This window comes from Pseudomonas rustica (assembly GCF_018336155.1).
Taxonomy (GTDB): Bacteria; Pseudomonadota; Gammaproteobacteria; order Pseudomonadales; family Pseudomonadaceae; genus Aquipseudomonas; species Aquipseudomonas rustica.
The window spans coordinates 1-57,671 of sequence record NZ_JAGYHF010000008.1 but is presented as its reverse complement, the minus strand read 5'-3'; the positions used below and the strand labels follow the sequence as shown (position 1 = coordinate 57,671).

At 59.1% G+C, this 57,671-nt stretch carries 48 protein-coding genes and 1 pseudogene (1 of these 49 running past the window's edge); 38 read left to right on the top strand and 11 right to left on the bottom strand.

What is annotated here, in order from left to right; genetic code table 11:
* A protein-coding gene (locus tag KFS80_RS16760) for a DUF3299 domain-containing protein (RefSeq protein WP_007920225.1) crosses the window boundary here: on the top strand, positions 1–46 show its final stretch. 491 nt of this gene lie to the left of the window's left edge; 46 of the gene's 537 nt are visible here — the last part of the coding sequence; its start codon lies off the left edge, out of view; the stop codon is at positions 44–46.
* 83 nt (positions 47–129) lie between these two features.
* On the opposite strand, the gene KFS80_RS16755 is transcribed toward KFS80_RS16760, so the two are convergent.
* Positions 130–1,029: a D-hexose-6-phosphate mutarotase gene (locus KFS80_RS16755; protein ID WP_212545376.1), complete on the bottom strand. Its 900-nt coding sequence runs from the start codon at positions 1,027–1,029 to the stop codon at positions 130–132.
* A 57-nt stretch (positions 1,030–1,086) separates the two neighbouring features.
* Positions 1,087–1,491, bottom strand: a complete 405-nt coding sequence (locus KFS80_RS16750) for an acyl-CoA thioesterase (RefSeq protein WP_003229628.1) — start codon at positions 1,489–1,491, stop codon at positions 1,087–1,089.
* Between the two features lie 376 nt (positions 1,492–1,867).
* Here KFS80_RS16750 and KFS80_RS16745 point away from each other — a divergent pair, with 376 nt between their 5' ends.
* The 8 genes from KFS80_RS16745 (at position 1,868) to KFS80_RS16710 (ending at position 12,732) form a co-directional block, all read left to right on the top strand.
* Positions 1,868–3,166, top strand: coding sequence for an MFS transporter (locus KFS80_RS16745; protein WP_212545375.1), 1,299 nt, complete (start codon positions 1,868–1,870; stop codon positions 3,164–3,166).
* A 240-nt stretch (positions 3,167–3,406) separates the two neighbouring features.
* Positions 3,407–4,408, top strand: a complete 1,002-nt coding sequence (locus tag KFS80_RS16740; protein ID WP_034152107.1) for a phosphate ABC transporter substrate-binding protein PstS — start codon at positions 3,407–3,409, stop codon at positions 4,406–4,408.
* Between the two features lie 553 nt (positions 4,409–4,961).
* The gene (locus KFS80_RS16735) at positions 4,962–6,995 is read left to right on the top strand and encodes an ABC transporter permease subunit (RefSeq protein ID WP_212545486.1); all 2,034 of its coding nucleotides are present in this window, start codon (positions 4,962–4,964) and stop codon (positions 6,993–6,995) included.
* Positions 6,996–7,011: 16 nt separating this feature from the next.
* The gene (gene pstA, locus KFS80_RS16730) at positions 7,012–8,682 is read left to right on the top strand and encodes a phosphate ABC transporter permease PstA (protein WP_159814466.1); all 1,671 of its coding nucleotides are present in this window, start codon (positions 7,012–7,014) and stop codon (positions 8,680–8,682) included.
* 160 nt (positions 8,683–8,842) lie between these two features.
* Positions 8,843–9,676 (top strand): phosphate ABC transporter ATP-binding protein PstB, encoded by an 834-nt coding sequence (pstB, locus tag KFS80_RS16725; protein ID WP_008078766.1) that lies wholly within the window; start codon positions 8,843–8,845, stop codon positions 9,674–9,676.
* A gap of 125 nt (positions 9,677–9,801) precedes the next feature.
* Positions 9,802–10,563: a phosphate signaling complex protein PhoU gene (gene phoU / locus KFS80_RS16720; RefSeq protein WP_053125136.1), complete on the top strand. Its 762-nt coding sequence runs from the start codon at positions 9,802–9,804 to the stop codon at positions 10,561–10,563.
* Positions 10,564–10,727: 164 nt separating this feature from the next.
* Positions 10,728–11,633 carry a response regulator gene (locus KFS80_RS16715; RefSeq protein WP_212545374.1) on the top strand — a complete coding sequence of 302 codons (906 nt, stop codon included), beginning with the start codon at positions 10,728–10,730 and terminating at the stop codon, positions 11,631–11,633.
* Between the two features lie 202 nt (positions 11,634–11,835).
* Positions 11,836–12,732 (top strand): peptidoglycan DD-metalloendopeptidase family protein, encoded by an 897-nt coding sequence (locus KFS80_RS16710; RefSeq protein WP_212545373.1) that lies wholly within the window; start codon positions 11,836–11,838, stop codon positions 12,730–12,732.
* 170 nt (positions 12,733–12,902) lie between these two features.
* On the opposite strand, the gene KFS80_RS16705 is transcribed toward KFS80_RS16710, so the two are convergent.
* The 3 genes from KFS80_RS16705 to phoB all read right to left on the bottom strand — a co-directional run bounded on the left by KFS80_RS16705 (position 12,903) and on the right by phoB (position 16,481).
* Positions 12,903–14,243 (bottom strand): hemolysin family protein, encoded by a 1,341-nt coding sequence (locus KFS80_RS16705; RefSeq protein ID WP_053125129.1) that lies wholly within the window; start codon positions 14,241–14,243, stop codon positions 12,903–12,905.
* A gap of 123 nt (positions 14,244–14,366) precedes the next feature.
* Positions 14,367–15,653, bottom strand: coding sequence for a phosphate regulon sensor histidine kinase PhoR (gene phoR, locus KFS80_RS16700; protein ID WP_218959328.1), 1,287 nt, complete (start codon positions 15,651–15,653; stop codon positions 14,367–14,369).
* A 138-nt stretch (positions 15,654–15,791) separates the two neighbouring features.
* A complete protein-coding gene (gene phoB / locus KFS80_RS16695) occupies positions 15,792–16,481 on the bottom strand; it encodes a phosphate regulon transcriptional regulator PhoB (RefSeq protein WP_007896474.1) in 690 nt (229 codons plus the stop codon).
* 151 nt (positions 16,482–16,632) lie between these two features.
* On the opposite strand from phoB, the gene KFS80_RS16690 reads away from it, so the two are divergent.
* Entirely contained in the window at positions 16,633–17,016 is a 384-nt protein-coding gene (locus KFS80_RS16690) for a COG4315 family predicted lipoprotein (protein ID WP_212545371.1), read from the top strand.
* Positions 17,017–17,130: 114 nt separating this feature from the next.
* Here the strand turns inward: KFS80_RS16690 and ubiA are convergent, their stop codons facing one another.
* Together ubiA and KFS80_RS16680 are read right to left on the bottom strand one after the other, a co-directional pair.
* Positions 17,131–18,021, bottom strand: coding sequence for a 4-hydroxybenzoate octaprenyltransferase (ubiA, locus tag KFS80_RS16685; RefSeq protein WP_212545370.1), 891 nt, complete (start codon positions 18,019–18,021; stop codon positions 17,131–17,133).
* On the bottom strand, positions 18,021–18,581 hold the full coding sequence (locus KFS80_RS16680; RefSeq protein WP_053125121.1) for a chorismate--pyruvate lyase family protein: 561 nt from the start codon (positions 18,579–18,581) through the stop codon (positions 18,021–18,023). The genes ubiA and KFS80_RS16680 overlap by 1 nt, the downstream gene beginning before the upstream one ends.
* A gap of 201 nt (positions 18,582–18,782) precedes the next feature.
* On the opposite strand from KFS80_RS16680, the gene KFS80_RS16675 reads away from it, so the two are divergent.
* From KFS80_RS16675 to KFS80_RS16545, 27 genes and pseudogenes are all read left to right on the top strand, one after another.
* On the top strand, positions 18,783–18,950 hold the full coding sequence (locus KFS80_RS16675; RefSeq protein ID WP_007954349.1) for a rubredoxin: 168 nt from the start codon (positions 18,783–18,785) through the stop codon (positions 18,948–18,950).
* Positions 18,951–18,971: 21 nt separating this feature from the next.
* On the top strand, positions 18,972–20,120 hold the full coding sequence (locus tag KFS80_RS16670) for an NAD(P)/FAD-dependent oxidoreductase (RefSeq protein WP_159814451.1): 1,149 nt from the start codon (positions 18,972–18,974) through the stop codon (positions 20,118–20,120).
* 192 nt (positions 20,121–20,312) lie between these two features.
* Positions 20,313–20,588, top strand: a complete 276-nt coding sequence (locus KFS80_RS16665) for an HU family DNA-binding protein (protein ID WP_003213368.1) — start codon at positions 20,313–20,315, stop codon at positions 20,586–20,588.
* Between the two features lie 641 nt (positions 20,589–21,229).
* Positions 21,230–22,792 (top strand): type VI secretion system protein TssA, encoded by a 1,563-nt coding sequence (gene tssA, locus KFS80_RS16660; protein WP_212545369.1) that lies wholly within the window; start codon positions 21,230–21,232, stop codon positions 22,790–22,792.
* A 32-nt stretch (positions 22,793–22,824) separates the two neighbouring features.
* Positions 22,825–23,328, top strand: coding sequence for a type VI secretion system contractile sheath small subunit (gene tssB / locus KFS80_RS16655; RefSeq protein ID WP_053125115.1), 504 nt, complete (start codon positions 22,825–22,827; stop codon positions 23,326–23,328).
* 26 nt (positions 23,329–23,354) lie between these two features.
* Positions 23,355–24,830, top strand: a complete 1,476-nt coding sequence (gene tssC / locus KFS80_RS16650; RefSeq protein ID WP_212545368.1) for a type VI secretion system contractile sheath large subunit — start codon at positions 23,355–23,357, stop codon at positions 24,828–24,830.
* Positions 24,831–24,839: 9 nt separating this feature from the next.
* A complete protein-coding gene (gene tssE / locus KFS80_RS16645; protein WP_212545367.1) occupies positions 24,840–25,247 on the top strand; it encodes a type VI secretion system baseplate subunit TssE in 408 nt (135 codons plus the stop codon).
* A gap of 11 nt (positions 25,248–25,258) precedes the next feature.
* Positions 25,259–25,777, top strand: a complete 519-nt coding sequence (locus KFS80_RS16640) for a PAAR domain-containing protein (protein ID WP_212545366.1) — start codon at positions 25,259–25,261, stop codon at positions 25,775–25,777.
* Positions 25,770–26,690 (top strand): hypothetical protein, encoded by a 921-nt coding sequence (locus tag KFS80_RS16635; RefSeq protein ID WP_212545365.1) that lies wholly within the window; start codon positions 25,770–25,772, stop codon positions 26,688–26,690. Before KFS80_RS16640 ends, KFS80_RS16635 begins: the two co-directional genes overlap by 8 nt.
* 5 nt (positions 26,691–26,695) lie before the next feature.
* Entirely contained in the window at positions 26,696–27,133 is a 438-nt protein-coding gene (locus tag KFS80_RS16630; protein ID WP_212545364.1) for a hypothetical protein, read from the top strand.
* 152 nt (positions 27,134–27,285) lie between these two features.
* Positions 27,286–27,600 carry a hypothetical protein gene (locus KFS80_RS16625; RefSeq protein ID WP_212545363.1) on the top strand — a complete coding sequence of 105 codons (315 nt, stop codon included), beginning with the start codon at positions 27,286–27,288 and terminating at the stop codon, positions 27,598–27,600.
* 59 nt (positions 27,601–27,659) lie between these two features.
* Entirely contained in the window at positions 27,660–29,447 is a 1,788-nt protein-coding gene (gene tssF, locus KFS80_RS16620; protein ID WP_053125099.1) for a type VI secretion system baseplate subunit TssF, read from the top strand.
* Positions 29,411–30,418 (top strand): type VI secretion system baseplate subunit TssG, encoded by a 1,008-nt coding sequence (tssG, locus tag KFS80_RS16615; protein WP_053125097.1) that lies wholly within the window; start codon positions 29,411–29,413, stop codon positions 30,416–30,418. Before tssF ends, tssG begins: the two co-directional genes overlap by 37 nt.
* 11 nt (positions 30,419–30,429) lie before the next feature.
* Positions 30,430–33,087, top strand: coding sequence for a type VI secretion system ATPase TssH (tssH, locus tag KFS80_RS16610; RefSeq protein ID WP_212545362.1), 2,658 nt, complete (start codon positions 30,430–30,432; stop codon positions 33,085–33,087).
* A gap of 10 nt (positions 33,088–33,097) precedes the next feature.
* Complete coding sequence (locus KFS80_RS16605; RefSeq protein ID WP_053125093.1) at positions 33,098–34,618, top strand: sigma-54 interaction domain-containing protein; 1,521 nt, start codon at positions 33,098–33,100, stop codon at positions 34,616–34,618.
* A gap of 330 nt (positions 34,619–34,948) precedes the next feature.
* Positions 34,949–35,089: a hypothetical protein gene (locus KFS80_RS16600; RefSeq protein ID WP_053125091.1), complete on the top strand. Its 141-nt coding sequence runs from the start codon at positions 34,949–34,951 to the stop codon at positions 35,087–35,089.
* An 18-nt stretch (positions 35,090–35,107) separates the two neighbouring features.
* Positions 35,108–36,304, top strand: coding sequence for a type VI secretion system-associated FHA domain protein TagH (gene tagH / locus KFS80_RS16595; protein WP_212545361.1), 1,197 nt, complete (start codon positions 35,108–35,110; stop codon positions 36,302–36,304).
* A gap of 5 nt (positions 36,305–36,309) precedes the next feature.
* Entirely contained in the window at positions 36,310–36,810 is a 501-nt protein-coding gene (gene tssJ / locus KFS80_RS16590; protein WP_053125087.1) for a type VI secretion system lipoprotein TssJ, read from the top strand.
* A gap of 2 nt (positions 36,811–36,812) precedes the next feature.
* Positions 36,813–38,144: a type VI secretion system baseplate subunit TssK gene (tssK, locus tag KFS80_RS16585; protein WP_212545360.1), complete on the top strand. Its 1,332-nt coding sequence runs from the start codon at positions 36,813–36,815 to the stop codon at positions 38,142–38,144.
* Between the two features lie 5 nt (positions 38,145–38,149).
* A complete protein-coding gene (icmH, locus tag KFS80_RS16580; RefSeq protein WP_212545359.1) occupies positions 38,150–39,025 on the top strand; it encodes a type IVB secretion system protein IcmH/DotU in 876 nt (291 codons plus the stop codon).
* A gap of 13 nt (positions 39,026–39,038) precedes the next feature.
* On the top strand, positions 39,039–42,578 hold the full coding sequence (tssM, locus tag KFS80_RS16575; RefSeq protein WP_212545358.1) for a type VI secretion system membrane subunit TssM: 3,540 nt from the start codon (positions 39,039–39,041) through the stop codon (positions 42,576–42,578).
* Positions 42,578–43,306, top strand: coding sequence for a PP2C family protein-serine/threonine phosphatase (locus KFS80_RS16570; protein WP_212545357.1), 729 nt, complete (start codon positions 42,578–42,580; stop codon positions 43,304–43,306). The genes tssM and KFS80_RS16570 overlap by 1 nt, the downstream gene beginning before the upstream one ends.
* Complete coding sequence (locus tag KFS80_RS16565; protein ID WP_212545356.1) at positions 43,303–44,304, top strand: serine/threonine-protein kinase; 1,002 nt, start codon at positions 43,303–43,305, stop codon at positions 44,302–44,304. The genes KFS80_RS16570 and KFS80_RS16565 overlap by 4 nt, the downstream gene beginning before the upstream one ends.
* A gap of 28 nt (positions 44,305–44,332) precedes the next feature.
* Positions 44,333–46,375, top strand: a complete 2,043-nt coding sequence (locus KFS80_RS16560) for a type VI secretion system Vgr family protein (protein ID WP_212545355.1) — start codon at positions 44,333–44,335, stop codon at positions 46,373–46,375.
* A 51-nt stretch (positions 46,376–46,426) separates the two neighbouring features.
* Positions 46,427–49,159: a hypothetical protein gene (locus KFS80_RS16555; RefSeq protein WP_212545354.1), complete on the top strand. Its 2,733-nt coding sequence runs from the start codon at positions 46,427–46,429 to the stop codon at positions 49,157–49,159.
* On the top strand, positions 49,156–50,040 hold the full coding sequence (locus KFS80_RS16550) for a hypothetical protein (RefSeq protein ID WP_212545353.1): 885 nt from the start codon (positions 49,156–49,158) through the stop codon (positions 50,038–50,040). Before KFS80_RS16555 ends, KFS80_RS16550 begins: the two co-directional genes overlap by 4 nt.
* 144 nt (positions 50,041–50,184) lie before the next feature.
* A pseudogene (locus KFS80_RS16545) lies at positions 50,185–51,153 on the top strand (lysozyme inhibitor LprI family protein); the annotation flags it as partial.
* 449 nt (positions 51,154–51,602) lie between these two features.
* Here the strand turns inward: KFS80_RS16545 and KFS80_RS16540 are convergent.
* A complete protein-coding gene (locus KFS80_RS16540; protein WP_212545485.1) occupies positions 51,603–51,977 on the bottom strand; it encodes a DUF6124 family protein in 375 nt (124 codons plus the stop codon).
* Between the two features lie 424 nt (positions 51,978–52,401).
* Here KFS80_RS16540 and KFS80_RS16535 point away from each other — a divergent pair, with 424 nt between their 5' ends.
* Complete coding sequence (locus KFS80_RS16535) at positions 52,402–52,785, top strand: helicase (RefSeq protein WP_212545352.1); 384 nt, start codon at positions 52,402–52,404, stop codon at positions 52,783–52,785.
* Between the two features lie 154 nt (positions 52,786–52,939).
* Here the strand turns inward: KFS80_RS16535 and KFS80_RS16530 are convergent, their stop codons facing one another.
* From KFS80_RS16530 to KFS80_RS16520, 3 genes are all read right to left on the bottom strand, one after another.
* Positions 52,940–54,340, bottom strand: a complete 1,401-nt coding sequence (locus tag KFS80_RS16530; RefSeq protein WP_053125066.1) for an aminoacyl-tRNA deacylase and HDOD domain-containing protein — start codon at positions 54,338–54,340, stop codon at positions 52,940–52,942.
* Between the two features lie 79 nt (positions 54,341–54,419).
* Complete coding sequence (gene recG, locus KFS80_RS16525) at positions 54,420–56,495, bottom strand: ATP-dependent DNA helicase RecG (RefSeq protein ID WP_053125064.1); 2,076 nt, start codon at positions 56,493–56,495, stop codon at positions 54,420–54,422.
* A gap of 9 nt (positions 56,496–56,504) precedes the next feature.
* Positions 56,505–57,434 carry a hydrogen peroxide-inducible genes activator gene (locus KFS80_RS16520; RefSeq protein WP_053125062.1) on the bottom strand — a complete coding sequence of 310 codons (930 nt, stop codon included), beginning with the start codon at positions 57,432–57,434 and terminating at the stop codon, positions 56,505–56,507.
* Between the last annotated feature and the right edge of the window lie 237 nt (positions 57,435–57,671).

The following is a 57,671-nucleotide window of genomic DNA, read 5'->3' as shown; positions in this document are numbered from 1 at the left end:
GCTGGAAGCCGATAAGGTGCGGGTGGTGCAGGAATCTGATCTCTAAAGCAAAAGATCGCAGCCTTCGGCAGCTCCTACAGGGATATGCATTCCAATGCAGGAGCTGCCGAAGGCTACGATCTTTTGATCTTAAAGCGGTTTGCTGGCGACACTGACGCCCATGGTATGGCTCGCACCCGGTGCGAGCGTGACGATGTCATCCATCACGTTCGCCGTCTCGATGCACAGCATGCGCTGCCAGCCATCGTTATCCATATCCGCCAACGCTGCCGCGCGATCGATCCACGGGTTCCAGATCACTGCCGTGCGCGAGCCGGTGGCGGTCAGCAGAATGCGCCGCTCCCAAGTCGGGTCGACGATGCTCAGTTGTGGTGGCGCGTCGAGGTAGATGCGGTCAGTTTCCCCGGCAAACTGCAGGTCACCTTGCTGGCTGTTGGTTTTCCAGTCATCCAGCGTCTCGATGTACTTCAAGCCATCGACGCCGTCGACGTGCACATTGCGCACATCACTGACCGCGAAATAGGTGTGCAGCGCCTGGCTCAGGCTGACGGTGTCACTGCCACGGTTGTGGCTGGTCAGGCTGAAACTCAGTTGCTCGGACAAGTGCAGAGTCAGGGTCAGATCGACCTGATGCGGCCAGCCCGGCAGGCCGCCTTCGGGATAAGGCAGTTTAAATTCGACCTTGATACCGTTGCTTTCGGCTTCGATACCGCCCAGTTCCCAATCCATCGCCCGCACCAGACCGTGCGCGGGTGCCGGTTGCTCACCGGTGTACATGGCCTGCACGCTCTGCGGGTTGCGTTCGAACTTGCCGAACCACGGCCAGCACACCGGCACGCCGGCGCGGATGCTCTTGCCAGTCTTGAACACTGCCTTATCGTTGAGCCAGATGATCGGCGGCTGGCCATCGATCTGATAACTGAGGATGTGCGCGCCTTGCTGGGCCACCAGCACTTCGGCCTGACCGTGGCGGATGCGCCAGCAGTTCAGTTCATCCAGTTTCACGGCTTCAACGTTGGGCGTGTTCATCGGACAGCTCTCAATCAGTAACAAGGACAACTATCGACCGTAAAACGGCCGCGAGGTTTAGCGCGCGCGCGGCGGCACCGAGCGAGTGCGACCGCTGCCGTCGATGGCGACGAAGACGAAAACCGCTTCGGTCACTTTACGCCACTCGCTGGACAGCGGGTCGTCGCTCCACACTTCGACCATCATCTGGATCGAGCTGCGGCCGATTTCCAGGGTCTGCGTATAAAAGGACAATTGCGCGCCGACAGCGACGGGCACGAGAAACGCCATGCGGTCGATGGCAACGGTAGCGACGCGGCCACCGGCAACACGGCTGGCCATCGCGGTGCCGGCCAAATCCATCTGCGCCACCAGCCAGCCGCCGAAAATATCGCCAAAGCCGTTGGTTTCACGCGGGAGTGCGGTGATTTGCAAGGCCAGGTCGCCTTGCGGGATCGGATCTTCTTGTTCGAGCTCTATCATGCCGAGGGTGCCTCTGACCCGTGACTCATCGTTGGTATTGCTGGTGGTAGCCGTCTTCGGGAAAAACGATTCAGCACCGAACATACTACGTTCGTCACGTTTTCCATCAGGCGCCTAAGGAGAAACTCTGCGAAACCGGCTAATCCCGAGCAAAGGCCGGGCCAACGACGTTTTCGCACAGCAACCCCCTACAAACCGGAGCAGGTTGCGAGTATATCGGTCGGTAGACTCCACGACGACCATCGGGTTCTCATTTCGACCGTCAAATACGCGCCTCTATGTGCTTTTTCGAACAATTTGCTATGGTGCCGAACCTGCCCAAGCCACCGCCAGCGTTGTTGTGGCGGCAGATCCGACTATAAGAGAAGCCCTTGCCATGACCACAGCGCCTTCGAGCCTCGCGCAGCCCGAGCAACCCGCACGACCGTTGACCCGCAATGACTACAAGACTCTGTCGCTGTCCGCCCTCGGTGGCGCGCTGGAATTCTACGATTTCATCATCTTCGTCTTCTTCGCCACCGTGGTTGGCAAGCTGTTCTTCCCCGCCGACATGCCCGAGTGGCTGCGTCTGATGCAGACCTTCGGCATCTTCGCCGCCGGCTACCTCGCGCGGCCGTTGGGCGGCATCGTCATGGCGCACTTCGGCGACCTGCTGGGGCGCAAGAAGATGTTCACCCTGAGCATTTTCATGATGGCCGTGCCGACCCTGATCATGGGGCTGCTGCCAACGTATGCGCAGATCGGCATGTGGGCACCGATCCTGCTGCTGGTGATGCGCGTGATTCAGGGCGCGGCCATCGGTGGGGAAGTGCCGGGCGCGTGGGTCTTCGTTTCCGAACACGTCCCGCAAAAGCACATGGGTTACGCCTGCGGCACCCTCACCAGCGGCCTGACCGCCGGCATCCTGCTCGGCTCGCTGGTCGCCACCGCGATCAACAGCATTTATACGCCTGCCGAAGTGTCCGATTACGCCTGGCGGATCCCGTTCCTGCTCGGCGGTGTGTTCGGCCTGTTCTCGGTTTACCTGCGCCGCTGGCTGCACGAAACCCCGGTGTTCGCCGAACTGCAACAACGTAAAGCCTTGGCTGAAGAAGTGCCGCTGCGTGCGGTGCTGCGCGACCATCGCGGCGCGATTGCGATCTCGATGCTGCTGACCTGGTTGCTCTCCGCCGGCATCGTCGTGGTCATTCTGATGACCCCGACCGTGCTGCAAACGGTCTATCACTTCACCCCGACCGAGTCGCTGCAATCGAACAGTCTGGCGATCGTGTTCCTGAGCATCGGCTGCATCATTTCCGGCGCATTGGCGGATCGCTTTGGTGCCGGCCGCGTGTTTGTGTTCGGTTGCCTGGGCCTGCTGATCAGCTCGTGGACGTTCTATCACAGCCTCGCCGATCACCCGAACTGGCTGTTCCCGCTGTATGCGCTGACCGGTTTCCTGGTCGGCACCATTGGTGCGGTGCCGTATGTGATGGTGAAAGCGTTTCCGCCGGTGGTGCGCTTCAGCGGCTTGTCGTTCTCGTACAACGTGGCTTACGCGATCTTTGGCGGTTTGACCCCGATGGTGGTGAGTTTGCTGCTGAAGGAAAGCGCGATGGGGCCTGCTTATTATGTGGCGGTGCTGTGCGTGATGGGGATGCTGGTGGGGGCGTGGCTCTGGAAGAAGGGGCGCTGATTTCCCCTGCCGCCTGATCGTTCCCACGCTCCGCGTGGGAATGCATCCCGTGACGCTCCGCCTCACCTCTCAAATGCGGACGCAAAGCGTCCATGGCGGCGTTCCCACGCAGAGCGTGGGAACGATCTGTCGCGACATGCTGGCCTTTCATCCAATTGTCATATTTCAGCCATAGAGTGTTCACACGGCCTGCTGATACTTGGCCCCGACTTAACACACCCTATCTGCTAGGAGTAAGGCATGAAACTGAAGCGTTTGATGGCGGCAATGACTTTTGTCGCTGCTGGCGTTGCGACTGCCAACGCGTTCGCCGCTGTTGACCCTGCTATCCCGAGCTACACCAAGACCACTGGTGTGTCGGGCAACCTGTCCAGCGTCGGCTCCGATACCCTGGCCAACCTCATGACCCTCTGGGCTGAGAACTACAAAAAAGAATACCCGAACGTAAACATCCAGATTCAGGCCGCTGGCTCCGCCACTGCGCCACCTGCGCTGACTGAAGGCACCTCCAACCTGGGCCCGATGAGTCGCAAGATGAAGGACACCGAACTGGCTGCTTTCGAGCAGAAGTACGGCTACAAGCCAACCGCTATCCCGGTGGCTGTGGATGCCCTGGCTGTGTTCGTGCACAAGGACAACCCGATCCAGCACCTGACCATGGAACAGGTTGATGCGATCTTCTCGTCGACCCGTCTGTGCGGCGCCAAAGCCGACGTGAAAACCTGGGGCGACCTGGGCGTGACCGGCGACCTGGCCAACAAGCCAGTTCAGCTGTTCGGTCGTAACTCGGTATCCGGCACCTACGGCTACTTCAAAGAAGAAGCCCTGTGCAAAGGCGACTACAAACCAAACGTTAACGAACAACCAGGTTCGGCGTCGGTTGTGCAGTCGATCAGCTCCTCGCTGAACGGCATCGGTTACTCGGGCATCGGTTACAAAACCGCCAGCGTGAAAACCGTTGCTCTGTCGAAGAAGGGCAGCACTGACTTCATCGAAGACACCGAAGAAAACGCCCTGAACGGCAAGTACCCGCTGTCGCGTTTCCTCTACGTTTACGTCAACAAAGCCCCGAACAAGCCTCTGGCTCCGCTGGAAGCTGAGTTCGTGAAACTGGTGCTGTCGAAACAGGGCCAGGAAGTTGTGGTGAAAGACGGCTACATCCCGCTGCCAGCCAAAGTTGCTGCAAAAGCACTGGCTGACCTCGGTCTGCAAGAAGGCGGCGCTGAAGTCGCAAAGAAGTAACCCCGTAGATCCGGGCTAATCCCCGGATCTGCAGGAACCCCTGTAGGAGCTGTCGAGTGAAACGAGGCTGCGATCTTTTGATCTGGCCTCTGACTGCAAGATCAAAAGATCGCAGCCTCGGTTCCCTCGTCAGCTCCTACACAGGTTTCAAACGTTTCCGTTACAGCAGGTTTCAGGCGGGCCCCACAGGACACCGCGAACCTTCGAATTCTTCGATCCTCCTCCAGTACCCGCTGGCGGTGGATTTGGTGCGTCACTGCATTGTCATCTTTCTGTCATACAGGATCGCTAGGGTGTGCGCATGAATGATCTGGCCAATTCCCCAATGACTACGACTTCCCCTCCCAAGCGCATTGATTTCAATACGCCTGAGCTGCAACGCAAGCGCCGCATTCGCGCGCTCAAGGATCGCTTCACCCGTTGGTACGTCCTCGTTGGCGGCCTGGCGGTGCTGGCAGCCATCACCCTGATCTTCTTCTTTCTCGCCTACGTGGTTGCGCCGCTGTTCAAGGGTGCCGACCTGACCGCGAAAGATGCGATCACCCCCGCCTGGATGCAGGACGCGGGCAAGCCGCTGATGATTTCGCTCGAAGAGCAGAATCAGGTGGCCATGCGCGTGTCCGACAAGGGTCAGGCGCTGTTCTTTGATATCGACAGTGGCGCTGAATTGAAGCGCGTCGATCTGCCGGTTCCGGCCGGCACCACCGTGACCTCGCTGGGTGAAGATCAGCCGGGTCATCCGTTGGTGGCCGTGGGCCTGTCCAACGGTCAGGCGCTGGTGTTCCGTCACACCTATAAAGTCAGCTACCCCGATGGCAAGAAAACCATCACCCCGGCCATCGAATATCCGTACGGCGAGACGCCGATTGCGCTGAACGAAAGCGGCGGTGCGCTGGAGCACGTCAGCCTGAACGCCAGCGACACCACGCTGATGCTGGTGGGCTCGACCGGTTCGCAACTGAATGTTCTGTCGCTGACCAGCGAAGAAAACATGATGACCGGCGAAGTCACCAACGAGCAGAAGCGTATCGATCTGCCGCAGATGACCGAGTCGGTGAAAAACATCTTCGTCGACCCACGCCAGCAATGGCTGTACGTGGTCAACGGGCGTGCTCAGGCCGACGTGTTCAGCCTGCGCGACAAGAGCCTCAACGGTCGCTACAAACTGCTCGAAGACGGCGACGCTGAAGTCACCGCTTCCACTCAGTTGGTCGGTGGTATCTCGCTGATCATTGGCGACTCCAAGGGCGGTCTGGCACAGTGGTTCATGGCGCGTGACCCGGATGGCGAACAGCGTCTGAAGCAGATTCGCACCTTCCAGATGGGCACCACGCCGATCGTTGAAATCACCGCCGAAGAGCGTCGCAAAGGCTTCCTCGCGCTGGATGCCAGCGGCAAGCTCGGCGTGTTCCACAGCACCGCGCACCGCACGCTGTTGGTCGATCAAGTGGTAGAAGGTCAGGGCCTGTTCGGTCTGTCGCCACGCGCCAACCGTGTAATCGTCGAAGCCGGCGGCAAGCTGCAACCGCTGCTGCTCGACAACCCGCACCCGGAAGTGTCGTGGAGCGCGCTGTGGAGCAAGGTCTGGTACGAGAACTACGACGAGCCTAAATACGTCTGGCAATCGACCGCGGCCAACACCGATTTCGAACCGAAACTGAGCCTCTCGCCACTGACCTTCGGCACCCTGAAAGCCGCGTTCTACGCGATGCTGCTGGCGGCGCCGCTGGCTGTTGCTGCTGCGATCTACACCGCTTACTTCATGGCTCCGGGCATGCGCCGCAAGGTCAAGCCGGTGATCGAACTGATGGAAGCGATGCCGACGGTGATCCTCGGTTTCTTCGCTGGCCTGTTCTTGGCGCCATATGTAGAAGGTCATTTGCCGGGCATCTTCAGTCTGCTGATGTTGTTGCCGATCGGCATTCTGGTCGCCGGTTTCACCTTCAGCCGTCTGCCTGAGTCGATTCGTCTGCGAGTCCCGGATGGCTGGGAAAGTGCGCTGCTGATTCCAGTGATTCTGTTCGTGGGTTGGCTGTCGCTGTACATGAGTCCGTTCATGGAGAACTGGTTCTTCGGCGGCGACATGCGCATGTGGATCTCCCACGACCTCGGCATCACCTACGACCAACGCAACGCTTTGGTGGTCGGTCTGGCCATGGGTTTTGCGGTCATCCCGAACATCTACTCGATTGCTGAAGACGCCGTGTTCAGCGTGCCGCGCGGTCTTACCCTTGGCTCGTTGGCCCTCGGTGCCACACCGTGGCAGACCATGACTCGCGTGGTGATCCTGACTGCCAGCCCGGGGATCTTCTCGGCGCTGATGATCGGCATGGGCCGTGCGGTCGGCGAAACCATGATCGTGCTGATGGCCACCGGTAACACCCCGGTCATGGAAATGAACCTGTTCGAAGGCCTGCGTACCTTGGCTGCCAACGTCGCGGTGGAAATGCCCGAGTCGGAAGTCGGCGGCAGCCACTACCGCGTGCTGTTCCTCTCGGCGCTGGTGCTGTTGTTGTTCACCTTCGTCATGAACACCCTGGCAGAACTGATTCGTCAGCGTCTGCGCAAGAAATACTCGTCGCTTTAAGCAAAGGTAGAAGTCTGTGAAACAGAACTCCCTGAAAGGATGGTTCAAGAGCGGCGCCCCCGGCGTCTGGATCAGCGGTGGCGCGGTGTCCATCGCGGTCATCATGACTATTGGCCTGTTGGCAGTGATTGCCGTGCGCGGTCTGGGTCATTTCTGGCCGGCGGATCTGGTGCATGCCAGCTACGACGTGCCGGGCCAGGCCCAGCATCTGGTCGTTGGCGAAGTGGTACAGAAAGAAGAAGTGCCGCGTGCCCGCCTGAAGAGCGCCGGTTTGCCGGTGCCGGACGTTGGCCCGGAATTCATGACCCGCGAGCTGATCAAGGTCGGCAACCGTGACTTGAACGGCAACGACTTCACCTGGATCGTCGGCGACTGGCTGACCAACCAGACCACGCCGCCGGAGTTGATGGCGATCGAACGTCGCGAGTGGGGTAACTTCTACGGCTACCTGGTCAACGTCAAACAGGATGGCAAGGTTATCGCCGAGGGCGAAGCTGCCTGGCCTGAGCTGCAAGCGCGGATCAACCGTGTGAACGGCCTGGCGGCACAACTGAAATCGCTGGAAAAAACCGACATCGGTGCGATCAACGCAGGGCTGGAACGCATCCGTCTGCATGGTCGCAAACTGGAACTGGAAGGCAAGCTCGACGCCACCGCACAAGCGGACATGGAATCCGAGCGCGCCGAGCTGAACGCGCGTTATCAGGATATCGAAGCGCGTCTGGCCGATCTGCATGCGCAGTTCAACCGTGATGCGCTGACCGCTCGTGATGCCAACGGCAAAGAGATTGAAATCGGTCTGGGCAAAGTGGTTCACGCCTACCAGCCGAACGCGATGAGCACGTTCACCAAGGTCGGTTTCTACTTCAGCAAGATCTGGGAATTCCTTTCGGATGACCCGCGTGAAGCGAACACCGAAGGCGGGATTTTCCCGGCGATCTTCGGCACCGTGATGATGACGTTGATCATGGCGATGATCGTCACCCCGTTCGGCGTGCTGGCAGCGGTGTACCTGCGTGAATACGCCAAACAGAACACCCTGACGCGGATCATCCGTATCGCGGTGAACAACCTCGCCGGCGTGCCAGCGATCGTTTACGGCGTGTTCGGTCTGGGCTTCTTCGTTTACGTACTCGGGGGTTCGGTCGACCGTTTGTTCTTCCCTGAAGCACTGCCGGCACCGACCTTTGGTACACCGGGTTTGCTCTGGGCCTCGTTGACCCTGGCGCTGCTGGCGGTGCCGGTGGTGATCGTCGCGACTGAAGAAGGTCTGGCGCGTATTCCGCGTACCGTGCGTGAAGGTTCGCTGGCGCTGGGCGCGACCAAGGCTGAAACCTTGTGGAAGATCGTGATCCCGATGGCCAGCCCGGCGATGATGACCGGCATGATCCTCGCCGTGGCCCGCGCCGCCGGTGAAGTGGCGCCGCTGATGCTGGTGGGTGTGGTGAAACTGGCGCCGTCGCTGCCGGTGGACGGCAACTACCCGTACCTGCACCTCGATCAGAAGATCATGCACTTGGGCTTCCACATTTATGACGTCGGCTTCCAGAGCCCGAACGTCGAAGCGGCGCGCCCGCTGGTGTACGCCACGGCGCTGTTGCTGGTGCTGGTGATCGCCACGTTGAACCTGTCGGCGGTGTATATCCGCAACCACCTGCGCGAAAAATACAAAGCACTGGATAGCTGATTAACGCCTCTCTCTGTAGGAGCAAGGCTTGCCCGCGATGGCGTCATCAAAATCGCCTTCGCCAGCAAGCTGTGCTCCTACAGAGAGCGGTATCACCGCTGACCCATGTTGTGAGGTCAGCGGCCAACCGAACCAAATTTGTTAGCACAGGGAGCCTCCCATGCAGCACGAAGCACATACCCACGGCATCAACATGTCCGCCCTGGGCCGCGACAAGCAGAGCCTCAACCTCGAACAGGAAACTGTGGCCATCGAAGTACCGGGCCTGAGCCTGTACTACGGCGACAAACAAGCGCTGTTCGACGTCAGCATGAACATTCCGAAGCAGCGCGTGACTGCCTTCATCGGCCCGTCCGGCTGCGGTAAATCGACGCTGCTGCGCACCTTCAACCGCATGAACGATCTGGTTGACGGCTGCCGCGTAGAAGGCGCGATCAACCTGTACGGCAACAACATCTATCGCAAAGGCGAAGACGTCGCTGAACTGCGTCGTCGCGTCGGCATGGTGTTTCAGAAGCCGAATCCGTTCCCGAAAACCATCTACGAAAACGTGGTCTACGGCCTGCGCATTCAAGGCATCAACAAGAAGCGCATCCTCGACGAAGCGGTCGAGTGGGCGTTGAAAGGCGCGGCACTGTGGGACGAGGTCAAAGACCGTCTGCACGAGTCGGCACTTGGCCTTTCCGGTGGTCAGCAACAACGTCTGGTGATCGCCCGTACCATCGCGGTTGAGCCGGAAGTGCTGCTGCTCGACGAACCGTGCTCGGCCCTCGACCCGATCTCGACCCTCAAGGTTGAAGAGCTGATCTACGAGCTGAAATCCAAGTTCACCATCGTCATCGTCACGCACAACATGCAACAGGCCGCGCGGGTTTCGGATTACACGGCGTTCATGTACATGGGCAAACTGGTGGAGTTCGGCGACACCGACACCCTGTTCACCAATCCGGCGAAGAAGCAGACCGAAGACTACATCACCGGTCGATACGGCTGATTGAAGCAGCTGCGAGCGGCAAGCTTCAAGCGGCAAGTTAGAAGCGAAGCGGCATGGATCACCACATAACAGCTTGCAGCTTGTAGCTTGCAGCTCTTGGTTAAACGCTTTTTCGGAGCGAATGCATGATTTCCAAAGAAGGCCTCACTCATCACATCTCTGCGCAGTTCAACGCTGAGCTTGAGGAAGTGCGCAGCCACCTCCTGGCCATGGGCGGGCTGGTCGAGAAGCAGGTCAACGACGCGGTGACCGCGCTGATCGAGGCCGACTCCGGTCTGGCTCAGCAGGTGCGCGAGATCGATGACCAGATCAACCAGATGGAACGCAACATCGACGAAGAATGCCTGCGCATTCTTGCCCGTCGTCAGCCGGCGGCGTCCGATTTGCGTCTGATCATCAGCATCTCCAAGTCGGTGATCGACCTCGAGCGAATCGGCGACGAAGCGACCAAGATCGCTCGCCGCGCGATTCAGTTGTGCGAAGAAGGTGAGGCGCCACGCGGTTACGTCGAGGTTCGCCACATCGGCGACCAGGTGCGCAACATGGTGCGCGATGCGCTGGACGCGTTCGCCCGTTTCGACGCCGATCTGGCGTTGTCGGTGGCGCAGTACGACAAGATCATCGACCGCGAATACAAAACCGCCCTGCGTGAGCTGGCGACTTACATGATGGAAGATCCGCGCTCTATCTCGCGCGTGTTGAGCATCATCTGGGTGCTGCGTTCGCTGGAGCGCATCGGCGACCACGCGCGCAACATCTCCGAGCTGGTGATTTACCTGGTGCGCGGCACCGACGTGCGTCACATGGGCCTCAAGCGCATGAAGGAAGAAGTTCAAGGCACAAGCGGCGAAACCGCTAATGTTCCGGACGTTGCTGACGATAAGTAAGATTGCCTGAGTAAAGCGCCCGGCCCTTTGGCCGGGCGTTTTCGTTTACAGCTTTCGATAAAAAAGCAGCACCCGCGAACGAAAAGTCCCGGCGTGACTGAAGAGTTTTGGCAATGTGCCATCAGCCAGCGTTATGCTTGCCGGGATTTTAATAGGGGTGTTGGATGAGCAAGATCAGTGTGTTGGTCGTGGACGACGCGTCGTTCATTCGTGACCTGGTGAAAAAGTGCCTGCGCAATTACTTCCCGGGGATCCGCACCGAGGACGCCATCAACGGCAAAAAGGCTCAGGCCATGCTGACCAAGGAAGCGTTCGACCTGGTGCTGTGCGACTGGGAAATGCCGGAAATGTCCGGCCTCGAACTGCTGACCTGGTGTCGCGAGCAAGACAACCTGAAAACCATGCCCTTCATCATGGTCACCAGCCGTGGCGATAAAGAGAACGTGGTGCAGGCGATTCAGGCCGGCGTTTCCGGCTACGTCAGCAAACCGTTCACCAATGAGCAACTGCTGACCAAGGTCAAACAGGCCCTGAACAAGATCGGCAAGCTCGACGCCCTGATGAACAGCGCCCCGACCAAGATGAACTCGGCATTCGGCAACGATTCCCTGAGCGCATTGACCGGCGGTAAAGCGCCCGTGGTTGCAGCACCTGCCCCGGCAGCTGCACCGGCTCGCGGTTTGCTCAACAGCCCGCCCGTCAAAGCACCTGCCGCTTCGGCAGCGCCAAGCGGTGGTCGTGGGCATGGCCAGTTGCGGCTGCCGAGCGGCACGCAGCAATGCGTGATCAAAGCGTTGAGCCTCAAGGAAGCGCTGCTGGTGGTGAAGCGCAGCGAGAACCTGCCGCAGATCCTCGACAGCGCGGTGCTCGATCTGGAGCAGGGCGACAATGCCGAGATCGCCCGCCTCAATGGCTACCTGCACGCGGTGGTCGCGCATGAGCAGAAGCCCGACAGCGAATGGCTGCAACTGACCTTCCGCTTCGTCGATCAGGACGCACAGAAGCTCGACTACATCTCCCGCCTGATCGCGCGTGGCACGGCGCAGAAGCACTTCATCCCCGGCGCGTAATCTTCAGCGCCTGAAACCGCCTTCGCGAGCAAGCTTTGCTCCTACAAATGCGATGCTCAGTAGGAGCAAAGCTTGCTCGCGAAGAGGCCGCTGAACGCACCACTCATCCCCCGAAACAGCCAAATTGAAACATCTGTCGACTCCCCCGGTCTGTTTCACCTGCTAGGCTCTTTTCAGGCCTTCCTTCGACAGACTCTTGCCCATGTTCGCGCGCCTGCTGTTTCTCTGTGGTCTCCTCCTGGCCTCTACCTCGGCTGTGGCCGTTACTGTCTACAAATCCACCGATGCCAACGGTGTGGTCTCGTACAGCGACCGCCCGAGCAAAGGCGCGAAGGAGTTCGTATTTCAGGATCGCATGGTCGAGCACCTGGAGCGTCAGGTGTACCTCGACATCAAGAAGCAGAAGGGCGGTGACGTGGTGTTCGTGCGCAACGATCTGTACGCGCCGGTCGAGATCGCGCTGGCGTTTATCAGCCTGAGCAACGTGCGCGGTGCGCCGGCAAAAGCCATCCGTCGGGTGCTGCCGGCGCGCAGCAAAACCCGGATGGCAATGTTGACGCCGATAGCCGCTGGCCAACCGCTGCAATACTCACCGCAGTTTCAATATTCCCTCGGCAACCCCGTTGGCGTCGCGCAGAGCTATCGCTATCCGCTACCGTGGCGCGGCGGGCCGTTTCGCTTGAGTCAGGGCGCTGAGGGGCAGTACAGCCACTTCGGGCCGAAGAATCGTTACGCGATGGACATCGCCATGCCGGTGGGTACGCCAATCATCGCGGCGCGCGCGGGGGTTGTGGTGAAGGTCGAAAACTCACAGAGCGGTCGCGGCACCGACCCGTCCGGCAACTTCGTGCGCGTGTTGCACAATGACGGGACGATGGGTGTGTACCTGCATTTGAAGCAAGGTTCGGTGAGCGTCAGGGAAGGGCAGCAGGTGACGGTCGGCAGTCCGTTGGCGCTGTCCGGCAACACCGGTAACAGCAGCGGCCCGCATTTGCACTTTGTGGTGCAGCGCAATACGGGGCAGGGGCTGGTATCGATTCCGTATCAGTTCAACCAGCCACTGGGCGCGTTGCCCAACTTTGCGTTGGGCAAACAGTGAAGGCAGAGGAAATCAACTGTGGCGAGGGGATTTATCCCCGATGGGCTGCGAAGCAGCCCCAAATCCTACAACCTCGCCAAACCTGACAAACCGCATTTGCTGGCTTGGGGAGGGCTGCGCCCTCCATCGGGGATAAATCCCCTCGCCACAAAAGCCGCGCGCCATCCTGATCAATCCAGCATCAACACCTTCGCCAGCACAATCTTCGGGCCTTTCATCTTTTTAATGATGATCCGCAGGCCTTCGACTTCAAGCACTTCTTCCTCTTCCGGCACGCGGTTGAGGGTTTCATAGACCAGGCCGGCGAGGGTCTCCGCTTCGATGTGATCGAGGTCGATGCCCAGCAGACGCTCCACCTTGAACAACGGCGTGTCGCCACGCACCAGCAGCTTGCCCGGCTGATAGGCGAGGATGCCGCGTTCAGCCTTGCGGTGTTCGTCCTGAATGTCGCCGACCAGCACTTCCAGCACGTCTTCCATGGTCAGGTAGCCGATGATGTTGCCGTCAGCCTCCTCGACCACGGCGAAGTGCGAGCCGCCCTTGCGGAACTGCTCCAGCAACTGCGACAGCGGCATATGGCGCGACACGCGCTCCAGCGGACGGGTCAGTTCAGCCAGGTTGAACGACTCGGGAATGTGATCCAGCGCCGCCAGTTCCAGCAGCAGATCCTTGATGTGCAGCAGGCCGACGAACTCCTGACGCTCGCTGTCGTACACCGGATAACGGCTGAACTTGTGGCGACGGAACATCGCCAGAATTTCCTTCAGCGGCGCGTTGAATTCCAGCGAGATCAGGTCTTCGCGGGAGTTGGCCCAGTCGACCACTTCCAGCTCGCCCATTTCCACCGCCGATGCCAGCACACGCATGCCTTGGTCGCTGGGGTTCTGGCCACGGCTGGAGTGCAGAATCAGTTTCAGTTCTTCGCGGCTGTAATGGTGTTCGTGGTGCGGGCCGGGTTCGCCCTGGCCGGCGATGCGCAGAATCGCGTTGGCGCTGGCGTTGAGCAGGTAAATGGCCGGGTACATCGCCCAGTAGAACAGGTACAGCGGCACCGCCGTCCACAGCGACAGCAGCTCCGGTTTGCGGATCGCCCACGACTTGGGGGCCAGCTCGCCGACGACGATGTGCAGGTACGAAATGATGAAGAACGCGGTGAAGAACGAGACGCCTTTGACGACCTCGGCCGATTGCACACCGACCGCGCTCAGCAGCGGCTCAAGAATGTGCGCGAACGCCGGCTCACCGACCCAGCCCAGGCCCAGGGAGGCGAGGGTGATACCGAGCTGACACGCCGAGAGGTACGCATCGAGCTGACTGTGTACGGTGCGCAGGATATGCCCGCGCCAGCCGTTCTGTTCAGCGATGGCCTCGACGCGGGTCGAGCGCAGTTTGACCATGGCGAATTCCGCCGCAACGAAAAAGCCGTTGAGCAAAACCAGGATCAGAGCAAAAAGGATCATGCCGAAATCGGCAAATATTGTTGCGAGGGACAAGCCAGGGGAAGGGTCCATGATGGAGTTTTGCGGGTTCCGTATGATTCAAAAAAAGGTAAAAGCCGCGCCTGAAAGGCAGGCACAAGTCAGCCAATGTAGCGGCTGACCGGGCGATTGCCTAGTGGCGCGTGCCGGGCGGCATCATTCGCTGGCGCTGATCGCCCGTGCATGTGCCACCTGAGCCGGGGCGAAATGGCAGGTGAACGTGCTGCCGTGGCCGGGCACGCTGCTGATCTCCATCCGTGCACGGTGGCGCAGCAACACGTGTTTGACGATGGCCAGGCCCAGCCCGGTGCCGCCGGTGTTGGAGTTGCGGCTGGAGTCGACGCGGTAGAAACGTTCGGTCAGGCGCGGCAGGTGTTTGCTGTCGATGCCGATCCCGGAATCCTGCACGCTCAGGTGCGCGCCTTGATCGTCGCCCGACCAGCGAATGCGGATATTGCCCTCGGCCGGGGTGTACTTCACCGCGTTGAACACCAGATTGGAAAACGCGCTGCGCAACTCCGCCTCGCTGCCCTTGAGCAAAATGCTCGCATCGGCTTCGAGGGTGATGTGCTGGTTTTTCGCGCCGGACAATTGCTGCGCATCGCTTTTGATCGATTGCAGCAACGTGTCGATCTGCACTGGCTGGTTGTCCGACGGGTAATCGGTGGCTTCCAGTTTCGCCAGCAGCAACAGGTCGTTGAGCAGCGTCTGCATGCGCCCGCCTTGTTGCTGCATTTGCTGCAGGGCTCGGCTCCAGCGCGGGTTCACCTCTTCGACGTTGTCGAGCAGGGTTTCCAGATAGCCGCAGATCACCGTCAGCGGTGTGCGCAGTTCGTGGGAAACGTTGGCGATGAAGTCTTTGCGCATCTGTTCCAGCTGATGGATGCGCGTGACGTCGCGCACCAGCATCAAGTGTTCATTGTTGCCGTAGCGGGTGATGTACAGCTGAATGCGCAGGCGATCATTGGTCGGCGAAGGGATTTCCAGCGGCTCGGCGTAGCTGTCTTGCTCGAAGTACTCCTTGAAGCGCGGATGGCGCACCAGGTTGGTCACCGGTTGGCCGCTGTCCTGCGGGGTCTTCAGACCCAGCAGGGTTTCCGCCGCGCGGTTCCACCATTCCAGATTACCGTCGCTGTCGAGCATGATCACCGCGTCTTTCAGCGCGGCGGTGGATTCCTGAACCCGGTCGATCACCGCTTGCAGACGCCCGCGTACGCGTTGGTCGCGGCGTTGCAGGTGATAGATGCTGTCGAACACCTCACCCCACAGGCCATAGCCATCGGGCGGTGCTTCATCGGGTTGGTGCAGGCGCAGCCATTCATGCAGCCGCAGCAACTGCTTGAGCGTCCAGGCCAGATAAATACCCAGACCTGCAGCAAGGCTCCAGCCGTAATAGCCGGTGATCAGGCCGATCACCAGGCAGGCGGTGACCAGCAACAGCATGTGGCGAATCAGGGTGCCATGCCAGTTTTGATTCACGGAGCGTCCTTAACGCAGCTTCGAGTTTCAAGCCACAAGCTTCAAGCTAAAGCGGATCGGCTTCAACTTGCCGCTTGTAGCTAGACGCTTGCAGCTGCTGTTTTATGCCTTGGTGGAAAACCGGTAGCCAGTGCCGCGCACGGTTTGTACCAGATTTTCGTAGGCGTCGCCGAGGGCCTTGCGCAGGCGGCGGATGTGCACGTCAACGGTGCGCTCTTCAACATAGACGTTGCCGCCCCAGACCTGATCCAGCAACTGGCCACGGGTGTAGGCGCGTTCCTGGTGGGTCATGAAGAATTGCAGCAGACGGTATTCGGTCGGGCCCATCTCGGCCGGTTTGCCGTCGATGGTCACGCGGTGGCTGATCGGGTCGAGCAGCAAGCCACCGACTTCAATCGGCGCTTCGCCATCGGTCGGGCCGGCGCGGCGCAACACGGCTTTGAGGCGGGCGACCAGTTCACGCGGGGAAAACGGTTTGGTGATGTAGTCGTCGGCACCGACTTCCAGACCCTGGATCTTGTTGTCCTCTTCGCCCTTGGCGGTGAGCATGATGATCGGGATATCCCCGGTCAGCTCGTCACGCTTGAGGCGGCGGGCCAGCTCGATGCCGGACGTGCCTGGCAGCATCCAGTCGAGCAGGATCAGATCCGGCTTGCGGTCGACAATGATGGCGTGCGCCTGCTGCGAGTTCTCTGCCTCGAGGCAGTCATAGCCGGCCATTTCCAACGCAACGGCGATCATTTCGCGAATGGGCGCTTCGTCGTCGACGATCAGAATGCTCCTGCCAACCATGCCTTAATCCTCTTGTCATTTAACTGTCTTGCGCCGCATTAGATAACGGAATTATTGCAGTCGTGTGACAGTATTTTAGTCGCCCGGCGATTAGCGCGATCCTGAACTAAGCTTTAAGTCCGAATCCTGACAACCACAAAAGAAGGTTTCCATGACTCAAATGACTGTTTCTTTCAAAGCGCTGATGCTTGCCGCTGCCCTGGCATTGCCATCGATGGCATTCGCCGCCGACCCGGCGATGGAAAAGGACGGCATGTACACCGATCACAAGGGCATGACCCTGTACACCTTCGCCAAGGACTCTGCGGGCAAGTCGATGTGCAATGACAAGTGCGCGACGAACTGGCCGCCGTTGATGGCGACGGCGGGTGACAAGTCGATGGGGGACTGGACTGTCATCAAGCGTGACGATGGCAAGATGCAGTGGGCCTACCAAGGCATGCCGCTGTACACCTTCGTGATGGACAAAAAGGCCGGAGACATGACCGGTGACGGCAAAATGGACGGCGCCTGGAAAGTCGCCAAAGCCAAATAACCGCAAATCCCCCTGTGGGAGCGGGCTTGCTCGCGAAAGCGTCGTGTCAGTCACCCTCATCGTTAACTGACACTCCGCCTTCGCGAGCAAGCCCGCTCCCACAGGTGTGGATGTTTAGCGCAATGCGTAATCCAGCACGATCCCGACGAATATCGCCAACCCGGCCCAATGGTTGTGCAAAAACGCCCTGAAGCAGCGCATCCGGTCGCGATCCCGCGTGTACCAGAACTCCCACGCGTAGCAACCGGCAGCGACCAGCAAACCAAGGTGAAACCACGTCCCCAACTCAAACTTCGCCCCCGCCAGCAACAGGCAGCCCAACGACAACGCCTGCAAACTCAGGATGATCACCCGATCCGCTTCGCCAAACAGAATCGCCGTCGACTTCACGCCGATCTTTAAATCGTCGTCGCGGTCGGTCATCGCGTAATAGGTGTCGTAACCCACCGTCCACAGCAGATTGGCGATCCACAGCAGCCACGCCGCCGCCGGCAGCTCTCCCGTCTCCGCAGTGAACGCCATCGGCATGCCCCACGAGAACGCCGCGCCCAGCACCACCTGTGGGTAATAGGTGTAGCGCTTCATGAACGGGTAAGTGAACGCCAGCGCCAGACCGCCCAGCGACAACCAGATGGTCGGCGCGTTGGTGCACAGCACCAGCAGAAAACTCACGCCCATCAACAGCGCAAAAAACACCAGCGCTTCTTTCGAACTGATCCTGCCGGCCGCCAGTGGCCGTTGCGCGGTGCGTTTGACGTGGCCGTCGACCTTGCGATCGGCCCAGTCGTTGATCACGCAGCCGCCGGCGCGGGTGAGGATTACGCCGAGGACAAAAATCACCACGTTGGCCAGCGATGGCGAGCCTTTGCCGGCAATCCACAGCGCCCACAGCGTCGGCCACAGCAGCAGGTAAATGCCGATCGGCTTGTCCATCCGGGTTAGCTGAATGAAATCCCAGGCGCGCGGGTTCAAACGGTTCAGGGACTTGAGCAGGCTCTGATACATCAGCAGTTCTCCGGATGGGCGCGGGCGGTGCGCCACAGGCTCGGCAGGAAGATTTCCGCGACCAGCACGCTCAGCGCGCCACGGTCGAAACGCGAACGACGGCCCCACAGTGCGGGCGCCTTGGCGGCGGGCGGCAGCCATTCTTCAGGGTAGTGGCAGACTTCGAGTGCGCGGCGCTGGAACGCCTGATCGCAAAACAGCAATTCGCCCAGCGAGCGGCTGCCGAGTTCGTCCATGTGCAAACCGTCGCCCTGCAACGCGGCGCGCGAAGCGACGCTGCGGGCGAACACCCAAGCCTCGCCATGGCCGCGCAAATACACCTCGCGCACCCAGCCTTCACTGCCTGCGGCCAGATCCAGCGCCGCGCATTCGTCGGCACGCAGGGTGTCCCAGCCTTCGAACAGGGGCGTCACGCTAAAGCCGTCGTTAGACAAACGGGTGAGTCGGCGGGTCAGGGAGCCTTCGTCGAACAGCCAGTCGAGGGTCAACGAATCGGGGAGGGGCGTCAGTCGGCTTTGAGTCAGCCAGAGCGGGGCCGGGGAGGAATTTGTCTGTTGCACAATGAGTCATTATTGGCCGCAAATGAGGCGGCGAGCTTACCATGGCGAGCTGCGATATTGAGCGATCCGGGTCGCCGTTGCGCCGAACAGGCTTGCATCTGCGCGGCTCCATCAGTACAAAACGCGCTGAGCCGGACGGCAGCGCAACACCCATCGACCGTCCGCGCCGGCAAAAGCCTGAACCCCTGAGGAAGTACCTGAATGAAAAAGTGGCAATGTGTGGTCTGCGGCCTGATCTACAACGAAGCCGACGGCTGGCCGGATGACGGCATCGCGCCGGGCACTCTGTGGCAGGACGTGCCGGAAGACTGGCTGTGCCCGGACTGCGGCGTCGGCAAAATGGACTTCGAAATGATCGAAATCAACTAAGTAAATCCAAAGGAGTAAGGCATGAGCGCACCTGTCGTCATCATCGGCACCGGCCTGGCGGGCTATAACCTCGCCCGGGAATTTCGCAAGCTCGACAGCGAAACTCCGCTGCTGTTGATTACCGCCGATGACGGCCGCTCTTACTCCAAACCGATGCTCTCCACCGGTTTCGGCAAAAACAAAGACGCCGATGGCCTGAGCATGGCCGAGCCGGGCGTCATGGCCGAGCAATTGAAAGCCGAAGTGCGCACCCACACGCGCATCAGCGGTATCGATGCTGGCCACAAGCGTCTGTGGATCGGCGAAGAAGCTGTCAGCTATCGCGATCTGATCCTCGCTTGGGGCGCGGAAACCGTGCGCGTGCCGGTCGAAGGCGATGGCGCCGAACTGGTGTTCCCGATCAATGATCTCGAAGACTACGCGCGATTCCGTGCCGCGGCCGCCGGCAAGCGCCGCGTGCTGCTGCTCGGCGCCGGTCTGATTGGCTGCGAATTCGCCAACGACCTGATCCTTGGCGGCTATGAAGTGCAACTGGTTGCGCCGTGCGAGCAGGTCATGCCGACCTTGCTGCACCCGGCCGCCGCCGCCGCCGTGCAGGCTGGACTGGAAAGTCTCGGCGCCAAATTCCACCTCGGCCCGGTACTCACCCGTTTGCAGAAAGTCGCTGAGGGTCTGGAGGCGCACCTCTCCGACGGTCAGGTCATCGCCTGCGATGTGGTGGTCTCGGCCATCGGTCTGCGCCCGCGCATCGATCTGGCGGCAGCTGCCGGCGTGCAGGTCAATCGCGGTGTCGTGGTTGATCGCCATTTGAAGACGTCCCACGCCAATATCTACGCCTTGGGCGATTGCGCCGAGGTCGATGGGCTGAATCTGTTGTACGTAATGCCCCTCATGAGCTGTGCGCGTGCGCTGGCACAAACCCTGGCGGGAAACCCTACAGCGGTAACCTACGGCCCTATGCCCATCACCGTGAAAACCCCGGTGTGCCCGTTGGTTGTTTCGCCGCCGCCACGCGGTAGCGAAGGCGTCTGGACGGTCGAAGGGCAGGGCGCCGACGTCAAAGCGCTGTGCCATAACGCAGACGGCCAGTTGCTCGGTTATGCGCTGACGGGCGCGGCGGTGATGGAAAAACTCGCCCTGAACAAACAGCTTCCAGCCTTGCTGGCGTAAATACCGGTCGTTCTGTCGGAATCACCCCGCTTTTGCCCCCACAAAGATCCGGGTGAGACTGGCGCAGGCTTTAACCGCGTGCCATCCTCACTCCCGTCTGCCGCAGAGTAGAGCACCTGCGGCGCCTTGGGCGCTGTTCCAACGAGGACAGCACGGACATAACAACAAAAAACCGTCAAAGGGGCTTCACTAATGCGTAAACCAGAACTCGCCGCTGCAATCGCTGAAAAAGCAGATCTGACCAAAGAACAGGCCAACCGCGTTCTCAACGCCGTTCTCGAAGAAATCACCGGCGCTCTGCACCGCAAGGACAGCGTCACGCTGGTGGGCTTCGGCACCTTCCTGCAACGCCACCGCGGCGCCCGTACCGGCAAAAATCCGCAAACCGGCGAGCCGGTGAAAATCAAGGCCAGCAACACCGTTGCGTTCAAGCCAGGCAAATCGTTGAAAGACAGCGTCAATCCATAATTGCAACGAACTCCCTGAATAATGGGGAGAACGGTTGCGGAAAAATGGGCATACCGATTGAATCGGATGCCCATTTTTTATGCCTGATGGTTTCTACATATCGTTGTATGGCGATCGCCATTAATACTCTTGCAACAATATGCACATTGTATGCAATCCACTCGGCCGATAATCCCTTCTATATAAAAGCCATCATTGTGATGGCACTTTTTTAATTGTCTGTTGTCACGCGGCGTTTAATTGAAACAGCAATGAAGTATTTCAGAATTTTCCTACATCGGGATTTTTCAAAACTTGTCATGCTCCGCTCTGCTTCCGGCGACTCGTTCGGCTCTTGTTTTCAAGGGAGCTGGCGACCGCTCTGGATCGACGCTTTGCGGCCGGTTCGACCAGGGCGATGCTATTAAAATGGCATCGGGGATTCCCTGACGGAATATAGGGAAACCTCCTACGTGATTTAAAGAACACTTCGTCTTGTTGTTTAATCAGATGCTTGCTAGTGGCCATCATAGTGATTACGATGCGCGCACTTGAAAGAGCACAAACTCAATTGGATGAGTCCCGTACCCGCTCTTCGATACTGTCCCGCGCCGATGCAATTCCAATAGGCGCATGACCGTAATCCTTAATAAAGGCCATGGATGTCCTACTCAAGCAAACTTTCCGCTCATTACCTCGAACTCGCAAAAGTCTCTGTTTCCAAAGAGAATTTCGCGGGCGAAGACGTTCGTTTTTCGAGCGAATTCGAGGCATTGGAAAGCGAACTGAGCAAAGCCTCGTCGATGCACGAAAGCGGGCAGATCGACTGGCTGAAAATCCGCGAAAACAGCGAAAACCTGCTGCGTACCCAATCCAAGGATTTGCGTGTCGGCGCCTGGCTGACCTGGTCGTTGTACCAGCGTGAATCCTTCCCCGGGCTGCTGGCCGGCCTCGGTTTGCTGCACCATCTGTCGGAAAACAACTGGGCCGACGTCCACCCGCTCAAACCCCGCACCCGTGCCGCCGCCATCGGCTGGCTGGTGCCGCGTCTTGAGCAGGTCATTACCGAAAACATCGCGATCAAAGAGCAGTTGCCGATGTTCCGGCAGCTCTCCGATCACCTGACTGGTCTTGAAGCCGCTTGCGCCGAGCACCTGGGCGATGAATCGCCGCTGCTGCTGCCGATCTCCCGTCGCCTGAAAACCATGATCCAGCGCGCTGCCGACAATCAGCCGGCCCCCGGTGTGGTGGGCGCAGCGGTGGCGCAGGTCAAGCAGGCCGCGACCCAGTTGCTCACTCCCGGCGCGCCGATCGACAACGAAAAAGACGCGCACAAAGCATTGCGCGCCCAGCAAGACAGCGCTCGCCCGTTGTGTGCCTGGTGGCTCAAACAGAAAGCCACCGACCTGCGCGCCTTGCGCCTCAACCGTACGCTGTTGTGGATGACCATCGACGCGGTGCCTGAGCGCAACGCCGAGCAGATCACCATGCTGCGCGGCCTGCCGGTCGACAAGCTCAAGCTCTATCAGGATCGCTTCGATCAGGGCAAATACGCGGATTTGCTGGTGGAACTGGAGGCGAGCCTGGCGAAGGCGCCGTTCTGGTTCGATGGCCAGAGGATGGTCTGGGAATGTCTCCAGAACCTCAACGCCGAGCTGGCCATGCGCGAAGTGGAAATCCACTTCGCGCTTTTGGTTCAGCGGCTGCCCGGCATTATCGAACTGCGTTTCCATGACGGCGCACCGTTTGCCGATCCCGCCACACGCGCGTGGATCGCCGCTAACGTCATGCCGCATCTGCAAAGCGCCAGCGCGCCGCGCAAGGTCGAAAGCGACAACGTCGAAACCCAGCCTGCCTGGGAAAAAGCCCTTGAAGAGGTGCTGCCGATTCTGCGCAAGGAAGGCCTCAAGCCTGCCGTGCAGATTCTCAAGCAAGGACTGCAAGCCGCCCAAGGCGGGCGCGTGCGGTTCTTCTGGCAGTTCGCCCTCGCACGGCTGTGCTTCATGGCCAAGAAATACGAACTGGCCAAGAACCAGCTGGAAACCCTCGATCAGACATTACAGGACTCAGGCCTGCACGCCTGGGAGCCCGATCTTGCATTGGAAGTGCTGCATTTACTGCATAGCTGCTGCGAGTTGTTGCCGCAGAACCATGCCGTACGTGAACGCAAGGAAGAGATTTATCGCAGGCTGTGCCACCTCGATCTCGAAGTGGTACTCGAATAGGCCCCAGGGCCACAACCGCAAGGAGAAAAGCCATGGCCAAAGAAGGCTCGGTAGCCCCCAAGGAACGCATCAACGTCACCTTCAAACCCGCCACCGGCGGTGCTCAGGAAGAGATTGAACTGCCGCTGAAGCTGCTGGCAATCGGTGACTACACCCACCGCAAGGACGAACGCAAGATCGAAGATCGCAAGCCGATCAGCATCGACAAGGTGACCTTCGACGAGGTGTTGGCCAAGCAAGAGCTGAGCCTGTCGATGAACGTGCCGAACCGTCTGCAGGAAGAAGGCAGCACGGAAGAGTTGGGCGTGCAGCTGCGCGTCAATTCGATGAAGGACTTCAACCCGGCCAGCCTGGTCGAGCAAGTGCCTGAGCTGAAAAAACTGATGGAACTGCGCGATGCGCTGGTGGCCCTCAAAGGCCCGCTGGGTAACGCCCCTGCGTTCCGTAAAGCCATCGAAGGCGTGCTCGCCGACGACGAATCCCGCGGTCGCGTACTCGGTGAGCTGGGCCTCAACGCCGCAGCCCCGGACGCCTGAACCCAGCAGCCAAGGAAGCCAACACAATGAGCACTAGCGCAGCACAAGAGAAAGGCGCCGCGAGCGGCGAGTACAGCATTCTCGACAGCATCATCGCCGAAACCCGTCTGACCCCGGACGACGAAGCCTACGACATCGCCAAACGCGGCGTGTCGGCCTTCATCGAAGAACTGCTCAAGCCGCAGAACAACGGTGAGCCGGTCAAGAAGGCCATGGTTGACCGCATGATCGCCGAGATCGATGCCAAGCTCAGCCGTCAGATGGACGAAATCCTGCACCACCCGGATTTCCAGGCGCTGGAATCGTCGTGGCGTGGTCTGCAGTTGCTGGTCGACCGCACCAATTTCCGCGAAAACATCAAGATTGAAATCCTCAACGTCTCCAAAGAAGACCTGCTGGACGATTTCGAAGATTCGCCGGAAGTCATGCAGTCGGGCCTGTACAAGCACATCTACACTGCTGAATACGGCCAGTTCGGTGGTCAGCCGGTGGGCGCGATCATCGCCAACTACTACATGTCGCCAAGCTCGCCTGACGTGAAACTGATGCAGTACGTGTCCAGCGTTGCCTGCATGTCTCACGCGCCGTTCATCGCTGCGGCCGGCCCGAAATTCTTCGGTCTGGAAAGCTTCACCGGCCTGCCGGATCTGAAAGATCTGAAAGACCACTTCGAAGGCCCGCAATTCGCCAAATGGCAGAGCTTCCGGACTTCGGAAGACTCCCGCTACGTTGGCCTGACCGTGCCGCGTTTCCTGCTGCGCAACCCGTACGACCCGGAAGAAAACCCGGTGAAATCGTTCGTGTACAAGGAAACCGTTGCCAACAGCCACGAGCACTACCTGTGGGGCAACACTGCCTACGCGTTCGGCACCAAGCTGACCGACAGCTTCGCCAAATTCCGCTGGTGCCCGAACATCATCGGCCCACAGAGCGGTGGCGCTGTTGAAGACCTGCCGCTGCACCACTTCGAAAGCATGGGCGAAATCGAAACCAAGATCCCTACTGAGGTTCTGGTCAGCGACCGTCGTGAATACGAACTGGCCGAGGAAGGCTTCATCTCCCTGACCATGCGTAAAGGCTCCGACAACGCGGCGTTCTTCTCCGCCAGTTCGGTGCAGAAGCCGAAGCACTTCGGCATCAGCGCAGAAGGCAAGGCGGCAGAGCTGAACTACAAGCTCGGCACTCAACTGCCGTACATGATGATCGTCAACCGCCTGGCTCACTACTTGAAAGTGCTGCAGCGCGAGCAACTCGGTTCGTGGAAAGAACGTACCGACCTCGAGCTGGAACTCAACAAGTGGATCCGTCAGTACGTTGCCGACCAGGAAAACCCGAGCGCCGAAGTGCGTGGCCGTCGTCCGCTGCGCGCTGCGCAAATCATCGTCAGCGACGTTGAAGGCGAGCCGGGCTGGTACCGCGTGAGCTTGAACGTGCGTCCGCACTTCAAGTACATGGGTGCCGATTTCACCCTGTCGCTGGTTGGCAAGCTGGACAAAGAGTAAGAGCGACTCATGGACGGATACGGCAGCCTTTTCGAACGCCTAAATGGCGACGCAGAAAAACGCAGTGGTTGGAGCCGCGAGGTTTCCGCCATGGCGTCCGTGGCTGCCCATCTGGCCAAAATGCTCAGCACCCGGGCCGGCAGCGTGCAAACGCTGTCCGACTACGGGTTGCCCGATCTCAATGACATGCGCCTGAGCCTGCACGACTCCCTGAGTCAGGCCCGTCTGGCCATCGAAAACTTCATCGAAGCCTACGAGCCGCGCCTGAGCAATGTGCGTGTCATTTCCCTGCCGCGTGACCACGATCAGCTGCGCCTGGCCTTCAGCATCGAAGGCCTGCTGGAAGTTGATGGTTTCAAGCGACAGGTCAGTTTCGCCGCGCGCCTGGATGGCAGCGGTCAAGTGAAGGTCAACTAAGGAGATTCCCGATGTCTGGCAAACCCGCAGCACGCGTATCCGACCCCACCGCTTGCCCGCTCCCCGGCCACGGCACCAACCCGATCGCCGCCGGTTCCGGCGACGTGTTCTTCGACGGCCTCGCGGCCGCCCGCCAAGGCGATGCCTCGGCGTGTGGTGGTGCGATGGTCGGCGATCTGGCGACCACGGTTTTGATTAACGGCAAACCTGCTGCAACGGTCGGTTCGGTGGGTTCGCATGGGAACAAGGTTACGGCTGGGTCCGGGACGGTGATTATTGGCAATTCGCATACGCCGGTGACGTTTGTGCCGCCAGTTCCAATGCCTGACTATTTCAATGACTTTTTCGTTTTGAGGGACGACGAAGGTAGCCCGGTGGCAAATTACGGCTACCGATTGGAGACCGAGTCAGGTGAGATTTATGAGGGCGTGACGGACGTCAACGGCCACACCAAAGCTGTTAGCACCGGTAAAGCTTCCCAGATATTGAAAATTTCCCTGCTTCCTCCAGCAGGAGTCGCGAATGTCTAACGTTACGCCTCTGGCGGAGGCTCCTTCCACCCCTTCTACCAATCGTGAGGGGCAGGTCGCGACCGTAAAATTAGCAAAGCTTTCAACTTATGAATTCACTATAAGATCGTTTCACCCAGGGAAAACGTTTGGGTGGAGCGGCTTTTACTTCGAAGGTGATGCACGCGGCTTTTCGTTAAAGCCAAGCGGCCTCTCTGGCGCTCAAGGTACGCTAATAACTTCACGTGTATGGCATAGGTTTTTTGTAAAGCTGGCAACGAACGAAGTTGTTAATACGCAAACGGAGTCGAATGATTCCGGGAAGGCGGGTGAAGAACATACTCACTATGATGCAGAGTTAAAGCCCAAAGGCGGAAGCTGGCCATCAATTAAAAGTGAAAAGGGTGCAGTCACTACTGTTTGGGTTGATGGTGGTTACGCAGGTGAGAATCACGCTTTTCCATTTTCAGCGGAAACAAAAAAATTGACAGGAATGACATTCGTGCCAAGCCTGGACGTAAGTTACAAAGTTATAATGACGTTCGATCGAGTGGAGAAGCATTTAGATGTAGTGACATATATAACTGGTGATGGATTTCCGAACTGTGAGGCTTTTATTACTGATGCTTCTGGAAAATCTGTTTTTTTAGGTGTGCATGTTCGGAAGGCTGCAGCTCTTGTTGCGCTATTTGGTGATAAGAAGTATCCGATGATCTCTTCGGCGATTCGCATAGAAGTTGATGAAGAGGGGAACTTCAAAGGCACTCTTGGAAACGAGATGAGAAGGCGAAAGTTAAAAAAAGAAGCTCTGGAAATGCGGCCGATTGAGGAGTGGAATAATTTTTTCAAAAATCTTAGTCCGAACGATGGCCGCTGGATGGGTATCTGGGAAGAGCCTATGCCGGACGACTCTACCGAGTCGACGTTGAAATGACGTATGTGAGTTATTTTAAAACAGCGATTTGGTTGCCAATGGTGGTGTTGCCGGCTTTGCTGTTGCTTGATGCTTTATATTTTTCCAGCCCGCTACGTGGTGGGATGGAACAGTTCGTCCTTATATACGTTCTTGGTTTCGGGCTGGTGGCCTATGTGTTATTCGCGGTCTTTTCTACTCGTTTGATTTCTAGGAGAACTGAGCTTGAAGTCGTACGTCTTACTTGGTGGGCTCCTGTAGTTTTTATCCCGTTTTATGGAGTGCCTTGGGTTGTTTATGGCATCGGATGTTTGGCGTTTGGCAGGCTAGCTGGTCTGGGTATGATGTTTTTGTGGTTAACTTATATTCCCTATGTTTTAGTGGTTGGCGCATTTTTTTCAGTTGTTACGGTTGTTGCTTTTAAAGTCTTGAGTAAGTTTTTACTGTTTTCCGAGAAGCGTTAGAGATGCTTGTGATAAGCCCTGTTATGTGGCGTATCAAAACAGGTGGCTGTTCCAAATGGTAGTAAGCTCGTGATTTGGAAATCGAGAAAGGTGAAATGATGAGTGCAGCTCTATTATATTTTTCAAATGATGAAGTATGTAGGCGCAAGCTCATGAAGCTGTCTGTCGCAATTCTTGCTGTGGCTTTGTTTTCACTGACAAACGTGTTTCCTAATGCGCTCATGATGTTGATGGATGGTGTTAACTTCATCCCGTCTGAATCCTCCATTTTTTCATTCAAGCCTTATGAGATAAATGAGGGGTCGTCGAATTACTGGATCTATGGCGAGGATGGTAAGAACTATTACTACTTCTCCTACGAGCCCGCAGCGCCTTACGTATTCATTCGTAAATCCAATGCATGTCCGTCATTTGATCGGCTTGACCATGCCACGTGGTGCGCCGCAGAAGGCGGCGGTCAAAAATGAACCGGCATTTCGGTGGCGGAGCGTTTTTTTTATGAGTTCATTTTTCAGGCAGGTACCCCGTGTCCTTTAACCACTACTACCAAAGCGAACTCACCGCACTGCGCCAACTCGGTCGCCGTTTCGCCGAGCGTAGTCCGGCGTTGGCGCCGTATCTGGGCCAGGCCGGGCGGGATCCGGACGTGGAGCGGTTGCTGGAAGGCTTTGCGTTTCTCACCGGGCGTCTGCGCCAGAAGCTCGACGACGAGTTGCCGGAGCTCAGCCATTCGCTGATGCAATTGCTCTGGCCCAACTACATGCGCCCGCTGCCGGCGTTCAGCATTTTGCAGTTCGATCCGCTCAAGCGTTCGGGCCCGGCGCTGGTGGTCGAGCGTGATACGCCGGTGGAGAGCAAGCCGATCGAAGACGTGCGTTGCCGCTTCCGCACTTGCTACCCGACCGAGGTGTTGCCGCTGGATCTCGCGGCGTTGAATTACTCGGTGAAGGGCGACGGCTCGCTGCTGAGTCTGCGTTTGGAAATGAGTGCCGACGGCCACCTCGGTGAGCTGGAACTGAGCAAGCTGCGTCTGCACTTTGCCGGTGAGCGCTACATCAGCCAGATGCTTTACCTGAGCCTGCTGCGCAACCTCGAAGGCATCGAACTGATTCCGCTCGACGGCGCCGGCAAGCCAATTGATGGCGTCAGCGGCAAGCCGATGGCGTTCAAGATTCCCGGTGACCGGGTCACCCCGGTGGGCTTTGCCGAAGAAGAAGCGTTGATCCCGTATCCACTGAATACCTTCCGTGGCTATCGCTACCTGCAGGAATATTTCGCCTTTCAGGACAAATTCCTCTTCGTCGACGTCAACGGTCTGGACATCCTCAACGCGCTGCCGCAGGACACCCTCAAGCAGATGCGCGGCCTGGAATTGCGCTTCGACATTCGCAAGAGCGGCATCCTGCGCATGCGCCCGACACTGGATAACGTGAAGCTGTTTTGCACGCCCATCGCCAACCTGTTTGCCCACGATGCGTTGCCGATTCGTCTCGACGGCAAGCAGGACGAATACCTGCTGCTGCCGGCGGAATACGATCTGGAAAACTGCGGTGTGTTCTCGGTGGAAACCGTGACGGGCTGGAAGCCCGGCGGTCTCGGTTATCAGGAATACGTGCCGTTCGAATCCTTCGAGCACGACCCGAGTTTCGACGTGCCCAACAGCCGTCCGCATTACAGCATTCGCCAGCGTTCATCGTTGCTGCACGACGGCCTCGACACTTATTTGAGCTTCGGCATTCGCCACACCGAAGCCCACGAAACCCTGTCGATCGAGCTGATCTGCACCAACCAGAATCTGCCGCGCAAGCTCAAGCTCGGCGACATCTGTGTGGCCTGCGAAGAGACGCCGGAGTTTCTCAGTTTCCGCAACATCACCCCGGCCACATCGAGTTTTGCGCCGCCGCTGAACCGTGACTTCCTGTGGAAGCTGATCAGCAACATGTCGCTTAACTATCTGTCGCTGGCGGACGTCAATGCGTTGAAGGTGATTCTCGAAACCTACGACCTGCCGCGTTACTACGACCAGCACGCAGAGAAAGTCAGCAAACGCCTGCTCGGCGGCCTGAAGAATATCAAGCACCACCACGTCGATCGCTTGCACCGTGGCTTGCCGGTACGCGGCTTGCGCACCGAGCTGACCATCGACCCGGAAGGGTACATCGGCGAGGGCGATCTGTTCGTCTTCGCTTCGGTTCTTAACGAGTTTTTCGCGCTTTACGCCAGTCTCAATTCATTCCACGAGCTGCGAGTAAAAAGCACACAGGGAGAGGTGTACCAATGGACACCACGTATGGGCCTGCAGCCCCTGCTTTAAGCGGGCTCACCAAGGCGATACGCGAGTACTCGCTGTTTCAGGCAGTGCTGCTGGTGATCGATCGGCTGCGCGAGGCACACCCGTACCTGAGCGAAGACGATTTGTACGATCAGCTGGAATTCCAGGCCAATCCGAGCCTGGGCTTTCCCGGCAGCGACGTCGATCGCGTGGAGTTTTTCGAAGAGCACGGGCAGATGCGCGCGCGCATGCGTTTCAACCTGATCGGCCTGGTCGGTTCCGGTTCGCCGCTGCCGGCGTTCTATGGCGAACAGGCGCTGGGCGATAGCGAAGACGGCAACCCGACGCGCAACTTCCTCGACCTGTTCCACCATCGTTTGCAACGGCTGATGCTGCCGATCTGGCGCAAATACCGCTACCGCGCAAGCTTCCAGAGCGGCGCGCTCGACCCGTTTTCGGCGCAGTTGTTTGCGCTGATTGGCCTCGGTGGCGAAGAGATCCGCAAAGCTAAAGAACTCAACTGGAAACGCCTGCTACCGTACCTCGGTTTGCTCAGCCTGCGCGCGCACTCGGCGGCGCTGATCGAAGCCGTGCTGCGTTACTACTTCAAGCACGAAGACCTGGTCATCGAGCAGTGCATCGAGCGCCGCGTCGAGATTCTTGAAGAACAGCGCAATCGTTTGGGCCGCGCCAACAGCCTGCTCGGCGAAGACCTGGTGCTCGGCGAGCACGTGCGCGACCGCAGCGGCAAATTCCGCATTCACATCACCGAACTCGACTGGCAGCGATTCCATGAATTTCTGCCGATCGGTTTTGGTTACCAGCCGCTCTGCGCGCTGGTGCGGTTCACCCTGCGTGACCCGCTCGATTACGACATCCGCCTGGTGCTGCGCCAGGAAGAAATCCGCGAACTGCGCATCGGTGAGCAGAACGCCTGTCGCCTCGGTTGGACCAGTTGGCTGGGCCGCGAAAAAGCGGACGGCGTGGTGACCCTGGGCAGCAAAATTCATTAAGGACGTGAGCCATGATCAACGTAGACCTGCAACAACTCATTCAGGCGCTGGACGCCGAAACCCGTCGTGATCTTGAGCGTTCGGCCGAGCGTTGCGTCGCCCGTGGCGGCAGCAAAATCCTCGTCGAAGACTTGATGCTTGGCCTGCTCGAACGTCCGAACGGCTTGCTCGCCCGCGCGTTGCAAGACGCCGATGTCGACGCCGGTGAACTCAGCGCGGCGCTGCAATCGCGCGTCGAACACAGCGCTTCGCGCAACCCGGTGTTCGCCCCGGAACTGGTGCAGTGGCTGCAAGATGCGTTGCTGGTGGCCAACCTCGAACTCGGTCAGACCCAGGTTGAAGACGCCGCGCTGATCCTCGCGCTGTTGCGCAACCCGATACGTTACGCCGGCAGCCGTTATCAGCCGCTGCTCGCCAAGCTGAACATCGATCGCCTGAAAGAATTTGCCCTGTCGCAACAGGAGCAACCGGCGGCCAACGGCAAACCGGCGGCGCAGGGCGAATCACTGTTGCAGCGCTTCACCCACAACCTGACCCAACAGGCCCGCGACGGCAAACTCGACCCGGTGCTGTGCCGTGACGGCGCGATCCGGCAGATGGTCGACATCCTCGCCCGTCGCCGCAAGAACAACCCGATCGTCGTCGGTGAGGCCGGTGTCGGCAAGACCGCCATCGTCGAAGGTCTGGCCTCGCGCATCGCTGCCGGTGAAGTGCCGCAAGTGCTCAAAGGCGTTGAACTGCTGTCGCTGGACATGGGCCTGTTGCAGGCCGGCGCCAGCGTCAAAGGTGAATTCGAACGTCGTCTCAAAGGCGTGATCGACGAAGTCAAAGCTTCGCCAAAACCAATCATTCTGTTTATCGACGAAGCGCATACGCTGATCGGCGCGGGCGGCAATGCTGGCGGTTCCGATGCGGCCAACCTGCTGAAACCGGCACTGGCCCGTGGCGAACTGCGTACCATCGCCGCCACCACGTGGGCCGAGTACAAGAAATACTTCGAGAAAGACCCGGCGCTGGCCCGTCGTTTCCAACCGGTGCAATTGCACGAACCGACCGTCAGCGAAGCGGTGACCATCCTCCGTGGTCTGGCCCAGGTTTACGAGAAGAGCCACGGCATCTATCTGCGCGATGATGCGGTGGTCTCGGCGGCGGAATTGTCCGCACGTTACCTGGCCGGTCGGCAGCTACCGGACAAAGCCGTCGATGTCCTCGACACCGCTTGCGCCCGCGTACGCATCAGCCTCGCCGCCGCCCCGGAAAGCCTTGAGCGCCTGCGTGGCGAACTGGCTGAAGGTGGCCGTCAGCGTCAGGCCCTGCGCCGTGACGCCGAGGCTGGTCTGCTGATCGATCACGAAGCGCTGGAGGCTTTGGAAGCACGTCTCGACGAAGCCGAAGACGAAATGGTCGCGCTGGAAACCCTGTGGACTGAACAGAAAACCCTGGCCGAGCGCCTGCTCGATCTGCGTCAGCAACTGGCCAAGGCCCGCGAAGCCGCTGCCGTTGAACCGGTGCTCAGCGTTGAAGAAGACGCCGAAGGCACCGTCATCGAAACCCTCGTCGCCGAGGTCGAAGAAGGCCAGAGCGTCGAAGCGCTGGAAGCGCAGCTCAACGAAACCCACAGCGCCCTGACCGCCGCCCAGGTCAAAGAACGTCTGGTCAGTTTCGAAGTGTGCCCGCGTCTGGTCGCCGAAGTGATCAGCGCCTGGACTGGCGTGCCGTTGGCGCAACTGGCCCGCGAGCACAACGCCAAAGTCGCCAGTTTCGCCACCGATCTGCGCACGCGCATTCGCGGTCAGGAACAAGCCGTGCACGCACTGGATCGCTCGATGCGCGCCACCGCTGCCGGCCTGAACAAACCTGATGCGCCAGTCGGCGTGTTCCTGCTGGTCGGCCCGAGCGGCGTCGGTAAAACCGAGACCGCGCTGGCCCTCGCTGATCTGCTGTACGGCGGCGACCGTTTCATCACCACCATCAACATGTCCGAGTTCCAGGAGAAGCACACCGTCTCGCGCCTGATCGGCGCACCGCCAGGCTACGTCGGTTACGGCGAGGGCGGCATGCTCACCGAAGCCGTGCGGCAGAAACCGTACTCGGTGGTGTTGCTCGATGAAGTCGAGAAGGCTGATCCGGACGTGCTCAACCTGTTCTACCAAATCTTCGACAAAGGCGTGGCCAACGACGGCGAAGGTCGCGAGATCGACTTCCGCAACACGTTGATCCTGATGACCTCGAACCTCGGCAGCGATCGCATCAGCGACCTTTGCGAAAACGGCGCACGGCCGACCGCCGAAGTGCTCGAAGAAACCATTCGCCCGGTGCTCAGCAAACACTTCAAACCGGCGCTGCTGGCGCGGATGAAAGTGGTGCCGTACTACCCGGTCGGCGGTCCGGTATTGCGCGAGCTGATCGAGATCAAACTCGGTCGTCTCGGCGAGCGCCTCAGCCGTCGTCAGCTGGATTTCAGCTGGTGCCAGAACCTCGTCGATCACTTGTCCGAGCGCTGCACGCAAAGCGACAGCGGCGCGCGCCTGATCGATCATCTGCTCGATCAACACGTGCTGCCGCTAGTGGCCGATCGTCTGCTCGACGCCATGGCCACCGGTGAAAGCCTGAAGCGCGTGCACGCCACGCTCGACGGCGAAGCCAGTGTGACGTGCGAGTTCGCCTGAGGTGGGCGTGATGTTCACTCAAGTGCCGCAGCCGCTGGTGTATGCCGAAGCGTTGCTGGCGCAGTTCGCCAGTCTGTCGCGCGCGGCGGACGGTGCTGCGCTGCTGGGTGACTTCGTGCGCGGCTTGGCCGAGTTGAGCGGTTGCGAACTGGCGCAGTTGTATCTGCTCGACGCCACCCACACCTGCCTGGGAATGAACGCCGAATGCCTCGACGGCGCCCTGCAACCGCGTGAAGCGGCGAGCCTGCCGGCGGATTACAACGGTGAGCAATTGCTGCAATTCGCCCTGTGCCAGAACCGCGTGGTGTGCCTCGACGACTTGAGCGGCAGCCTGCACGAAACCAGTTTTCTGCCGGCGGTGGCCTCGCCGTGGCAGTCGCTGTTGTGCGTACCGCTGGTCAATCAGCACAAGGCTGTCGAAGGTCTGCTGCTGTGCGCCAGCCGCCGTCGCACCGACCTGCAAGGCTTCGCCGATTCGCTCGGTCAGCTCGGCTCGTTCGTGCTCGGCCAACTGCATTTGCTCCAGCGTCTGCGTCAGCCACGCGATGTGTCGGCACCGGTGGCGCGCAGCGTGCCGAGCATCAGCGGTTACGGTCTGATTGGCAAAAGCACCGCGATGCGCCAGACCTACTCGCTGATCGGCAAAGTCCTGCACAGCCCGTACACCGTGCTGCTGCGTGGCGAAACCGGCACCGGCAAGGAAGTCGTCGCGCGGGCGATTCACGATTGCGGGCCGCGTCGCTCGCAGGCGTTCATCGTGCAGAACTGCGCGGCGTTCCCTGAAAACCTGCTGGAAAGCGAGCTGTTCGGCTATCGCAAAGGCGCCTTTACCGGCGCCGATCGCGACCGCGCCGGGCTGTTCGACGCGGCCAATGGCGGCACGCTGTTGCTCGATGAAATCGGTGATATGCCGCTGTCGCTGCAATCGAAATTACTGCGCGTGTTGCAGGAAGGCGAGATTCGTCCGCTGGGTTCCAACGACACGCACAAGATCGACGTGCGCATCATCGCCGCGACTCACCGCGATCTGTCTGTGCTGGTCAGCGAAGGTAAATTCCGCGAGGACTTGTACTACCGCCTCGCGCAATTTCCGATTGTGCTGCCGGCGTTGCGTCAGCGCGAAGGCGACATCCTCGACCTGGCGCGGCATTTCGCCGAAAAGGCCTGCGCCTATTTGCAGCGAGATCCGGTGCGCTGGTCGGACGCGGCGTTGGAGCATCTGGCGGGTTACACCTTCCCCGGCAACGTTCGCGAACTGAAAGCGCTGGTCGAACGCGCGGTGCTGTTGTGCGAGGGTGGCGAGTTGCTGGCCGAGCATTTCTCCCTGCGCATGGAGCCGATGCCAGAAGACAACAGCAGCCTGAATCTGCGCGAACGCCTGGAGCAGGTCGAGCGAACATTGTTGCTCAACTGCCTGCGCAAAAACGACGGCAACCAGACCCTCGCCGCCCGCGAACTGGGCCTGCCCCGCCGCACGCTGCTATACCGCCTCGGCCGCCTGAATATCAATTTGGGTGACTTCGATGGTTGAGCAGAAAGTGATCGCCTTGTCCCGCACTCCCACGGCCAATGAATTCCTTGAGGCTGTTGATTCCCCTGTGGCGAGGGGATTTATCCCCGTCCGGCTGCGCAGCAGTCGCAGTCCGGTAAACACGGTTTCACTCAGAGACCGCGCTGGCAGGTTTTGGGGGCGCTGCGCACCCCAACGGGGACAAGTCCCCTCGCCACAGGAGATCGTGGCACCTCCTTGGATTGGCTCTGAGCCTCGGTTTAGAGCCTCCCAAACCAATAAATTCGCTAATAACGGCGCCGCCCGCAAGGGCCGGCGCTTTGTGCTTTGTCTACCCCTGGAGACCCTCTGATGTCTGTTCGTCACTGGCACGCTGTCCTGCTGACCCTCGTCGTTCTATGCGGCCTTGGCGGCTGTAGCGGCAACTACAAATTCAACGACAACGACTATCGCCCGCTGGGTGATCCGCAAGCGGCCAATCGCGGTAAGTGATTGCAAGGAGCAGCAAACATGGAATTGGTTTTCGAAATGCTGAACACCAAGCAATTCGTGCCCACGGAGTTGTGCCAGAAGACCTTCAAACAGGCCGGTGGCGTGATCGGGCGGGGCGAGGATTGCGACTGGATCATCCCTGACCGCAAGCGTCACCTGTCCAATCACCACGCGATTGTCAGCTACCGCGAAGGCTCGTTTTTCCTGACCGACAGCAGCAGCAACGGCATTCAGGACGGCGGCAGCGGCGCGCGTCTGCACAAGGGCGAACCGGTGCGCATCGAGCACGGCAGCACCTACGTGCTGGGCGACTTCGAGATTCGTGCGCGACTAGTGCGTGACCCGGCCACGTTCGACGGCGAAGCCGGCCGTCCGCGCGCGGCGGGCAGCATCATTCCCGACGACGCGTTCCTCGACCTCGACCCGCTCAATGCCATCGAGCAGCAAGAGCGCGTGTATTCGGAAATCGACGAATTGCTGGCGCCGACCGCCAAACCCGAGGATTCCCGTCAGCGTGCCGACTACGCGCGCATCGACATGGAAAGCCTGATGGTGCCGGAGCTGATCGCCGCTCCCGTCGAGCCTGAACCCGCGCCGGCGCCGAAGCCTGTTGAACGGCAAAGCGAAGGTTTCTGGGAGCACTTCGGCGCCGCGCTGGGTGTCGACGTCAAAAGCCTCAACCACGACGAACGCGAAGCGCTGGCACTGAATGCCGCGCGTTTGCTGCGTCAGAGCGTCGGCGGTTTACAACAGAGCCTGCGCACGCGCTCGGAGCTGAAAAACGAGCTGCGTCTGGCCCAGACCATCGTCCAGGGCACCAACAAGAATCCGCTGAAATTCGCCGTCGATCCGAGCGAAGCGCTGGAGATTCTGTTGCAGCCAAGCAAACCCGGTCATCTGCCGGCCGAGCAAGCAATCTCCCGCGCGTTCCGTGATCTGCAGGCGCATCAAGTGGCGCTGCTGACCGCCAGCCGCGCCGCCGTACGCGGCACGCTGGAGCACTTCTCGCCGGAGCAATTGACCCTGCGTTTCGAGCGCGACAACAAGCCGCTGATCGCAACATCGGGTGGGCGCTGGAGAGCGTTCGGCCGTTATCACCAGGCGCTGCGTCAGGACGATGACTGGAGCGAGCGCCTGTTGGCCCGCGACTTCGCTCAGGCCTACGAAGAACAGATCCGCCTGATCTCCACCCTCCACACCGACCACCAAGGATGATGCGCATGTCTCGCCGCTCGACCGCTTTTTTCCAGACGCTGACTGCGCTCACTTTGCTGGCGTTGCTCGCCGGTTGCTCGTCGCTATCGCCGTACTCGAACGTGACCAAGGTCAATCTGAAACTGACTGGCAGCGATCAGTTGAACCCCGATCTCAACGGCCGTCCTTCGCCGATCGTGGTGCGCCTGTTCGAACTCAAACACCCGGTTACCTTCGAAAACGCTGACTTCTTCAGCCTCTACGAGCGCGCCAAGGAATCCCTCAATCCGGATCTGGTGGCCACCGAAGAACTCGAACTGCGCCCGGGTGAAACCGTCGAGTTGAAGCTCAGCGTGGAGGAGGGCAGCCGTTACGTGGGCGTGCTCGCCGCTTACCGCGATCTGCCGGAAACCGAGTGGCGCTACACCGTGCAGGTCACCCCGCAGGAACTCACCGAGGCTGATCTGACCCTCGATCAGACGGGTATCCGCAACAGCCAAGAAACGCTCGCCAAGGCGGATAACTGATCATGAATACCCATAAAGTCATTTGGCAGGAAGGCATGCTGCTGCGGCCGCAGCACTTCCAGCACAACGATCGCTATTACGATCACCAGATGAAAACCCGCACCCAGTTGCTGGGCAGTTACACCTGGGGTTTCCTCAATCTGGAGATCGACCTGCAGTTCCTCAACATGGGCAAACTGGTGGTCAGCCAGGCCTCGGGGATTCTTCCGGACGGCAGCCTGTTCGAACTCGGCGGTAACACCGAACCGCTGGCGCTGGACGTACCGCCGAACACCGGCAACACCCCGATTTATCTGGCGCTGCCGCTGGTCACCGGTAACCACATCGAGGCGCGCCGTCCGGAGCAGTCCGACGTGCTTGCGCGCTTCACCGCGTACGACGCTGAAGTGGCTGACTCCAACGCCGGCGACGATTCCGCCAGCCAGGTCAGCTGCGGTCGCCCGGATTTCAAACTGATGCTCGGCGAGCAGCAGAGCGATCAGGCCTACGTAAAACTGAAAATCTGCGACGTGCTCGACACCACGCCCGACGGCGTGATCAGCCTCGATCCGGATTTCGTGCCGACCTACATTCAGGCTCACGCGTCCAGCTATCTGCTGTCGTGCCTGAAAGAAGTCATCAGCATGCTCAACCACCGTGGCGACACGATTGCCGAGCGGATTCGCTCCAACGGCAAGGTCGGCGGCGCAGAGGTTGGCGACTTCATGATGCTGCAACTGATCAACCGCACCGAACTGCTGCTGCGTCACTACCTCGGTCTGGAGCAAGTGCACCCGGAAGAGTTGTACCGCACGCTGCTGACCATGCTTGGCGATCTGGCGACGTTCTCCGGCGAGAGCAAACGCCCGCGTCTGGACAGCCGTTATTCCCACGCCGATCAGGGCGGCAGCTTCCGCAAACTGATGGAAGCGATCCGTCAGGTGCTGTCGATGGTGCTCGAACAGCACGCCATCGAGTTGATCCTGCAAGCGCGTCAGTACGGCATCATCGTTTCGCCGTTGCACGACCACAAACTGCTCGGCACCGCGTCGTTCGTGCTGGCAGCAAGTGCCAACTGCGATTCCGAAGAACTGCGCCACCGCTTGCCGGCGCACCTCAAGGTCGGCCCGGTGGAGCGCATCCGCCAACTGGTCAACCTGCATTTGCCGGGGATCAAGGTCAAACCGTTGCCGGTGGCCCCGCGGCAGATCGCGTTCCACTCCAACAAAACCTATTTCATTCTCGAACTCAGTTCCGAAGACCTGGCACAACTGGAACGCTCCGGCGGTTTCGCGTTCCACGTGTCCGGCGAATTCGCCGAGCTTGAACTGAAATTCTGGGCCATCAGGAACTGACCGACATGATCAAGGACATGGAACACAACCAGGACGACAAAACCGTCCTGCTCGACCGTCAGGGCCACGGCCCGGCGTCGAGTCCGCTGACTGACTTCGCCGCGCCACCGCGCTTCGAACAACTGGAAGAACGGATGATCTACGCCGCGCGCCTGCGCCCGGCAGAGTCGTTCAATATCAGCCTCAATTCGCTGGTGGCGGCGTCCTCCGATTTGCTCTCGGAAGTGGTGCGCCTCAAGCACAGCGAAAGCCGCGAAGACTTGTACGCGCTCAACGAGCGCCTGACCGCCGGGCTCAAGTTGTTTGAAGTGCGCGCCCTGCACAACGGCGCCGAAAGCAGTCAGGTGATGGCCGCGCGTTACGTGCTCTGCACCGTGGTCGACGAAGCCGTCGTGACTACTCCGTGGGGCAACGAGAGCGAGTGGTCGCAGATGAGCCTGCTCAGCAGCTTCCACAACGAAACCTTCGGCGGTGAGAAGTTTTTCCAGCTGCTCGATCGGCTGTCGAAAAACCCGGTCAAACACCTGCCGATGCTTGAGCTGATGTACCTGTGCCTGTCCCTCGGTTTCGAGGGCAAGTACCGCGTACAGGCACGCGGCATGCTCGAACTCGAAGGCATCCGCGACGCCTTGTACCGTCAGATTCGTCAGTTGCGTGGCGACGTACCGCGCGAGTTGTCGCCGCACTGGGAAGGCCTCAACGATCAGCGCCGCAGTCTGGTGCGCATCGTGCCGGCGTGGATGGTGGTGTTGTTCACGCTGGTCTGTCTGGTGGTGATGTATTCGGGCTTCGCCTGGGTTCTGGGCGAGCAGCGCGACTCCGTTCTGCAACCTTATCAGCCGCTTGATCCGGCCGCGGTGCAACCGCAGTCGCAGCCGTAAACAGGGACGTGTGATGAAAAAGTTTTTCAAGAAAGTCGGCGCCTTCCTGCGCCAGACCTGGGTCTGGACTCTGCTGCTGGTGCTGTTCGTGGCGCTGCTGGTGTGGTTCGTCGGCCCGTTGTTGGCGGTCGATGACTACAAGTTCTGGGAGAGCCCGACCTCCCGCCTGCTGACCATTGCCGTGCTGTTCCTGATCTGGGGCCTGGTCATGGTCTTCGTCAGCTGGCGCGCCGGTATCCGCAAGAAAGCCGAAGAAGAAAGCGAAGACGGTCAGGATCGCATCCGCCGTGAAGAGCTGATCGACGAAGAGCAGAAAGAGTTGAAGGCGCGCTTCAAAGACGCGCTGAAAACCCTGAAGACTTCCAGCCTCTATCGTGGCCGCAGCGAGCGCTGGCGCAGTGACTTGCCGTGGTATCTGCTGATCGGCCCGCAGGGTTCCGGCAAGACCAGTCTGCTGGACTTTTCCGGTCTGGAATTCCCGATCAACAAGATCGACCGCAAGCTGACCCGCGACACCCTCGGCACCCGTCATTGCGACTGGTACTTCGCCGATCACGGTGTGCTGATCGACACCGCCGGCCGTTACCTGACGCAGCCGGACGCCGAAGTCGACAGCAGCGCCTGGACGACCTTGCTCGAGTTGCTGCGCAAGCGTCGCCGTGGCCGTCCGTTGAACGGTGTGCTGGTGACCATTCCGGTGGAAACCCTGCTCGGCGGTAGCGAGCAAGACATCGACACCCTCGCGCGTCAGGTGCGTGGCCGTCTGCAAGACGTGCATCAGAAACTGCACGTCGACGTGCCGGTGTATCTGGTGCTGAGCAAGGCTGACAAGCTGCTGGGCTTCGACGAATTCTTCGATCAACTGAGCCGCGAAGAAAGCGATCAGGTGCTCGGCACCAGTTTCCGCAAGGATCAGGTCGGCACCGACGTCGCGGTACTGCGCAATGAATTCGAAGAGCTGCTGCGTCGCCTCAACAGCCAGGTGATCATGCGCATGCACTCCGAGCGCGATACTCAGCGCCGTGGCCGCATCCTCGACTTCCCGCATCAACTCGGGCAGATCGGCGAGCGCCTGTGCCTGTTCGTCGACATGGCGTTCACTGGCAACCGTTATCAGCGTGCCACGCAACTGCGTGGTTTCTACCTGACCAGCGCACCGCACCTGACCCAGGAAATGGATTCGACCACCGCCGGCATCGGCGCGAGTCTGGGCATGAGCGCCGGTGTATTGCCGACGCTGCGCAGCGGTCGTTCGCGCTTCATTCACCACTTGCTCAGCCGTGTGATCTTCCCCGAAGCGGATCTGGCTGGTCTCGATAAGCGTGAACGCAGCCGCATCCATTGGGGCCAGCGTGCGTTGTACATCGGCGCACTGGCGTCGTTGGCACTGTTCGGCATGCTCTGGGCCGGTGGTTTCTCGGCCAACTACGAGCGTCTGGAAAACCTTCGTACGCTGGCGCAGAGCTGGACGCAGCAACGTTCGGCACTGACCCCGCGTGATGACGCGATGGGCGTGCTGAAAACCCTCGACACCAGTTATGCCGCGACCCAAGTGTTCCCGAAAAAGGGCGACGTGTCGTACCACGAGCGTGGCGGTCTGTATCAGGGCGAAGACGTCAATCCGCCGGTCGCCGACGCCTACGAGCGTGAGCTTCAGGCGCAGTTGCTGCCACGGGTTGCATCGCAGCTGGAAGGGCAGATCCGCGCCAATTTGCAGGATCGTGAAAAGCTGCTCAACAGCCTGCGCGCGTACCTGATGCTGAACATGAAGGATCGTCGCGACGCGGCATGGCTCAAGGACTGGATCGCCACTGACTGGTCGCAACGCTACACCGGCAACACCGCGGTGCAGAACGGTCTGAATACTCACCTCGAACGCCTGCTCAAGCAGCCTTTTATCTATCCGCTTAACGACCAGTTGGTCGCCCAGGCGCGGCAGGTATTGCGCAGCGAGTCGCTGGCCAACGTGGTGTATCGCATGCTCCGCGAGCAGGCGCGCAATCTGCCGGAATACCGTTTCAGCCAACACCTCGGCCCACAAGGCTCGCTGTTTATCGGCACCGATTACGTGATTCCGGGCTTCTACACCCAAGAGGGTTATCAGCAGTATTTTTCGGTGCAGGGCGCGACTCTGGTCACCGACATCCTGCGTGACAACTGGGTGCTGGGCGAAGGCGCGGGCATCAGCGACATGGACTTGCGTCGTCTGATGGTCGAGCTTGAGCAGTTGTATTTCCGTGACTACGCCAACTACTGGAGCGAAGCCGTTGGCCAGGTGGCCCTGCCGCCGATCAACGACGCCGGTGAAGGCGCCGAGCAACTGGCGGGCCTGACGTCGGCCAACTCGCCGGTGCTCGCCTTGCTCACGGAAGTGCGCGAGAACACCCGCTTCCAGGCTGTTGCTGACCCGGTGGATCAAGCCGCCGATGCCGCTGATGCTCTGGCCGAGCAGAAAGGCAAACTGGGCAAGGTCGGTAAACTGGCGGCCGCCGCTGCGGACAAGGCTTCGGCCCTGAGCGTTGCGAAGAACCTGCCGGACACCGCGAAGAAGTCGCTGCAACGTCGCTTCGAGCCGCTGCATCGTTTGCTCGATGACAACAACGGCCCGGCCGCTGACCTGACGCCGGCGCTCAACGCGCTCAACGACCTGCAACTGCAACTGGCCAGCCTGGCCCGTTCCAGCTCGCCGGAACAAGCCGCGTTTGAACTGGCGAAAACCCGCATGAGCGGCCAGCGTGATGCGCTGACCAACCTGCGCAATGCCTCCGGTCGTCTGCCGCGTCCGCTGAGCGTGTGGTTCAACGTGCTGGCCGAGGACTCGTGGCGTCTGGTGCTTAACGATGCGTACCAATACATGAACGGCCGTTATCAAAACGAGCTGTACAGCGTTTATGGCAAAACCATCAGCAAGCGTTATCCGTTCAGCGCCACCAGCACCAGCGACGTGGCGATCGCCGACTTCCGCGAGTTCTTCAAGGATCAAGGCATCGCTGACCGCTTCTTCGACAACTACATGCGTCCGTTCGTCAGTGGCGATCCGGGCAACTACCGCATGCGCAGCGTCGACGGCCACAGCCTGCCGGTGTCCAAGGTTTACCTCGACCAGATGGCCGCCGCACTGACCATTCGCAAGAGCTTCTTCTCGATCAACCCGGCCGAGCCGACCGTGCAGTTCAAACTCGAGCCGTACACCCTCGATCCGGCGGTCAGCCGTTCCGAGTTCAAGTTCGGCGACAAGACCATCGAATACCGTCACGGTCCGATTGTGCCGGTGTCGTTCAAATGGCCGACCGATGCTGAAGACGGTCGCACCAGTCTGGTGATGGACAAGATGTCGGGGCGTCCGATCGGCATCGAGAAAAACTCCGGCCCGTGGTCGCTGTTCCGTCTGTTTGATCTGATGCAGACCGAGTATCTGAACGGTCGCGACGTGCTGGTGCTGAAAGCTGACGTGGGTGGCCTGCGCGCCAACTACCTGCTGACCAGCCAACGCTCGCCGAACCCGTTCGACATGGGCGTACTGCGCACCTTCCGTATGCCGGTGCAGCTCTGATGCTCGTGGCCAGTGCCTGGCGCAGCGCGGCGCGTACCGACCCGGGCAAGGTGCGGGCGCGCAACGAAGATGCCTTCCTCGACTCGCCACAGCAGGGGCTGTGGGTGGTCGCGGACGGCATGGGCGGTCATCAGGGTGGCGACATCGCCAGCCAGTTGATCGTCGCCAGCCTGGCTGAACTGCCGCCACACGATGACTTCGACGAACGCCTCAAAGCCATTCGCCAGTGCCTGCATTGGGTGAACCGGCGTTTGGGGCAGGAGTTGACCGTCACCGCCGGCCGTCACGACAGCGTCATGGGCAGCACCGTTGTGGCGCTGCTGGTGGAAGGCAATCGCGCGGCCTGCATCTGGGCCGGCGACAGCCGTTGTTATCTGTGGCGCGGGCAGCGTCTGTATCAGCTGTCCAAAGACCATTCGCTGCAACAACAATTGATCGACGAACAGAAAATGAGCGTCGATCAAGCGGCGGCGCACCCGGCGGCTCATGCCTTGACCCGAGCCGTCGGCGCGGCCGAACAACTGACCCTGGACGTCCTCGAACTCGAGGTCTATCCGGGCGATGCGTTTTTGCTTTGCAGCGATGGTTTGTACCAAGGCCTGAGCAGCGATGCCCTCGGCAACGCCCTCAGTCTCAGCGCGCCGCACGTGGCGCTGGAACGTTTGTTCGACGGCGCCCTGCGGGGCTCCGCGCGGGACAACCTGACTGCCGTGGTGATCCGTCAATGAGTGAAATCGAATCGCCAATCGATGACCTGTTGATCAGCGAAGAGCAGGCCAGCAACCTGACCTACTTCGCCTTCGCCAAGTCGCACAATGCCGAACCTGCGCTGGCACCTAAAAAGGCCAGCATCGGTGTGCTGCCCGATGTGTTGGCCGGTCGCTACCGCCTCGAGCGTCTGCTCGGGGCCGGTGGCATGGGCGCGGTTTACCGGGCGCGGGATCTGCTGCACGAACAGTTTGGCGATCCCGACCCTTACGTTGCGCTGAAAATCCTCAGCGAAGAATTTGCCGAATCGCCGGACGCCAGTGCCTTGCTCTACAGCGAGTTCGCCCTGACCCGACGCCTGCGCCACGACAACGTCGTGCGTGCACACACTTTTGAAGTCGACACCGACTGCCAGCGGGCCTTTATCACCATGGAATACATGCGTGGCCTGACCCTGGACAAATTGCTCTGCGAGCGGCCCCTCGGCCTGCCGTGGAAAGAACTGCGCGACATCGTCCTGCCGCTGCTCGACACGTTGGCGTATGCCCACTGTCGCGGCGTGCTGCACGGTGATCTGAAACCGAGCAACGTCATGCTCAGCGAAGACGGCCTGCGCCTCTTCGACTTCGGCCTTGGTCAGGCAGAGGAGGGCGTGCTGCCCGGTCTGCCGCACCTGAGCCGTGAACGCTTCAACGCCTGGACACCGGGCTACGCCGCCCCCGAACTGCTTGAAGGCCAACCGTTGTCGGCCGGCGCAGACGTGTACGGCGTGGCCTGCGTGATTTACGAACTGGCGGGCGGCAAGCCGCCGTTCCGCCGCGTGGCCTCGACCCTGGCCCGCGACGAACACCTGGAGCGCGAGCTGCACGCGCCGAAAAACCTACCGAAACACTGCTGGCCCGCGCTGCGCAAAGCGCTGAGCTTCAATGCGGCAGAACGCAGCATCACTGCCGGTCAATTGCGTGACGCCATGAGCGCCACTTCGTCCTGGCGGCAACGCCTGCGTTTTCGGGCGTAACGGATGACATTCGAACAGGGAGCACACAATGTTCAACTCAGCTAACGAGACCCACTTCAGCCTGACGGTGGAAGACTATGTCGGCGACCTGCAAGTGCTGTCGTTCACCGGCACCGAGGGTGTCAGCCAGCCGTATCGTTTCGACCTCGAACTGGTCAGCGAAAACCCCGATCTAGATCTGGAAAAACTCCTGCACAAGCAGGCCTTTCTCGCGTTCGATCCGCAGGGCTCCGGCATTCATGGGCAGATTTATCGCGTCGCTCAAGGCGATGCCGGCAAGCGCCTGACCCGCTACAAAATCTCCATCGTGCCGCAGCTGCAATACCTGCATCACCGCACCAACCAACGCATCTACCAGCAGATGTCGGCGCCGAAAATCATCGCGCTGATCCTCGACGAACACGGCATCAAGAGCAACGCCTACAGCTTCCAGCTCAGCCAGCCGTGCCCGGATCGCGACTACTGCGTGCAGTACGACGAAACCGACCTGCATTTCGTCCAGCGCCTGTGCGAAGAGGAAGGCATTCACTACCACTTTCAGCACAGCGAAAAAGCCCACCTGCTGGTGTTTGGCGATGACCAGACCGTGTTCCAGAACCTCGGCCAGCCGACCGCGTACGTGCAGGGCAGCGGCATGGTCGCCGACGAACCGGTGATCAAAGGCTTCAAACTGCGCCTGGAAACCCGCACCACACGCACCATGCGCCGCGACTACGACTTCGAAAAACCGCGCCTGCAAATGGAAGCCGCCTACAAACCGGATGGCGAGAGCAATGAACCGGATCTGGAAGACTACGACTACCCCGGCCGCTTCCTCGACCGCGCGCGCGGCAAGTTCCTCAGCCAGCGCGCCCTCGAACGCCACCGTGCCGACTACCGTCAGGCCGAAGGGCGTGGCGACCAGACCAAACTGGTCAGCGGCCACTTCATGGAAATGTCCGACCACCCGCGCAGCGAGTGGAACGACCTGTGGCTGCTCACCGAAATCGTCCACGAAGGCAAACAACCGCAAGTCCTCGAAGAAGGCGTGACCAGCGACACCACCAATAACAAGGACGACTTCCATCAGGGCTACCGCAACACCTTCCTCGCCACCCCGTGGGACGTGTTCTACCGCCCGGCCCTCGAACACCCGAAACCGCGCGTACTCGGCAGCCAGACCGCCATGGTCACCGGCCCCAAAGGCGAAGAAATCCACTGCGATCAATACGGCCGCATCAAAGTGCAATTCCACTGGGATCGCGAAGGCCTCGCCGACGACAAAACCAGCTGCTGGCTGCGCGTCTCCAGCTCCTGGGCCGGCGACCGCTACGGCGCCATCAGCATCCCGCGCATCGGCATGGAAGTCCTCGTCACCTTCCTCGAAGGCGACCCCGACCAACCACTGGTGACCGGCTGCCTGTACCACAAGGAAAACCCGGTGCCGTACGCACTGCCGGCGAACAAAACCCGCAGCGTATTCAAAACCCTTAGCTCCCCGGGAGGCGGTGGGTACAACGAACTGCGCATCGAAGACAAGAAAGGTGCGGAGCAGATCTACATCCACGCCCAGCGTGATTGGGATGAGAACGTCGAGCATGACCAGAAGATTCGGGTCGGGAATGAACGTCACGACACGGTTGAGAAGAACACCTACACCGAGCTGAAAGCTGAAGAACACCGCACCACGATCGCTGATCGCAAGATTGAAGCGAAGGCTGACGATCACCTGACGGTGGGGCAGAGCCAGCACGTCAAACTGGGTACGGCGCAGCTGACCAGTGTCGGGAATGAGATCCACCTGAAGGCGGGCGACAAGATTGTGATTGAGGCGGGATCGGAGCTGACGATTCTGGGTGGGGGGAGTTTTATCAAGCTGGATGCGGGCGGCGTGACGGTGGTTGGGCCGGTGATCAAAATCAATGCCGGTGGCTCGGCTGGCTCCGGTACAGGGATCGGGATTAAACCGCCGGTGCTGCCGGGGGCGGCGGATAAGGATAAGGCGGGGAGTTTGATGGATCAGGCGTTGGGGAATGCACCTGAGGAAAAGATCAAACGCAAACCGAAGCGCATGCTCAATTTTTCCGGGTAAGACATCGACGGCAATCCAAGCCACCAGGGATCAGAATTCAGGTAATTGGTAATGACAGAGACAACCAGCAAGAAAGTAGAAAAATGGTCGTATCCATTAAAAGTTGGAGCGGCAGGGACGACGGATCCGCAGCAGTTCTACAAGGCTTTAGCCAAGGCCAAAGATGGTTTCTACCCGTTGGGTGCCAACGGTCTTTGGCATGGCGGTATTCATTTCGATGAAGCCTCGGGTTTAGTGCCCGACCTGGCAGAAGTCAAATGCATCGCTGACGGTGAAGTGGTCGCTTATCGCATAGATAGCACGTACCCGAAATCCGCCTACGGTACGGCTGAAGCTGAGTTTTCGACCGGTTTTGTATTGGTTAAACACCGATTGGAAGCGCCGGTGCAACCAGCACCCCCAGCTCCTGCTGGATCGCCCGCTTCACCGCCAGCGGTTGGTCCAAGCCTGAACTTTTTCAGTCTTTACATGCATTTGTTGCAGTGGAAGAACTACGAAGAAACTCCAGCATTGTCGCGACCACCCTTTTGGGGTGGGGGTACGTTGCAAGTCAAAGCGTCTGCTGACGATGAAATCCTCGGTTTGCGTGTTCGTCAGGAACCGCGTGGCAAGTCAGGGTACGCAACCGTGTTAACGGTTTTGAGCCGCGGTACGGTCGTCGAGACGGGTGAAGAAGAAAACGGCTGGCTTAAGGTGGTCAGCGTCACGCCCGCTAATACCGACCTCCAGCCCGGAACAGGCTGGGTATTCAAGAGAGAGATGACAGCCGGTTCGACACCCAACACTTACGTCATTGGTACCGCTGCAAAAGACCCGATGAATCCACCTCAGAAAGGTCTCGTTGTTCGCGCTACTGCGAGCCAGTCAGGAGCTGCAAAAGCCATTTTGCCCCACGGCACGCAAGTCAGGATCGGGAGCGACGGGACGCGTGGCAAATACCAGAAACTGTTGGAAATTGTCAGCGGGAATGCTGTTCCTCCGTTGGCACCTGCTGAGGTGCTCGGATATGTCTGGGAGGGGCAACTTGAATCCAAAAGCGAGCCTGCCGAAAAGGACGCCGTGCATGTTCTGACAACTCCATTCCCGATTACAGCAGGGAGTCTGATCGGTCATGTGGGGAAATATCAAAACCATTCGGATTCGGCCCCGAAGAATTTATTGCACGTCGAGGTGTTTAGCTGCGAAGACGTAAAGGCATTTACCGGACTGAGTAAAGAAAAAGCTGCGGGGTTGCCTGCGGCCGGAAAAACGCTCGTAAAAATTCCAAAAGACAGCGTGTTGGTCACTCACACGCAAGGAATGAGCGCAACAAATCCTCCTAAGGTGAGCGATCCCCACAAAAAAGTTGGATATGACTTCTTTGTTCCAGTCGGAGTGTTGGACGCGCTACCAGCGGAAAAAAAGATCAAAGTTCCTGTTGTTATGGGGGGAACCACCACCTACACGCTTTGGTGGCGTCTGGATGGATTGCTTGGTGATGCAGAGGGGAATGAAATTAGCGGGTGGTTTGCAGAGCCGGATACTGCGTTGTCACGCCATTCTCCCTTTGAGTGGGAAGGCTTCAGTTTCTTAGAAGAGGCTGGGAGCAACGTGGACCATCTGTCTGCTTTTCTTCATGCGCAAGAACGCCTGAGTGAGGAGGAGCAAACCGCCTATTCGCCAAATATCGAGAGTGCTGAAGAAGGGTCGGCGAAACAACGGCTATATAAAATTCTTGATGGCAATGGGGATAAAAAACTCACCACTGATGAAATTAAAACAGCATTGGCAAAGCCCTGGTTTTCCCAGCCTATTTCCTATATGGCCACACGATACGAGAACGAGTGGTTCTACGAGAGCGGAAAGTGGAATGCGCTGGATGAAATAATGGGCCACACAGAGTCAGACCCGAATAAAGCCTGGAAGGAAGAAAAAACCCGAATTGAACGCTTAGGGTGGTGGGACAAGCTGGCTGGTCAGCACGGTATCGATGGCGCCAAGGTCTGGCATATTCACCCGATAGCTTTAATAGGAAATTTCTCCGGGAAATCAGCACGAAAATTAATTACTCAAGCAATGTTGAAGGCGGCCAAGCCCAGCATTACAGACGCCTATTGCGAAGAAATTTTGCCTTATCTAAACAAGTACGCAGAGCTGTACAAGGTTGATAACCCTCTAAGGGTGGCGCATTTTTTAGCGCAGGTGGGCCATGAAAGTGGATTTAAAGTCACCTCTGAAGATTTGAATTACACTGCGATTGGTATGCGAAAACAGTTCGGCTGTCGTAATAATGCAAAAGGATATGAGGCGTCAACTGACGAGTGCAAAGTTTTGCCTAGGCTCCGACCAAAGCTTTGGAGTGAGCCTGAGACGTACGCACATAACCCTGCAAAGCTTGGAAGCTATGTCTATGCCAATAGGAATGATAACGGTAATGAGGCTAGTGGAGAAGGGTACAAGTATCGTGGTCGTGGGGTGATCCAGCTGACGGGGAAGTATAATTATCGACAATATACGAAAATCCACAACCAAGCTGACCCTTCGGATCTTCAGGATTTTGTTGCTAATCCAGATTTGATAATGGAAAGCGTAAAATATGGAGTTGAATCTGCTTTTGTTTGGTGGTCGATGTTTAAGATAAATCAAGCTATTGATGATTCTCTGGCTCTGAGAACGATGTCAGACATTGATGGTCATGTTTCTGATATTTCTATAAAGGTCAATGGCGGAACTACCGGGCTTCAAGAGCGTATTAATTTATTCAAGTTGCTTAAGGATATGGTTGCGGAGGAGATGGGTTTATGAAATTTGTATTATTGGTAATGTCGCTTGTTTTTCCTGTTATGTCTGTAACTGCTGATGAGAAAATAGTTAGCCTCGATCCTGTTTTTGGCTTGTCTCAAAGCGCCAGATTTTATTATGTAGGTTCAGAGGGGAATCAAACACTCCACGGCGAGTTGCTTGTAGCGGGGAAAGGAAGTACTGAATTTCCAGATGTTTGCGAGCATGAGGGTGGAGACGCACAGTTGCATGATGCTTACACGGTGAGCGCGGGAAACACATTTTTTGTATTTACGTGTAGCTGGGCTGTTATGCATCCAGGGGTTAATTTAAAAGGGACGGATTTTGTTTCCTACGTCTATAGCGATAAGGAATTACGAACCCTAGTGAATAACAAAAAGCTTGCTTCATCTATTTCTGGGTATGAAGGAAGCCTAGAAGAAGGGGGCGTTGATTATTTTTGGTATTCAACACGAGCGCTTGCCTCGAAGAAGCTAAAGGAGATTGCTCGCGGAGCTAGTCATGACTCTCTGGAGTTGTCTCATGAGATCGTTATAGCAAGGCTGAAAGATAAAGATTATGAAGCTCTGAAATCTTATTTGACGCAAGAGAGACTTAACTCGTTGTTTAGAGAATATCCGATGACGAAAGTTAACTCCGGAATCTATAATGATTTTGGCTTTGCTCTGGGAGAAGCTGGCTCTGACGAGCTTGCTTATTCTTTGCTTTCTAAGGTTGAAGCCGTTTCGCCCGAGCGCGTGGTTCTCAAGCTCAACATTGCTGATGTATTGTGGAGCAGTGCCAAGGTGAAGTCGAAGCAGTACTATCGGGATTATATCGCTGCGATGAGGAGTCAAGGTAAAGAACGCCTAATTCCTTCTAGAGCAATCGAGAGAGTTAAATAATGGTGTGAGTAGGTTCGGATCTAATTAATTGAAAGTAAGAAGCCTTTTAGGCGGGAGTAAGTGTGCGAGCGTAAAAGAGAACATTTAGGCCCCTGTGAAGCAGGGGCGGAAGGTGTAAGCCTGAATGACTCAAGGATAAATGCAGTGAAGCATTTCGTTATTACCCTACTAGCCGCATTGCTGCTGCCAATTTCAGCAGTCTATGCGCAGGACGACTGCAGCCATGTCACCTCAAGTCTGGAAATGGTGCCCTGCTCGGAGGCGGCGAAGAAGGCTGCTGATGCGCAGTTGAATGTCAGCTACAAGCAATTGATGGCGCGACTTGAATCTGGCTATCGAGCAGATCCGGTGTTGGGCGCGGAATACGCGGCGAAGGTTAAAGAGTCGCAGCGTGCGTGGTTGAAATTGCGCGATGCGAACTGCCCTTTGGAGGCATTCGAGATCGAGACGGGGATGCCGGCGCATGTGTTCGCAGTTAACTCGTGCATCGCCAGAATGAGTCGTGAGCGCTCGGCATATCTGGACAAGATTGTCCCTGAGCTTGCATCAGACAAGAGCGCTTCGACGGCGCCAACCAGCGACGGTTGCCCCTCGGAGGAGTTCGCGCCTTTCCTGACGGCGTTTTCCGCCAACCGCGAATCACAACGCCGTCTCACTGCGATGACAGTCAAGTCGCTGGTGTTGAAACCGGTAGTTGGGAAGGATCAAATTACCTTTGAGCCTTCGACCTCAGGTGTCAGTGGAACTACTTTCACCTATCCGCTGATGGCTGCAATCACGCCCGGCAAGACACCAGGAGTCGAAATCGAAGAAGTCGATGACAGTCACGTCAACGTGGTGGATAAGCGAGCGGGTAACAGCAATGTGAAAATCTTCAACTTCTCTCGTCAGGCGTGCTGGGTGCTTGAGGGGGTTGAGGATTGGTCGATCAGTGAGAAGGATCTTGTCGCAACAGATAACCCGGGAATGAGCCGCGCCGAGAATTTTTGTTATCAGCATGCCGAAGCGCTAGGTGGATTGGGGTTTCTTGAGCAATACGCGCTGAGTGTGGAGTTGATTGAAGCGTCGCTGGAAATTTTTGTGTGTGCTGCAGAATCGGGTGACGCACAATCGTTGATGTAATGGCTGGTTTAAAAGCGTTTTCTGTGATTTCTGCTGCGTTTTGTTCATCTCTCCGCTAACGAAAAAAGATTCAATATTCCTTTATTCTTGACTTGTTATTCGGGGAGACGCGCCTCTACTATCCAGTCAAATCTCGATATCCGCAGGGATTCCATGCAAAAGTCTAAACATGAATCTAAGCCTATGATGGCTTCTCGGTTAAAGGGCGAAGCTCGCGAAGTTCTGGCCAATCGCTCCAATAAGCCCAGCCGATTTCTGGATGTAGCACTGTCTAAAGGCGCTGATTTTGAGCCTGTCGGTCGACTGGCTGGCTGAAGTTAGCGGATTCTCGAAAGAGCTGTTCTTATCGGCAGCTTTTTTTTGCCAAGGATTTATCAAAAGACAGCTGAAAAAAGGGGGGACTTAGCGTCCCCCTTTTTGTCTCGAAATACTGCAGTTGCCTAACCCGCTGCAGCCCGCGCCTCAATGTTATCCAGCGCTCCCTCCACCATCAAATGCACCCCACCCGCCATTCTGCTCAGCGCCAAGGCAACTGACCGGCGTGATCCGTCGATGTCATCGGCCAGATCTGCGGCGATGGCGCTGATGGATAGCAGGTCTTCCGATGCGTTGGCCAGCAGGGCTTCGGTGTCGACATCGTCGCAGATGTTAAAGAGGCTACCTTCGCGGCGTTTAGGCGGTTTTTTGGGGTGTGCGGGGAAGTAGTGAGCGAAGGCGCGTTCGGCGGCTTCTTTGTCGAGGGTTACTTCATCTGCGGGGTCGGATGGGGTGGTAGCTGCTGGGGCTTCGTGTGGTGAAGGAGTCATCGGGTAAATCCTCTGGAGTTGGAAAAAGTTGCTCCGAAGTTCGGACTTGCACATCCGGTCACTGATTTTGCGGTGACGGATTTAGGTTAACGATGAACCTTCAACTCGCCTGGTTCACGCATGCCGCCGTGCTTTGCGGGAAATTTCCTAAGGAGTTGCAGGGGGGAAGATCAAAAGATCGCAGCCTTCGGCAGCTCCTACAGGGTTGTGTTTCAACAGGTGTAGGAAAGGTGAAGGGTGAGACGCGGAGCGTCTCGGGAGGCATTCCCACGCGGAGCATGGGAACGATCATTGGCGGGGTTGGGAATCGTGACTTGGCGGTCATCGTGCGGGAAATGGTCTGCATCATCTTCCAACAGCGTCAGATACTGGCGTTATCGTCCGAATCCCTTACACTGCCCCGGCCGTTCATTTTCCTTTTGAGGCTGTGCGCATGAAATTTCGTTTTCTTCTGTGGATGCTGGGTCTGTTGATGGGTAAGGCCAGCCGGACAAATCCTGCGTTCCAGCAGCAGTTGGGTGACAAGGATCTGGTCTTTCAGCTGCAGACGCTGGATGGGAAAGTGGCGCGGCATTTCGTGGTCAAGGATCAGCGCATCACCAGCAAGTCTGGCGTGGTGGCAGAGCCGGCGTTTGCGATTGCGTTTAAAGATGCCGGTTATGGCTTTGCCACGATGCAGGCGAAGAACAAGCAGCTGGCGTTTATGCAGGGGATTCAGGACAAGTCGATTCAGCTGAAGGGCAATCCGGCGCTGGTGATGTGGTTTCAGGGGTTGATGAAGTATTTAGTGCCGAGGAAGGCTAAGCCTAAGGCTTGAGCCTTTGGTGACGCGGAGCGTCACGGGATGCATTCCCACGCGGAGCGTGGGAACGATCAGGGGCGGTCTGATAGATTGAGTTGGATTCTTCGCGAGCAGGCTCGCTCCCACAGGGGGATTGTGTAAATCCTTGGGGGAGCGGGCCTGTTTTGTTTTAGCCCTGGCTGAATTGCGACGCCAGTTCGCGCAGCAGGACTTCGGCTTCGAGGACTTTGCTGACGACGTCGTTGGCTTTTTCGCGGGTCAGGCCAACGCGTTCGAGCAGGGCGTCTGGAATGTCTTCATCCGGGCCCGAGCCAATCCCGCGTCCACGCAGCAGGCGCACCGCCAAGCAGACAAGGTTCGGGTATTCGGCGTAGGCGCCGTCGTAGCTCGGATCGTGCTGGAAGCGCAGCGCGGTGGCCAGTTCGTCCGGCATGTCCCAGTAGCGCATCAGCCACGAGCCGATCTGTTCACGGCTGATACCGAGCAGGTGTTGCTCGATGTAGCTGTGGCACAGGTGCGGGTTGACCTCCAAGTGGCGGCAGATCAGCGAGAAGTGCGGCGGGAACACGTGGGCCAGCAGCAGATAACCAAAGTTGTGCAGCAGACCGGCGAGGTAGGTCAGGCCGGCTTCCGGGCGCTGGGCACGCGGCATGGCGCGGGTCAGGCCTTCGATGACGGCGGCGGTGTAGATCGACTGCTGCCAGTACGGCGTCGAGTGTTGCGGATGGTCTTTTGGCAGGCTCAGGGTCTTGCCGAGGGCCAGACCCAGCGCGAGGTTGATCACCAGATCGAAACCGAGCACGCGGACGATCGCGTCTTCTACCGAGCGAATCTTGCCCGGCGAGGCGTAGTACGGCGACGCCGCCCAGCTCACCACTTGTGCGGCCAGCGCCGGGTCGGTTTCAACCACGCCGGTGATGTCGTCGATGGTCGCGTTCGGGTCGACGCGCAGCTTGATGATTTTTTGCGCGGTTTCGGCCAGCGGCGGAATCTCGATGGTCGCTTCCAGGCGCTGCTGAATGCGCCGTGCGGTAAACGCTTGCACGGCCTGGGTGATTTCCTCGCGGTCATCGTCCGGGCGGTCGAGGTTCGGGCGGATGCTGTTCAGCGCTTCGCCGAAGTTGGCGGCGCTGGCCTTGGTCAGCATGCTTTTGAAGGCTTCGCTGGTGATTTCCAGCAACACGCCCGGCTCACCGGAGTTGATCAGCAGCTTCGGCTCGCGCAGCAGGCTTTCTTCGTAGAGGCACGGCGAACTGGTCAGTGCCGGCAGGCCTGGCAGCAGGCTCAGGCTGTGTTTGCCGAGCATCTTTTGCAGGCGCTCGGTCGACACGGCGGTCAGGCGACGGCCCGTCAGTTCGGCGAGGCGATTGAGGTCGAGCAACTGGCTCTGCGGAAACAGCACCATCAGCGCGCCGACAGCGTCGTCCAGCAACACGGCTTGTACCTTGCGCGAGGCATTGAGGCCGTGGTGGTCGAGCACTTCTTCGTAGGCGATCCCGAGCTTGTCCAGCAGCAGCCGAATGACAGACGGCGCGTGCGGGGATTCGGGGGCGAGAGCGGCTTCGGTCATGGTCTGTATCCGTTTTTGAAACAATGGCAGGAGTATAACCAGCTTGGTCAGAACGAGCTGTCAGAAACTGCGACGGTGCTCACACTTGGCCGTATTGCTGCCCGTGGCGCAACCAGCGGTCAAGCAACGGGCTGACGTGGGTCGGCCAGCGTTCCAGCAGCGCTTGCGCAGCGTCGCGGACGGCGGGCAACAAGTCGGCGTCGCGCATCAGGTCGGCAACCTTGAATTGCAGCAATCCGGTCTGGCGGGTGCCGAGCATTTCACCGGGGCCGCGCAGTTCGAGGTCTTTTTCGGCGATGACGAAACCGTCGTTGGTCTCACGCATGATGCCCAGACGCTGGCGACCGATCTGCGACAGCGGCGGATGGTAAAGCAGCACGCAATGGCTGGCGGCGCTGCCCCGACCGACACGGCCGCGTAACTGGTGCAGTTGCGCGAGGCCGAGGCGCTCGGGGTTTTCGATGATCATCAGGCTGGCGTTGGGTACGTCTACACCGACTTCGATCACCGTGGTCGCGACCAGCAGTTGCAGGTTACCGGCCTTGAACTCGGCCATGACTGCGGCCTTCTCGACGGGTTTCATGCGCCCGTGAATCAGCCCGACTTTCAACTCGCCGAGGGCGAGGGTGAGATCTTCAAAAGTGGTTTCGGCGGCCTGACAGGTCAGCTCTTCCGACTCTTCGATCAGCGTGCACACCCAATAGGCCTGACGGCCCTCGGCGCAGGCACCGCGCACGCGTTCGATGACTTCGACGCGGCGGGTGTCGGTGACCAGCACGGTGTTGACCGGGGTTCGACCCGGCGGCAACTCGTCGAGGATCGAGGTGTCGAGGTCGGCGTAAGCGCTCATCGCCAGCGTCCGTGGAATTGGTGTCGCGGTCATGATCAGTTGATGCGGACACATGCGTCCACCGACGCCTTTCTGCCGCAGCGCCAGACGTTGCTGCACACCGAAGCGATGCTGTTCGTCGATGATCACCAGCGCCAGATTCTTGAATTTCACTTCGTCCTGGAACAGCGCGTGGGTGCCGACCACCATCGGCGTGCCGCTGGCGATCTGTTCCAGCGCGGCGACGCGGTTCTTGCCTTTGAGCTTGCCGGCCAGCCACGCCACTTCGATGCCCAGCGGTTCGAGCCAGCGTTTGAAGGTGATGAAGTGTTGTTCGGCGAGAATCTCGGTCGGCGCCATCAGCGCGACTTGATAACCGGCTTCCAGCGCTTGCAGAGCGGCGAGGGCGGCGACCACGGTTTTACCCGCGCCGACGTCACCCTGAATCAGCCGCAGCATCGGTTCGTGCTGACTGAGGTCGTAGGCGATTTCGTTGCCGACGCGCTGCTGGGCGCCGGTCGGGTTGAAGCCAAGATTCGCCAGATATTTCGGCGGCAGCTTTTTCGCTTTCGGCATCGCCGGCGCGCGCAAGGAGCGCATGCTTTCGCGCAGACGTTGTTGCGACAGTTGATGCGTCAGCAGCTCTTCGAAGGCCAGACGATGCTGCGCCCAGTGATGACCGAGTGCGAGTTCGTCGACGTCGGCATCGGCGGGCGGGTTGTGCAGGTAGCGGATCGCGTCGGCCAGCGGCGCCAGTTGATAGTCGCGCGCCAGTTCGGTCGGCAGCCAGTCGGGCAGGGTGTCGGGCTTGAGCATGGTCAGCGTCTGCATGCACAGCTGACGCAGACGCGCTTGGGTCAGGCCTTCGGTCAGCGGATAAACCGGGGTCAGGGTTTCATCCACCGGCGGTGGTTCGTCGCCGGTGATCGCGCGATATTCCGGGTGGTAGATTTCCAGCCCTGAGGCGCCGGGCCGGGCTTCGCCGTAGCAGCGAATCCGCGTGCCGCGCTTGAGGCCTTCTTTCTGCGCGTTGCTGAAATGGTAGAAGCGCAGACTTAGCCCGCCGGTGCCATCCTGCATGCGCACGACGAGGCTGCGGCGGCGGCCCATGACCACGTCGGCGCCGCTGACGGTGCCTTCGACCACGGCGTCCTGACCCGGTCGCAAATGGCCGATCGGCACCACGCGGGTGCGATCCTGATAACGCAGCGGCAGGTGAAACAACACGTCCTGGAGATTCTCCAGACCGACCTTGGCCAATTTCTCGGCCATGGCTTCACCGACACCCTTGAGTGCCGTCACCGACACTTGCGACAGCTCAGTCATGACGCTCGCTTAACCGGCCGTAACCGGTGTCGCTGGCTTGGCCACCGAGCACAGGCGAATGGAGTCGGCGAGGATTTCGATGGCTTTCGGCCGTGGGAAACTCGCACGCCAGGCGATGGCCACGGTGCGGAACGGCACCGGTGGCGACAGCGGACGCACTGCGATCACGCCGGGGGCGTAGTGATGGCTGTCGACGGCCGACAACGGCAGGATCGAGATGCCCAGACCGGACGCAACCATGTGGCGAATGGTTTCCAGCGAACTGGATTCGACCGTGGTGTGCTTGGCGCCGTCGCCTCCCTTGGTCAGGGTCGGGCAGGCTTCGAGCACCTGATCGCGGAAGCAGTGACCTTCGCCGAGCAGCAGCAGGCTCTTGTCGTTGAGCAGGCCGGCGTCGATGGTTTCTTTTTTCGTCCACGGGTGCTGGGCCGGCATGAGCACGTAGAACGGCTCGTCGTACAGCGGCAGGGTCAGCACGTCAGCTTCGTTGAACGGCAGGGCGATGATGATCGCGTCGAGTTCGCCGTTGCGCAGTTTGTCGCGCAGCACGTGGGTGAAGTTTTCTTCAATGTACAACGGCATCTGCGGGGCGACCCGGTGCAGTTGTGGAATCAGGTGCGGGAACAGGTACGGGCCGACGGTGTAGATCGCGCCGACTTTCAGCGGTGCGGTCAGCTGATTCTTGCCGGCCTGGGCCAGTTCGCGGATGCCTTGGGCTTGCTCAAGAACTTTCTGCGCCTGGGCGACGATGCCTTCGCCGACCGGGGTCACGCGCACGGCGCTCTTGCTGCGCTCGAAAATCAGCACACCGAGTTCGTCTTCAAGTTTCTTCACGCCCACCGACAGGGTCGGCTGGCTGACGTGGCATTTCTCGGCCGCGTGGCCGAAATGCTGCTCTTGGGCGAGGGTAACGATGTAGCGTAATTCTGTGAGGGTCATAGCAAAGCGTCCATGAAGATGCGGGCCAAGCATACCGGCTGCAATCGATAGACGCACGTTATCAGACTGAGGGCGACATGCGACACCGGGCAATGTCGGTTTGCCGCTGGCAGATATGCAAAAGGCACCTTTCGGTGCCTTTATCTCGATCTAACGCTCAACACATAACCCCTGTGGGAGCGGGCTTGCTCGCGAAGAGGCCGTGTCAGTCAGCATTACATTGACTGACACAACGCA

Bases quoted from the DNA above. Each gene is read 5' to 3' on its own strand.
- KFS80_RS16755 (WP_212545376.1), bottom strand. From the start codon at position 1,029: ATGAACACGCCCAACGTTGAAGCCGTGAAACTGGATGAACTGAACTGC.
- KFS80_RS16750 (WP_003229628.1), bottom strand. From the start codon at position 1,491: ATGATAGAGCTCGAACAAGAAGATCCGATCCCGCAAGGCGACCTGGCC.
- KFS80_RS16745 (WP_212545375.1), top strand. From the start codon at position 1,868: ATGACCACAGCGCCTTCGAGCCTCGCGCAGCCCGAGCAACCCGCACGA.
- KFS80_RS16740 (WP_034152107.1), top strand. From the start codon at position 3,407: ATGAAACTGAAGCGTTTGATGGCGGCAATGACTTTTGTCGCTGCTGGC.
- KFS80_RS16735 (WP_212545486.1), top strand. From the start codon at position 4,962: ATGCAGGACGCGGGCAAGCCGCTGATGATTTCGCTCGAAGAGCAGAAT.
- pstB (WP_008078766.1), top strand. From the start codon at position 8,843: ATGCAGCACGAAGCACATACCCACGGCATCAACATGTCCGCCCTGGGC.
- phoU (WP_053125136.1), top strand. From the start codon at position 9,802: ATGATTTCCAAAGAAGGCCTCACTCATCACATCTCTGCGCAGTTCAAC.
- KFS80_RS16715 (WP_212545374.1), top strand. From the start codon at position 10,728: ATGAGCAAGATCAGTGTGTTGGTCGTGGACGACGCGTCGTTCATTCGT.
- KFS80_RS16710 (WP_212545373.1), top strand. From the start codon at position 11,836: ATGTTCGCGCGCCTGCTGTTTCTCTGTGGTCTCCTCCTGGCCTCTACC.
- KFS80_RS16705 (WP_053125129.1), bottom strand. From the start codon at position 14,243: ATGGACCCTTCCCCTGGCTTGTCCCTCGCAACAATATTTGCCGATTTC.
- phoR (WP_218959328.1), bottom strand. From the start codon at position 15,653: ATGCTGTTGCTGGTCACCGCCTGCCTGGTGATCGGCCTGATCACCGGC.
- phoB (WP_007896474.1), bottom strand. From the start codon at position 16,481: ATGGTTGGCAGGAGCATTCTGATCGTCGACGACGAAGCGCCCATTCGC.
- KFS80_RS16690 (WP_212545371.1), top strand. From the start codon at position 16,633: ATGACTCAAATGACTGTTTCTTTCAAAGCGCTGATGCTTGCCGCTGCC.
- ubiA (WP_212545370.1), bottom strand. From the start codon at position 18,021: ATGTATCAGAGCCTGCTCAAGTCCCTGAACCGTTTGAACCCGCGCGCC.
- KFS80_RS16675 (WP_007954349.1), top strand. From the start codon at position 18,783: ATGAAAAAGTGGCAATGTGTGGTCTGCGGCCTGATCTACAACGAAGCC.
- KFS80_RS16670 (WP_159814451.1), top strand. From the start codon at position 18,972: ATGAGCGCACCTGTCGTCATCATCGGCACCGGCCTGGCGGGCTATAAC.
- KFS80_RS16665 (WP_003213368.1), top strand. From the start codon at position 20,313: ATGCGTAAACCAGAACTCGCCGCTGCAATCGCTGAAAAAGCAGATCTG.
- tssA (WP_212545369.1), top strand. From the start codon at position 21,230: ATGTCCTACTCAAGCAAACTTTCCGCTCATTACCTCGAACTCGCAAAA.
- tssB (WP_053125115.1), top strand. From the start codon at position 22,825: ATGGCCAAAGAAGGCTCGGTAGCCCCCAAGGAACGCATCAACGTCACC.
- tssC (WP_212545368.1), top strand. From the start codon at position 23,355: ATGAGCACTAGCGCAGCACAAGAGAAAGGCGCCGCGAGCGGCGAGTAC.
- tssE (WP_212545367.1), top strand. From the start codon at position 24,840: ATGGACGGATACGGCAGCCTTTTCGAACGCCTAAATGGCGACGCAGAA.
- KFS80_RS16640 (WP_212545366.1), top strand. From the start codon at position 25,259: ATGTCTGGCAAACCCGCAGCACGCGTATCCGACCCCACCGCTTGCCCG.
- KFS80_RS16635 (WP_212545365.1), top strand. From the start codon at position 25,770: ATGTCTAACGTTACGCCTCTGGCGGAGGCTCCTTCCACCCCTTCTACC.
- KFS80_RS16625 (WP_212545363.1), top strand. From the start codon at position 27,286: ATGAAGCTGTCTGTCGCAATTCTTGCTGTGGCTTTGTTTTCACTGACA.
- tssG (WP_053125097.1), top strand. From the start codon at position 29,411: ATGGACACCACGTATGGGCCTGCAGCCCCTGCTTTAAGCGGGCTCACC.
- tssH (WP_212545362.1), top strand. From the start codon at position 30,430: ATGATCAACGTAGACCTGCAACAACTCATTCAGGCGCTGGACGCCGAA.
- KFS80_RS16605 (WP_053125093.1), top strand. From the start codon at position 33,098: ATGTTCACTCAAGTGCCGCAGCCGCTGGTGTATGCCGAAGCGTTGCTG.
- KFS80_RS16600 (WP_053125091.1), top strand. From the start codon at position 34,949: ATGTCTGTTCGTCACTGGCACGCTGTCCTGCTGACCCTCGTCGTTCTA.
- tagH (WP_212545361.1), top strand. From the start codon at position 35,108: ATGGAATTGGTTTTCGAAATGCTGAACACCAAGCAATTCGTGCCCACG.
- tssJ (WP_053125087.1), top strand. From the start codon at position 36,310: ATGTCTCGCCGCTCGACCGCTTTTTTCCAGACGCTGACTGCGCTCACT.
- tssK (WP_212545360.1), top strand. From the start codon at position 36,813: ATGAATACCCATAAAGTCATTTGGCAGGAAGGCATGCTGCTGCGGCCG.
- icmH (WP_212545359.1), top strand. From the start codon at position 38,150: ATGATCAAGGACATGGAACACAACCAGGACGACAAAACCGTCCTGCTC.
- tssM (WP_212545358.1), top strand. From the start codon at position 39,039: ATGAAAAAGTTTTTCAAGAAAGTCGGCGCCTTCCTGCGCCAGACCTGG.
- KFS80_RS16570 (WP_212545357.1), top strand. From the start codon at position 42,578: ATGCTCGTGGCCAGTGCCTGGCGCAGCGCGGCGCGTACCGACCCGGGC.
- KFS80_RS16565 (WP_212545356.1), top strand. From the start codon at position 43,303: ATGAGTGAAATCGAATCGCCAATCGATGACCTGTTGATCAGCGAAGAG.
- KFS80_RS16560 (WP_212545355.1), top strand. From the start codon at position 44,333: ATGTTCAACTCAGCTAACGAGACCCACTTCAGCCTGACGGTGGAAGAC.
- KFS80_RS16555 (WP_212545354.1), top strand. From the start codon at position 46,427: ATGACAGAGACAACCAGCAAGAAAGTAGAAAAATGGTCGTATCCATTA.
- KFS80_RS16550 (WP_212545353.1), top strand. From the start codon at position 49,156: ATGAAATTTGTATTATTGGTAATGTCGCTTGTTTTTCCTGTTATGTCT.
- KFS80_RS16535 (WP_212545352.1), top strand. From the start codon at position 52,402: ATGAAATTTCGTTTTCTTCTGTGGATGCTGGGTCTGTTGATGGGTAAG.
- KFS80_RS16530 (WP_053125066.1), bottom strand. From the start codon at position 54,340: ATGACCGAAGCCGCTCTCGCCCCCGAATCCCCGCACGCGCCGTCTGTC.
- recG (WP_053125064.1), bottom strand. From the start codon at position 56,495: ATGACTGAGCTGTCGCAAGTGTCGGTGACGGCACTCAAGGGTGTCGGT.
- KFS80_RS16520 (WP_053125062.1), bottom strand. From the start codon at position 57,434: ATGACCCTCACAGAATTACGCTACATCGTTACCCTCGCCCAAGAGCAG.